The 57,671-nt window shown below is 67.9% G+C and carries 43 protein-coding genes and 1 pseudogene (1 of these 44 cut by a window edge); 8 read left to right on the plus strand and 36 right to left on the minus strand.

The features are described from left to right. Positions 1-610, plus strand: partial view of a GNAT family N-acetyltransferase gene (locus tag LZD57_RS03085; protein WP_233717658.1) — the 3' portion only. It extends 8 nt beyond the left edge of the window; only the last 610 of its 618 coding nucleotides appear in the window; its start codon lies off the left edge, out of view; its stop codon occupies positions 608-610. 48 nt (positions 611-658) lie between these two features. On the opposite strand, the gene LZD57_RS03090 is transcribed toward LZD57_RS03085, so the two are convergent. Beyond that, positions 659-1,426, minus strand: coding sequence for an SDR family oxidoreductase (locus LZD57_RS03090; protein ID WP_233717659.1), 768 nt, complete (start codon positions 1,424-1,426; stop codon positions 659-661). 367 nt (positions 1,427-1,793) lie between these two features. Beyond that, the gene (locus LZD57_RS03095; protein ID WP_233717660.1) at positions 1,794-3,113 is read right to left on the minus strand and encodes an MFS transporter; all 1,320 of its coding nucleotides are present in this window, start codon (positions 3,111-3,113) and stop codon (positions 1,794-1,796) included. Positions 3,114-3,309: 196 nt separating this feature from the next. Between LZD57_RS03095 and cyoA the strand changes: the two genes are divergently transcribed. From cyoA to LZD57_RS03120, 5 genes and pseudogenes are all read left to right on the plus strand, one after another. After that, the gene (gene cyoA, locus LZD57_RS03100; protein WP_233717661.1) at positions 3,310-4,404 is read left to right on the plus strand and encodes a ubiquinol oxidase subunit II; all 1,095 of its coding nucleotides are present in this window, start codon (positions 3,310-3,312) and stop codon (positions 4,402-4,404) included. A gap of 56 nt (positions 4,405-4,460) precedes the next feature. Then, positions 4,461-6,464, plus strand: a complete 2,004-nt coding sequence (gene cyoB / locus LZD57_RS03105) for a cytochrome o ubiquinol oxidase subunit I (protein ID WP_233717662.1) — start codon at positions 4,461-4,463, stop codon at positions 6,462-6,464. Positions 6,465-6,468: 4 nt separating this feature from the next. Further along, complete coding sequence (cyoC, locus tag LZD57_RS03110) at positions 6,469-7,095, plus strand: cytochrome o ubiquinol oxidase subunit III (RefSeq protein WP_233717663.1); 627 nt, start codon at positions 6,469-6,471, stop codon at positions 7,093-7,095. After that, positions 7,095-7,487 (plus strand): annotated as a pseudogene (gene cyoD / locus LZD57_RS03115) (cytochrome o ubiquinol oxidase subunit IV); the annotation flags it as partial. The gene cyoC and the pseudogene cyoD, both read left to right, overlap by 1 nt. A 246-nt stretch (positions 7,488-7,733) precedes the next feature. Then, positions 7,734-8,510, plus strand: coding sequence for an SURF1 family protein (locus tag LZD57_RS03120; RefSeq protein ID WP_255699757.1), 777 nt, complete (start codon positions 7,734-7,736; stop codon positions 8,508-8,510). Between the two features lie 68 nt (positions 8,511-8,578). On the opposite strand, the gene LZD57_RS03125 is transcribed toward LZD57_RS03120, so the two are convergent. The 6 genes from LZD57_RS03125 to LZD57_RS03150 form a co-directional block, all read right to left on the minus strand. After that, a complete protein-coding gene (locus tag LZD57_RS03125) occupies positions 8,579-11,752 on the minus strand; it encodes a CHAT domain-containing protein (RefSeq protein WP_233717665.1) in 3,174 nt (1,057 codons plus the stop codon). A gap of 48 nt (positions 11,753-11,800) precedes the next feature. Further along, positions 11,801-15,103, minus strand: coding sequence for a FecR domain-containing protein (locus LZD57_RS03130; RefSeq protein WP_233717666.1), 3,303 nt, complete (start codon positions 15,101-15,103; stop codon positions 11,801-11,803). Positions 15,104-15,252: 149 nt separating this feature from the next. Further along, positions 15,253-16,599 (minus strand): surface lipoprotein assembly modifier, encoded by a 1,347-nt coding sequence (locus LZD57_RS03135; RefSeq protein WP_233717667.1) that lies wholly within the window; start codon positions 16,597-16,599, stop codon positions 15,253-15,255. Between the two features lie 806 nt (positions 16,600-17,405). After that, the gene (locus LZD57_RS03140) at positions 17,406-19,385 is read right to left on the minus strand and encodes a PhoX family protein (RefSeq protein ID WP_233717668.1); all 1,980 of its coding nucleotides are present in this window, start codon (positions 19,383-19,385) and stop codon (positions 17,406-17,408) included. A gap of 220 nt (positions 19,386-19,605) precedes the next feature. Then, complete coding sequence (locus LZD57_RS03145) at positions 19,606-20,556, minus strand: DMT family transporter (protein WP_233717669.1); 951 nt, start codon at positions 20,554-20,556, stop codon at positions 19,606-19,608. A gap of 202 nt (positions 20,557-20,758) precedes the next feature. Next, complete coding sequence (locus LZD57_RS03150; RefSeq protein ID WP_233717670.1) at positions 20,759-23,068, minus strand: xanthine dehydrogenase family protein molybdopterin-binding subunit; 2,310 nt, start codon at positions 23,066-23,068, stop codon at positions 20,759-20,761. A 293-nt stretch (positions 23,069-23,361) separates the two neighbouring features. Here LZD57_RS03150 and pepN point away from each other — a divergent pair, with 293 nt between their 5' ends. Both pepN and LZD57_RS03160 read left to right on the plus strand, forming a co-directional pair. Next, positions 23,362-26,016, plus strand: a complete 2,655-nt coding sequence (gene pepN, locus LZD57_RS03155; protein WP_233717671.1) for an aminopeptidase N — start codon at positions 23,362-23,364, stop codon at positions 26,014-26,016. A 131-nt stretch (positions 26,017-26,147) separates the two neighbouring features. Beyond that, positions 26,148-28,562, plus strand: coding sequence for a sensor histidine kinase (locus LZD57_RS03160; protein ID WP_233717672.1), 2,415 nt, complete (start codon positions 26,148-26,150; stop codon positions 28,560-28,562). 6 nt (positions 28,563-28,568) lie between these two features. On the opposite strand, the gene LZD57_RS03165 is transcribed toward LZD57_RS03160, so the two are convergent. From LZD57_RS03165 to LZD57_RS03300, 28 genes are all read right to left on the minus strand, one after another. Continuing rightward, positions 28,569-31,529, minus strand: a complete 2,961-nt coding sequence (locus LZD57_RS03165) for a bifunctional [glutamine synthetase] adenylyltransferase/[glutamine synthetase]-adenylyl-L-tyrosine phosphorylase (RefSeq protein WP_233717673.1) — start codon at positions 31,527-31,529, stop codon at positions 28,569-28,571. Continuing rightward, on the minus strand, positions 31,522-32,940 hold the full coding sequence (locus tag LZD57_RS03170; protein ID WP_233717674.1) for a sensor histidine kinase: 1,419 nt from the start codon (positions 32,938-32,940) through the stop codon (positions 31,522-31,524). Before LZD57_RS03170 ends, LZD57_RS03165 begins: the two co-directional genes overlap by 8 nt. A gap of 87 nt (positions 32,941-33,027) precedes the next feature. Continuing rightward, on the minus strand, positions 33,028-33,744 hold the full coding sequence (locus LZD57_RS03175; RefSeq protein ID WP_275949669.1) for a response regulator transcription factor: 717 nt from the start codon (positions 33,742-33,744) through the stop codon (positions 33,028-33,030). Positions 33,745-33,963: 219 nt separating this feature from the next. After that, positions 33,964-35,490: a Do family serine endopeptidase gene (locus tag LZD57_RS03180; RefSeq protein WP_233717675.1), complete on the minus strand. Its 1,527-nt coding sequence runs from the start codon at positions 35,488-35,490 to the stop codon at positions 33,964-33,966. 244 nt (positions 35,491-35,734) lie between these two features. After that, the gene (locus LZD57_RS03185; RefSeq protein ID WP_233717902.1) at positions 35,735-36,226 is read right to left on the minus strand and encodes a cytochrome c-type biogenesis protein; all 492 of its coding nucleotides are present in this window, start codon (positions 36,224-36,226) and stop codon (positions 35,735-35,737) included. A gap of 10 nt (positions 36,227-36,236) precedes the next feature. After that, a complete protein-coding gene (locus tag LZD57_RS03190; RefSeq protein ID WP_233717676.1) occupies positions 36,237-38,219 on the minus strand; it encodes a heme lyase CcmF/NrfE family subunit in 1,983 nt (660 codons plus the stop codon). Next, the gene (gene ccmE / locus LZD57_RS03195; RefSeq protein WP_233717677.1) at positions 38,216-38,710 is read right to left on the minus strand and encodes a cytochrome c maturation protein CcmE; all 495 of its coding nucleotides are present in this window, start codon (positions 38,708-38,710) and stop codon (positions 38,216-38,218) included. The genes LZD57_RS03190 and ccmE overlap by 4 nt, the downstream gene beginning before the upstream one ends. Continuing rightward, positions 38,707-39,957 (minus strand): c-type cytochrome biogenesis protein CcmI, encoded by a 1,251-nt coding sequence (gene ccmI, locus LZD57_RS03200; RefSeq protein ID WP_233717678.1) that lies wholly within the window; start codon positions 39,955-39,957, stop codon positions 38,707-38,709. Before ccmI ends, ccmE begins: the two co-directional genes overlap by 4 nt. A gap of 295 nt (positions 39,958-40,252) precedes the next feature. Beyond that, complete coding sequence (locus tag LZD57_RS03205) at positions 40,253-40,654, minus strand: hypothetical protein (protein WP_233717679.1); 402 nt, start codon at positions 40,652-40,654, stop codon at positions 40,253-40,255. A gap of 159 nt (positions 40,655-40,813) precedes the next feature. Continuing rightward, a complete protein-coding gene (locus LZD57_RS03210; RefSeq protein ID WP_233717680.1) occupies positions 40,814-42,121 on the minus strand; it encodes an ATP-binding protein in 1,308 nt (435 codons plus the stop codon). 140 nt (positions 42,122-42,261) lie between these two features. After that, positions 42,262-42,933, minus strand: a complete 672-nt coding sequence (locus LZD57_RS03215; protein WP_233717681.1) for a response regulator transcription factor — start codon at positions 42,931-42,933, stop codon at positions 42,262-42,264. A 100-nt stretch (positions 42,934-43,033) separates the two neighbouring features. After that, positions 43,034-43,561: a hypothetical protein gene (locus LZD57_RS03220; RefSeq protein WP_233717682.1), complete on the minus strand. Its 528-nt coding sequence runs from the start codon at positions 43,559-43,561 to the stop codon at positions 43,034-43,036. A gap of 81 nt (positions 43,562-43,642) precedes the next feature. Then, complete coding sequence (locus tag LZD57_RS03225) at positions 43,643-47,524, minus strand: baseplate multidomain protein megatron (protein ID WP_233717683.1); 3,882 nt, start codon at positions 47,522-47,524, stop codon at positions 43,643-43,645. A gap of 3 nt (positions 47,525-47,527) precedes the next feature. Further along, positions 47,528-47,959, minus strand: coding sequence for an NlpC/P60 family protein (locus LZD57_RS03230; protein WP_233717684.1), 432 nt, complete (start codon positions 47,957-47,959; stop codon positions 47,528-47,530). Then, complete coding sequence (locus LZD57_RS03235; protein ID WP_233717685.1) at positions 47,956-48,846, minus strand: DUF2163 domain-containing protein; 891 nt, start codon at positions 48,844-48,846, stop codon at positions 47,956-47,958. The genes LZD57_RS03230 and LZD57_RS03235 overlap by 4 nt, the downstream gene beginning before the upstream one ends. Then, positions 48,843-49,478 carry a DUF2460 domain-containing protein gene (locus LZD57_RS03240; RefSeq protein WP_233717686.1) on the minus strand — a complete coding sequence of 212 codons (636 nt, stop codon included), beginning with the start codon at positions 49,476-49,478 and terminating at the stop codon, positions 48,843-48,845. The genes LZD57_RS03235 and LZD57_RS03240 overlap by 4 nt, the downstream gene beginning before the upstream one ends. 2 nt (positions 49,479-49,480) lie before the next feature. Then, a complete protein-coding gene (locus tag LZD57_RS03245) occupies positions 49,481-50,053 on the minus strand; it encodes a phage tail tape measure protein (RefSeq protein WP_233717687.1) in 573 nt (190 codons plus the stop codon). A 22-nt stretch (positions 50,054-50,075) separates the two neighbouring features. Further along, the gene (locus LZD57_RS03250) at positions 50,076-50,321 is read right to left on the minus strand and encodes a rcc01693 family protein (RefSeq protein ID WP_255699761.1); all 246 of its coding nucleotides are present in this window, start codon (positions 50,319-50,321) and stop codon (positions 50,076-50,078) included. After that, on the minus strand, positions 50,318-50,680 hold the full coding sequence (locus LZD57_RS03255) for a gene transfer agent family protein (RefSeq protein WP_233717689.1): 363 nt from the start codon (positions 50,678-50,680) through the stop codon (positions 50,318-50,320). The genes LZD57_RS03250 and LZD57_RS03255 overlap by 4 nt, the downstream gene beginning before the upstream one ends. A 2-nt stretch (positions 50,681-50,682) precedes the next feature. Further along, positions 50,683-51,096 carry a phage major tail protein, TP901-1 family gene (locus LZD57_RS03260; RefSeq protein WP_233717690.1) on the minus strand — a complete coding sequence of 138 codons (414 nt, stop codon included), beginning with the start codon at positions 51,094-51,096 and terminating at the stop codon, positions 50,683-50,685. A gap of 184 nt (positions 51,097-51,280) precedes the next feature. Then, positions 51,281-51,691, minus strand: coding sequence for a DUF3168 domain-containing protein (locus LZD57_RS03265; protein ID WP_233717691.1), 411 nt, complete (start codon positions 51,689-51,691; stop codon positions 51,281-51,283). A gap of 125 nt (positions 51,692-51,816) precedes the next feature. Further along, positions 51,817-52,050 (minus strand): hypothetical protein, encoded by a 234-nt coding sequence (locus LZD57_RS03270; protein ID WP_233717692.1) that lies wholly within the window; start codon positions 52,048-52,050, stop codon positions 51,817-51,819. Then, complete coding sequence (locus LZD57_RS03275; protein WP_233717693.1) at positions 52,050-52,382, minus strand: phage head closure protein; 333 nt, start codon at positions 52,380-52,382, stop codon at positions 52,050-52,052. The genes LZD57_RS03270 and LZD57_RS03275 overlap by 1 nt, the downstream gene beginning before the upstream one ends. Beyond that, positions 52,382-52,939: a head-tail connector protein gene (locus LZD57_RS03280; RefSeq protein ID WP_233717694.1), complete on the minus strand. Its 558-nt coding sequence runs from the start codon at positions 52,937-52,939 to the stop codon at positions 52,382-52,384. The genes LZD57_RS03275 and LZD57_RS03280 overlap by 1 nt, the downstream gene beginning before the upstream one ends. Before the next feature lie 89 nt (positions 52,940-53,028). Further along, positions 53,029-54,282 (minus strand): phage major capsid protein, encoded by a 1,254-nt coding sequence (locus LZD57_RS03285; RefSeq protein WP_233717695.1) that lies wholly within the window; start codon positions 54,280-54,282, stop codon positions 53,029-53,031. A 47-nt stretch (positions 54,283-54,329) separates the two neighbouring features. Further along, positions 54,330-54,764, minus strand: a complete 435-nt coding sequence (locus LZD57_RS03290; RefSeq protein ID WP_233717696.1) for an HK97 family phage prohead protease — start codon at positions 54,762-54,764, stop codon at positions 54,330-54,332. A gap of 49 nt (positions 54,765-54,813) precedes the next feature. Then, positions 54,814-56,028 carry a phage portal protein gene (locus LZD57_RS03295; RefSeq protein ID WP_233717697.1) on the minus strand — a complete coding sequence of 405 codons (1,215 nt, stop codon included), beginning with the start codon at positions 56,026-56,028 and terminating at the stop codon, positions 54,814-54,816. A 324-nt stretch (positions 56,029-56,352) separates the two neighbouring features. Then, positions 56,353-57,570, minus strand: coding sequence for a DNA-packaging protein (locus tag LZD57_RS03300; protein WP_233717903.1), 1,218 nt, complete (start codon positions 57,568-57,570; stop codon positions 56,353-56,355). Positions 57,571-57,671 lie beyond the last annotated feature (101 nt).

The following is a 57,671-nucleotide window of genomic DNA, read 5'->3' on the forward strand; positions in this document are numbered from 1 at the left end:
TTCCGACGGCTTCACCGACATCCCCCCCGGCAAGATCGCCGCCATCGCGACGATCCTCGAGCGGACGGAGCCGCCGCGGCCGGGCGAGTTCGCGGTCGAAGACAGACCGGGCTGGCGCTTTGCCCGCGTCGAACGGCCGGATCTCGACTGGTACGTCGATCTGCTGCGCCGGGTCGGATCGCACCATCTCTGGTACCAGCGGTTGATCCAGGGGGAAGAGGCGATCGCCAGGAAGATCGCCGACCCGGCGACCGTCATCCACGCCCTGTTCGTCGACGGCCGTGCCGAAGGGATCGCCGAACTCGACTTTCCGGAGGACCGGGTCGCCGAACTCGTCTATTTCGGCGTGACGCCCGGGCTCGTCGGCCAGGGCGCGGCGCGTTTCATGATGGCGCCGCTGCTCGACTTCGCCTTCGCCGAACCCGTCGATCGGCTCTGGCTGCACACCAACACGATCGACCATCCGCGGGCGATCGCCTTCTACCGCCGCTTCGGCTTCGTGCCGGTGCGCCAGATGCTGGAGCTTGCCGACGACCCGCGGCTCACCGGCCTGTTCCCGCGCGAGACCGCGCCGCAGGTTCCGCTGTTTCCGCGTCCCGGCGAAGAGTGAGGCCGTGCGAGCCGGTCGTCCGGCCTGGGCTGGCCGGCACGCCGACGGTCAGAGCGACGCCGTGATTCCGCCGTCGACGAAGATGGTCGTGCCGTTGACGAAGGACGAGGCGTCCGAGGCGAGGAAGATCGCCGTCCCGACCAGCTCCTCGACCTTGCCCCAGCGACCTGCGGGTGTGCGCTTTGCGAGCCAGGCGGAGAATTCCGGATCGTCGACCAGCGCCTGGTTGAGCGGCGTCTCGAAATAGCCCGGCGCGAGGCCGTTGCACTGCAGACCGTATTTCGCCCAATCGGTGGCCATGCCCTTGGTGAGGTTCGCCACGGCGCCCTTGGTCGCCGTGTAGGGAGCGATGCCCGGCCGGGCCAGCGCCGTCTGGACGGAACAGATGTTGACGATCTTGCCGCGGCCGCGGCCGATCATGTGCCGCGCCACCGCCTGCCCGACATGGAAGACGCTGGCGATGTTGGTCTGCAGCAGCCGCTCGAAGCCGTCCGCCGGAAACTCTTCCAGCGGCCCGCGCTGCTGCATGCCGGCATTGTTGACGAGAATGTCGATCGGGCCGGTCTCGGCCTCGAACCGGTCGACCGCCTCGCGCACCGCCTGATGATCGGTGACGTCGAAGGCGAGTTCGTGAACCACCGCGCCGCCGCTGCGCAGCTCAGTCGCCGCGGCCGCGAGCTTTGCGGGATCGCGGCCGTTGACGACGATTTCGGCGCCGGCGGCAGCCAGCCCCTTCGAAAGCGCGAAGCCGATCCCCTGCGACGAGCCGGTGACGAGGCCGCGGCGGCCGGTGAGATCGAATAGCGACAGGCTCAAGACGTGCCCTCCCGTCCGGTTTTTCGTGCCGCCCACCCGAACCTCCCGGGCGGGGCGAAGCCTCTCCCCACATTTTCGCGGATCTGCGGCGAGGTCAAACCGTCCGGCGGAAAGCTTCTGCGCCCGATGCGGTCGCGGCTCCACACCCGGCCGACACCCCTGACGCGACGGACATGCCCAGAAAACGCACTTCGGCCATGACCTCCATGCATATCCAACGTGCAATTTCGTCGGGTTCAGAGCCCCGTTCCCATCTTTGGACGGGACCGACCCCTCGTCGAAGTTGGAATCAAAACGGCCGGCTACTTGCGCGCCGGCCGTCCGAGATCCCTTGCGGCGATCCGGGCCGGAAGCCCGGACCGGTCCTTCATTCGCGGCTGTCGAGCATGTCGTTGTAGCGCAGGGCGAGCATCGTGCCGGCCGCGCCGGACAGGAGATAAAGGCCCGCAGCGACCAGCCCGAGGTGATAGGACAGGTAGAGCGCGACGAAGGGCGCGAAACCGGCGCCGAACAGCCAGGCGAGATCGGAGACGATCGCCGAGCCGGTGTAACGGTAGTTGCGGGGGAAGTTCGAGGCGACGGCACCCGAGCACTGGCCGAAGGAAACGCCGAGAAGGGCGAAGCCGAAGACCATGTAGATGACCTCGCCCGCGACGCCCTGGGACAGCAGCGACGGCGCAAACCCGGAGAAGACGGCGATCAGGAGAGCGCAGATGCCGAGGACGTTGCGCCGGCCGTAGGTGTCCGCCAGGAAGCCGGAGGCGACGATGGCGATCGCTCCGATCACCGCGCAAAGGGCCTCGATGATCAGGAACCGGGTGACCTCCTGCTCGGTGAACAGATCGACCCAGGACAGCGGAAACACCGTCACCATGTGGAACATGGCAAAGCTCGCCAGCGGCGCGAAGGCGCCGACGACGATGAAGCGGGTGTTGTTGCGGAACGTCTGGCGCACCCGCGCGGCCTGGAGTTCGCGGCGCTTGAACTGATGGACGTATTCAGGCGTCGCGACGATGCGCAGCCGCGCGAACAGCGCCACGACGTTGATGGCGAAGGCGACGAAGAACGGGAAGCGCCACGCCCATTGGTGGAACTCCTCGCTCGGCAGGAAGCCGTGAAAGAAGGCGAAGAGACCCGACGCGACGATCAGCCCGAAGGGTGCGCCGAGCTGCGGCACCATCGCCCACAGGCCGCGGCGGTTTTCCGGCGCGTTCATGGCGAGCAGCGAGGCGAGACCGTCCCACGTGCCGCCGAGCGCCACACCCTGGCCGATCCGCATCAAAGCGAGCAGCCAGATCGAGGCCGCCCCGACGTCCTCATAGGCGGGCAGAAACGCCACCACGACCGTCGACGTGCCCAGCAGGAAGAGGGAGATGGTGAGTTTCGTCGCCTTGCCGTGCAGACGGTCGATGGCCATGAACAGCCATGTGCCGAAAGGCCGCGCGATGAAGGCCAGCGCGAAGATCGCGAAGGAGTAGAGGACCCCCGTCAGCGGATCGACGAAGGGAAACACCCGGGCCGGAAACACGATCACCGAGGCGATGGCGAAGACGAAGAAGTCGAAGAACTCCGACGTCCGCCCGATCACCACGCCGATCGCGATGTCGCTGGGATTGAGCAGATGCCCTTGGGCGTCACGGGTCCCGGAAGAGCCGTCGAAGTGGGGGGAAGCAACAGTCTCGCTCATTTTGCGATCCCAAGCACGGATGAGGTCGGGCGGCAAGCGCCCCGAACATTAAGGACTCGTAAGGTGGTGTGCAGTTGCGAAGAAGGGGGTTGAGGCACTGCACAAATTGTTCAATACCAGCTTCGCGCGGCAGTCAACGCCCGGTCGGTGACCGCCGGCTGCACGCTTCATGTCAGACCAATACGGGGCCGCTCCATTGCGTCCGTTTCGTTTCCTTCTCGTCCTCGCGCTGCCGGTCATCCTGAGCGCGTGCTCATCTCCGGTCCTGTTTCCGGGCGGCGACATCGCGGCGCGCCAGCGCGACATGCTTTTGATCGCAACGGGGCTGATGCTCATCATCATCCTGCCCGTCATCTTCATGTCGCTGTACTTCCCGTGGCGCTACCGCGCCTCCAACAAGGCGACGGACTACGATGCGGACTGGGACCACTCGACGAAGCTCGAGCTGGTGATCTGGACGGTGCCGCTCCTGATCATCATCGTCCTCGGCGCGGTGACCTGGGTCGGCACCCATCTCCTCGATCCGTTCCGGCCGCTCGACGAGATCACCACCAGCGAGGGCGTCGCGCTCGACGCGGAGCCGCTGGACGTCGAGGTGGTGGCGCTGAACTGGAAATGGCTGTTCGTCTATCCGCAATACGGCGTCGCCAGCGTCAACGAGCTCGCCGCCCCGGTCGATCGACCGATCCGCTTCCATCTGACGGCCGAGTCGGTGATGAACGCCTTCTACGTCCCGACGCTCGCCGGCATGATCTATTCGATGCCGGGCATGGAGACGAAGCTTCACGCGGTGATGAACGAGCCGGGGGTTTTCGACGGCTTCGCCAGCCACTACAACGGCGCCGGCTTCTCGGACATGAATTTCAAGTTCTACAGCCAGAACGACGGCGACTTCGACGCGTGGATCCAGAACCTCAAGGCTTCGAACCAGACGCTCGACACGCAGTCCTATCTCGACCTCGCCAAGCCGACCGAGGGCTCTCCCGTCGCCTATTATTCGTCGGTCGAGGACGACCTCTACAAGCGCATTCTCGGCATGTGCGTGCGCCCGGGCAAGCTGTGCATGCAGGAGATCATGATGATCGACGCCGGCAAGGCCGAGCCCGGCCGCGACGTCACCATCGATCAGTTGAAATACGAGACCTACGACCTCGACCAGTTCGGCCATGGCGGCGATGCCCAGGGCGCCACCGCTCCGGCCTCGAACCGCGAGCCGCACAGCGACGAGAGGACGTTGGAGGAGCCCGCCGGCGAAGGCACGATCGCCCCGCCGCAGCTCCACGAAAATTGATGAACGGCTCCGGCATCAGCCGGAGCCCATGAGCAATCAGCAAGAGACAAAAATCCATGCTGGGCAATACGGACCTCACGCGGCTGATATTCGGACGTCTGACGCTCGACTCCATCCCGTATCACGAGCCGATCCTGGTCGGGACGTTCGCCGTCGTCGTACTCGGCGGCCTCGCGCTCCTCGGCGCTCTCACCTACTTCAAGCTCTGGGGCTATCTCTGGAACGAGTGGCTCACCAGCGTCGACCACAAGCGCATCGGCATCATGTACATCGTGCTGGCGATCGTCATGCTGCTGCGCGGCTTCGCCGACGCCCTGATGATGCGTGCCCAGCAGGCGATGGCGTTCAACGGCTCGGAAGGCTTCCTGCCCGCCCACCATTACGATCAGGTCTTCACCGCCCACGGCACGATCATGATCTTCTTCGTGGCGATGCCGCTGATCGTCGGGATCATGAACATCGTCGTTCCGCTGCAGATCGGCGCGCGGGACGTCGCGTTCCCCTTCCTCAACAACTTCTCCTTCTGGATGACCGCCGGCGGCGTCATCCTCGTCATGCTGTCGCTCTTCCTCGGCGAATTCGCCCGCACCGGCTGGCTGGCCTTCCCGCCGCTGTCCGACGCGGCGAACAGTCCGGGCGTCGGCGTCGACTATTATATCTGGGGCCTGCAGATCGCCGGCGTCGGCACGCTGTTGTCGGGCGTCAACTTCCTGGCGACCATCGTGAAGATGCGCGCGCCGGGCATGACGATGATGCGCATGCCGATCTTCACCTGGACGGCGCTCTGCACCAACGTCCTGATCGTCGCCTCCTTCCCGGTTCTGACGGCCGTCCTCGCCCTCCTGTCGCTCGATCGCTACGTCGGAACGCACTTCTTCACGAACGATCTCGGCGGCAATTCGATGATGTATTTCAACCTCATCTGGATCTGGGGGCATCCGGAGGTCTACATCCTCATCCTGCCGTGCTTCGGCGTCTATTCCGAAGTCACCTCGACCTTCTCGGGCAAGCGCCTGTTCGGCTACACCTCGATGGTCTACGCCACCGTGGTCATCACCATCCTCGCCTATCTCGTCTGGCTCCATCACTTCTTCACCATGGGCAACGGGGCGAGCGTCAACTCGTTCTTCGGCATCACCACGATGATCATCTCGATCCCGACGGGAGCGAAGATCTTCAACTGGCTGTTCACGATGTATCGGGGGCGCGTGCGCTTCGAAGTGCCGATGCTTTGGACGATCGCCTTCCTCGTCACCTTCACCATCGGCGGCATGACCGGCGTCCTCCTCGCCGTCCCGCCGGTCGACTTCGTCACCCACAACTCGCTGTTCCTCGTCGCCCACTTCCACAACGTGATCATCGGCGGCGTCCTGTTCGGCATGTTCGCGGCGATCAACTACTGGTTCCCCAAGGCGTTCGGCTTCAAGCTCGATCCGTTCTGGGGCAAGGTCAGCTTCTGGTTCTGGGTGGTCGGCTTCTACTTCGCCTTCATGCCGCTCTACGTACTCGGCCTGATGGGCGTCACCCGGCGGCTGCGCGAGTTCGACGATCCGTCGCTGCAGATCTGGTTCATCGTCGCCGCCTTCGGCGCGGTGCTGATCGCCGCCGGAATCGCCGCCTTCCTGGTGCAGATCTTCGTCTCGGTGCGCCGTCGCGACGAACTCGCCGACACGACCGGCGACCCATGGGACGGCCGGACGCTGGAATGGGCGACGTCCTCGCCGCCGCCGCACTACAATTTCGCCTTCACTCCGGTGGTGCATGGCCTCGACGCCTATACCGACATGAAGCGGCGGGGGTTCGCCCGCCCGATGGAAGGCTTCAAGCCGATCCACATGCCGAAGAACACCGGCGCCGGCATCTTCATCGCGGGGCTGGCGACGGTCTGCGGCTTCGCGATGATCTGGTACATCTGGTGGCTGGCGGCGCTCTCCTTCGTCGCGCTCGTCGCCATGACGATCGCCCACACCTTCAACTACGACCGGGACTATTACATCCCGGCCGACGAGGTCGCCGAGACGGAACACGCCTTCGCCGGCACCCTGACGGCGCGGAGCTGACCTGATGCACAACGTCGCCACGACGACCGGCAGCGACAAGCCGGTCTTCTTCGAAGTCGAGGAACACGAGCACGAGCCGGGCGGCAGCACCATGCTCGGCTTCTGGATCTATCTGATGAGCGACTGTCTCATCTTTGCGGTCCTGTTCGCCACCTATGGCGTGCTCGCCGGCGCCTACGCCGCGGGGCCGCGGCCGGACGAGATCTTCGAGCTGCCGCTGCTCGCCGCGAACACGGCGATGCTGCTGTTCTCCTCGATCACCTACGGCTTCGCCATGATCGCCATGCAGAACCGCAACAAGCAGGCGGTGCTCCTGTGGCTGGTGGTGACGGCCGTCTTCGGCGCGCTGTTCGTCGGGATCGAGCTCTACGAGTTCGCCTCGCTGATCCACGAGGGCGCGACGCCGCAGCGCAGCGCCTTCCTCTCGGCGTTCTTCACCCTCGTCGCGACCCACGGGCTGCACGTCTCGTTCGGCATCCTCTGGATGATCGTTCTGATGGTGCAGGTTCAGAAGCGCGGGCTTTTGGCCGACAATCGTCGCCGGCTGATGTGCCTGTCGATGTTCTGGCACTTTCTCGACGTCATCTGGATCGGCGTCTTCACCTTCGTCTATCTCATCCGGGTGATTTGATGAGCACCGCCTCTCACGCTTCCGACCCCAACCGCGGCACGGCCAGCGGCCATCACGAGACCGGCGAAGCCCATTCGACGATCGGGGGTTATCTCACCGGCTTCGGTCTTTCCGTCGTCCTCACCGTCATTCCGTTCTGGCTGGTGATGGCGCGGCCGATCGAGGACGGGATCGTCACGTCGGTCCTGGTGATCCTTCTCGCCGTCGCGCAGATCATCGTCCACATGATCTACTTCCTGCACATGGACGCGAAGTCCGAAGGTGGCTGGACGGTGATGGCGCTGATCTTCACGGTCGTTTTGCTCGTCATCACCATCTCGGGCTCGCTCTGGGTCATGTATCATCTCAACAGCAACATGATGCCGATGGAGAATGGCACCATGGACGGGATGGAGATGAACGGCGGCCAGATGGGCGGCATGTCGATGGGCGGGGCGAGCGAGAACGCGACGCCCCAGGGCGCCGGCGAGGCGGGCACCGACGGCGCCGGTCACTCCGGCATGGACCACAGCAACATGGATCAAGGCGGCATGGCGCCGATGACCATGGAACCCGGCGCCACGACGTCCGAGTAGCGCACGCTGCGCAGGTCGGCAGAGGTTTCGTCCGTGGCCGAGAACGACAGACATCACGGGGAGATGGCGCGCGAGCGCCCTCCCCGTCTTCGTTTGAAGCTTGCGCTTGCCGCCGTAGCCGGCGTGATCCTCTTTGCCGGATTCGTCGCTCTGGGCATCTGGCAGATCGAACGGCGAAGCTGGAAGCTCGGCCTCATCGCCGCCGTGAACGAGCGTGTCGCCGCCGCGCCGGTCGCGGCGCCCGGTCCCGACGCCTGGGCATCGATCGACTTCGACGACGACGAATACCGCCACGCCACGGCGACCGGCCGGTTCCTGCCGGGCAAATCCGTCTTCGCCCAGGCGACGACGGACTATGGCGGCGGCTTCTGGCTGATGACGCCGCTGAGGGACGCCCGCGGCTTCACCGTCCTCGTCAATCGCGGCTTCGTTCCGTCGAAGGACTTCGCCGCCGATGACGATCTCTCCGGCGAGCCGAAGACCGTCACCGGCCTCCTGCGCATGAGCCAGCCGGGCGGCGGCTTCCTGCGCGCCAACGTTCCGGCGGAAGGGCGGTGGTACTCCCGCGACGTTGCGGCGATCGCCGCGTCGCAGCAGCTCGGCGGCCCGGTTGCGCCCTATTTCATCGACGCGGGCTCGCCCCTCGACCACACGCCGCCGCCGAATGCCGAAATGGGCGCGCCGCCTCCCGGCAGCGTCGCCTATCCGGTGACGGGCCTGACGCGGATCGCCTTCCGCAACCAGCATCTGCAATATGCGCTGACCTGGTTCGCGCTGGCCGGCCTCGTCCTCGTGGCGGCCTTCGTCGTCATCCGCCACGGGAGACGGCACTCCGCTTGAGCCGCTGCTGGCGGGTTCGCAGGGCGCTCCGGCGATCTTGCAGTTTCTCCCCTGCCCGTGCCGGAGCTTCATTCCCACCCGTCGCCGACCAACGAGAACGGCCCCCAATAGGCCGGATGCGACCATTGCGGGTTCTCGGCGACCATCGCCGCCATGGAGCGGCGCAGCGCCTCGGCTTTCGGGACCCCGTCGCGCGCCGCCAGCGCCACGGTCCGGGTGGTCAGGCCGACGGTCGCCTCGGAGGCGATCGGCCAGTGGGAGACGAGCAGCGAGCGCGCCCCGGCATGGAAGAACGCCTGCGCCAGGCCCGACAACCCCTCCGCGTTGGGCTCGCCGTTGGAGGCGGCGGTGTCGCAGGCGGACAGGACGACGAATTCGGCGTCGAGATCGAGGGCGGCGATGCGGCTGGCGGTGAGAATGCCGTCGTCCTTCGGCCCGCCCCCGCCAGCAGCGAGGAGGATGGCGGGCTCGTCGACGCCGGGGATCGTGCCGGCGGTCACGGCATGGGTCGCAAAGGCGAGGATCCGGTAGTTCGAAAGCTTTGCTCTCTGCACCGAGGCGAGGGTCGCCTCGTTCCCGAGGAACAGCGTCCCGCCGTCGAGGACGGACTGCATGGTCTTCAGTTCGATTTGCGTCTCCGGCAAGGGCGGAGCGGCGGCGAGGATCGCCCGCACGCGCCGCTCCTGCGGCGTGGCTGCGCCGGACGCGGTTGCCTCGGCGCCCGCGAACAGCGGATCGCCGAAGCCCGCGAAGAGCCGGTTCGCCCTGGAGGGACGGCGTGTCTCTCGCGCCGAAACGAAGGAGTCGACGCCCGGGACGATCGATATCGCATGCGACAGGCCCAGCCAGTCGACGGTGCGGTAGTCCGCCCCCGGTGCCGCCGGCGTCTGCGGCAGAATGCCGGGAGGAAGGCTCTGCATCGCTCCGTCCGGCACGACGATCAGATGGCGATAGCGACCGAGCTCGGCGCCGAACGGGCCGAAGGTCGCGGCATAGAGGGCGTTGGCAGCGTCGAGGTCGAACGCCGGCAGTTCGCCCCATTGCGGAAAGGCGACGGAACGGCGGATCCGGGTCACCAGGGCGGCGACGTCGCGCCGGCCGAGCGGGCCGGTCTTCAGCGCGGCGCCGTTTCGGGAAATCAGGAAGAGATGGGTTCGGTCGGCGGCGACGACCTCCACGATCAGCGCCTCGTCCGGCCGCAGCGCCGATTGCAGGGCTGCGAGACCGACGGGTTCGAGCGCCCGGCGATAGGCGGGATATTGCGACGCGATGGCCGCGTCGAGGTCGCCGACTTCGGCGCGCAGGCGTCTCGCCTCTTTCGCCAACCCCTCGCCCGACCCCTCGTCGCCGAGACCCGCCAGCGCGTCGCTCTCGCGGCGCTCGACGCTCGCGAGCTGCCGGGCGGCATCCTGGCGCTGGCGGACCAGGGCTTCGACTTTCGGGCCGGCGCCGGAAAAGCGGGCTGAGAGATCGGCCGCGACGCGGCCCGTCACCGATGCGATCGCCCGCTGCGCCAGGCCGAAGGCCTCGTCGAGGTCCGAGCCCGTCTGCTTCGGGCGCTCGGCGAGAAGCGCCAGATGGGTCTCGAAGGTCGGTCGGGCAATCCGCTGTTCGGCTGCCGCGATCGTCGTCTCCTCGCCGCTGAAAAGCCCGGCGCCGGCAAGGTTGGCCGTGGCCGCGCGCGCGGCGGCGAGAGCATCCGCCGTCCGCCCCATCGCGGCGAGGATCTGTGCCTTGACGGTCAGGGCCCGCGTATCCGCCGCCATGCCGTGGCGGCCGGAAAGGTCGATCGCCGCGTCGATTGCCGTAAGGGCGGCCTCGTCCTCGGCGAGCGCATGATGCAGCTCGGCACTGGTGATCAGCGGAAGCGTCAGGGCGGTCCCCTTGCGGTCCGCCTCGCGTTTCAGGATCGCGACGGCGCGCTCCGTTTCCGTCAACGCTTCGCGCAGGCGGTCGCCGGCCTGCAGCGCCAGAGCAAGGGCGAAATGGCCGAGCGCCAGGAGTCGGCTGTCGCCGATCTCGGCCTTTTCCAGAGCGGCGAGGCCTTCCCGCGCGACGCGCTCGCCGGTCTGCGGGTCGCCGAGCCGCAGATGCAGCCGCACGGTCTCAAGCTTGGTGGTGGCGACGTCGAGCGCATTCGGCCCGTAGGCTTCGCTCAGGATCGTCAGCGCGCGCTGATAGTGGGCCAGCGCGGTTCGCGGCTCGCCGAGCTCCTGGTGCGCGAGGGCGAGGCTGAGGCTGCTGCGCGCCACCATCGGATCGTCCGGGCCGGACAGCCGCTCGTAAAGCAGCAGCGCGTCGTTCAGATCGGCGACGGCATCGCGGAAGTGCGAGCGCACCAGGGAGACGTAGCCGGCGTCGTAGAGGCTGTGGGCATAGTCGAGCGTCTCGGTCTGCCTGCTGGCTTCGAGATCTTGCCGCAGCCCCGCGACGGCGGCGGCGGCATCCTCCCAGCGCTCCTCCAGGAAGGCGAGCTTCAGCTCGGCGAAGACCAGCGGTTCGGGACCGACCGGCGCGTCGGTGGCCTCGACGTCGGCCTTCAAGGCAGCGACCTCGGCAGCGAGGCCGGCATGGTCCCTGCGGTTGAAGAAGCCTTCGATGCGGATGGCGTGAAGCGCCAGGCTCAGCCGCGGGTCCTTAGCGCCGGCGGCGGCGATCAGCCGCGCGATCTCCTCCGTGCGGGCCAGCGCCGCGATCCAGGAGCCACGTTCGCCCTCCAGCCGGGCGCGCTGGAGCGCGACCTTGATCCGGCGAGCGGCATTCGGGGCGCGTCTGGCATAGAGGTCGTCGGATTTCGCGGCATAGGCGAGCGCCCCGACCCGGTCGCCGGCCGCCTCCCAGGCGACGGCCATGTCGGCCGCCAACTGCGCAACCTCCTCGCCGTCGGGGCCGAAGACCTTCGGCAGCGTCGTTTCGAGACCCAAGTAGAGTTCGCGGGCATCGGCAAGCCGTCCGCCGAGATAGAGCGCCGCCGCCAGCCGGTAGCCCTCGATCACCGCCGCCGCGTCGGTGGCCGTACCTGCCGCGACGCCGGCACGATAGGCGTCGAGCCGCACCGAAAGGCCGTCTTCGGCGGAGGGGGCGGCGGAGCTTTGCTGCGCGTCGGCGAGAGGCGCCGCCGCGACCAGAAAGACCAGCGCGAGGGCGGCGCGGAGAATGGCGGACAGTTTGCCGTCGCTCGGAACCATGGCGGCCGTCGGACCCAGCAACAATTGACCCTGCGTCATGGCTTGTATCGCCATGACGCAAGGTCATCAAGCTCCGTAGGCCCGGCGCCGGGGATCCGCCCGTTATTGCACCTTGCCGATGAAGACGCCCTGGCCGAAATAGTTGGCGTTGCCCACCGGCGAGATGGAGACGGTGCCGGCCGTTTCCGGCGGCCGGCCGAGGTTGCCTGGATCGGCTGTGACCGGGCCGAAGAAGCCGCCGTTCATCGTCATGGTCGACTGGCCGCCGGTGTGGGCGAGCGTGCCGTTGAAGCGGCTGGCGACGGTCTGCTTGTTGAGGGCGCCGGTATATTGACGCCCGTCGAGCGCTGCCTGCGCCGCACCGGTGCCGCTGCCGAAGTTCCAGTCGAAGGAGAACGTTCCGGTGGTGTCCCGGATCGAGGTCGCGTCGGCGATCGTACCGATGATCTGACCGGCATAGGCCGCCTGGACGTTGGTGGTGATCGTCGAATCGACGGTCGGCCGGCCGGCGACCATGTGGCCGAGATTGACCCGCGTCTGGCCGTTCGCGCCGGTGCCGAGGGCATCGCCGAAGAAGAAACCCCACTGGGCGTAATCGTACTGGCCGGGCTTGGTCATTCCCGCGGCAAAACCATCGGCGAGTTCGCCGGGCGAGACGATGACGCCGTTCTTGTTCCCGACGGCGGCATACTGTTTCTCGCTGACATACGCGCCCTTGCCCGGGTTCTGCGCGTCGCCCATCGTCATCTGCAGCGCCTCCGGTGTCTCGGTCGTGCCGAGCGCCTTGCCCTGCAACTCGATGGAGACGGCGACGAGGTTGTTGTCGCCCGGATTGGCGTCGACCGCGACGTTCGGATCGTCGGTCGCCCCCGTCAGCGAGACGAGACTGATCGTGCCGTCGGCATTCTTGCGCTCGCCGATGCCGGCGGCATAGCCCACCGTCGGCGCACGGCTCGTGCGATTTGCCAGCGACGGGTCGTTTCCGGCCGTCACGGACTCGCCGATGGCGAGGCGGGTGAAGCCGTAGCTCGCCGTCGTGCCGTCCGAGGCCACCTCGGTGATCTGGCCGAGCGAGGTCTCGCTGCCGACTCCGCCGGAATTGTCGGCCGGACCGAGCGCGAAATAGCCGATGGCGTCGCCCATCTGGGCGTTGCCGAAGAAGAAGTGGGAATCGGTCGCGTCGTAGCCGGTGCCGAGCGAGCCGATCGGCCCGTCGATGGCGATCGAGGTCCGGGTGACGTCCTTGCGCGTCGATCCGACGAGCGTCCCGGCGAGCGAAATCGTCTGGTCCGTCGGGCCCTGGACGGCAATGTCGCCGACCATGACGGAGATGTTGCTGAGGCCGTTGGCACTCATCTCGAAATCCCCGCGCATGGCGGTGTTGTAGCTGGTGACGCCGTTGCCGGAAACGACGACGAGATCGGTATCCGCCCGCGTCTGGACGCCGCCGAGGAAGGTCGGCTCCCGCCGGAACGCGTCGTTGGCGTTGAAGCCGGCGACGCCGTCGGCCTGCCCCTCGAGGCTGGTGCCGGTGGCAAAGCCCCGCAGCCCGTCGGAAATGCGATAGGTCGAAACGGTGAAGCCGTTGTTGGTGCCCGGCAGCGTCGGCCCGTTGGTCGCGGCCCCGGACGGCGGCCCGCCGAAGGCCAGGAAGCGGCCGCCGTTCTGCAATGCCATGTCGTAGACCGAGAAGGTCGCGAGGCTGGTATTGTCGAACTGCAACTGGCCGACGCTCACCTCGTTGTTGGACGGAGGCTGGTAGAACGCCGACATGCCCACGGTCACGAATCGGCTCTGATCGAAATCATAGACGCTGGTGTCGAGCGTGCGCACGAAGGCGTTCGGATCCAGAGAGTTGCCGGCCTGATCCACGTCATTGTTCAGATTGCCCGATGCCGTCGCCGGCTTGTGCACGACGTTCCAGACGGTCGACGATTGGGCGCCATTGATATCGACCTGACCGTTCGTGACGTTCGCCTCCGTGGCGAAGGCCCATAGGTCGAAGAGGGCGGTGCCATACGCGTACTGAAAGCCCGTCGCATTGCCGTTCTGATCGACCTGGTTGTCGGAGTTGCGGAAGTTCGACAGGCCGAAGAAGATGCCTTCGGACTGGCCATGGATGAATTCGTAGACGCTCGTGTCGGCGACGCTCGTATTGAGCGGCGGCACGCTCTGGTTGGTGCCGCCGTTGGCGAGAACGACGGAACGAGAATTGTCGATGAACAGCTCCGGCCGTTGATCCTCATATGCGGCAAGGCCCACGGCGCCGCCGTTGAGCGCGGGATCCTGCCTGACGCGGACGGGATTCCCGACGCGAACGCTCTGCGCGTCAGGATTGGTCGTCGCCGACGCGGTCTGGGTGTTGAGGGCGACCTGGATCGGCGCGGCGTCTCCGAGGCCGGAGCCGAGGTCGAGAGAAGGAGGCTGCGGCGCCGCCGGCGTGGGCGTGAGGGTCGCCGCCTGCTTCGTCGGCCCGCACTCGGCCGCGTCGTACTTTCCGGCATTGGCATCGCAGCGATCGGCGCCGGGGCGCGGCGAGGGCGTCGGAACGTTGCCGGGCGCGGCTGCCTGTCCGGCCGACTGGCCCGCTGCGGCCGGAGCCGGCGCGGCCGGTGGCGTCGCCGATGCCAGTCGCGCCGGCGCTGCGGCCGCCGAGGGAGCCGGGGCGCCGGACGGCGCGGCGACCGGTGCCGGCGCCGGCTGCCGCGCGGCCTGCGGCGCCTGCTGCGGGGGCACCGCCCGGCTGGCCGCGGCCATCTGCCGCCGTGGCTGCGCCGTGGTTCCCGCGGCCCTGCGAGCCGTGGCCATCGTCTCGATGCCGGGACCGCTGTCGACCGTCGTGCCCCCTGTGCCGATGGTCGCGAAACGCGGTCTGGCGCTGGAGCGGAACGTCTCCATCTGGTCGCCGATCGTCGTCCGGTCGAGCCTGTAGGGCTGCGCCGGCGTTCCGCCGCGGCGGAGCACCGTCCCGAATCCCGGCCGCGAAATGGTGCGCGACGCACCGGCGCCTTCGGCGACGAGCCTGTCGCCGACGACGAGCGTCGCGAAACCTTCGTCGGCGCTGATCAGCGCGGTGGAAGCGACGAGGCGGACCGTGCCGCCGGGTGTCGAGACCTCGACCGGGCTGGTGCCGCCGCGCGCGCCGACGGCGATCCTGGCGCTGCCCCGGACGAGTTCGAGCCGCAACCGGCGCGCCCCGCTGCGGCCGTCATAGGAGAACTGGCGGACCGCGATCTGGGAGCGCGGGGCGAGCGTGATCGACGTGCCGTCCGCCAGAAGCAGCTCGAGACTGCTCGCGCCACTTTCATGCAGCGTCAGGGCGAGGGCCGGGCCGGCGCCCGCCATGCCCGGGACGAAAGGCGCGGCGAACTGGATCGCGACGGCCGCGACACTTGCCGCAAGCACGCTGCCAGCCGAAGAGGACCGGTGGAAAGGGCGGAAGGGACGACGAGACGTCATGGTCATCTCCGGCAGTCGGGCGAAAAGAACGGATGCAAGGTCTGCGGCGAGAATGGAGGCGGGACCGCGTCCCGGCGTGAACGACGAGCGGCGCATCAGAACCGCACCGCCAGGCCGAGGCTCGTCGACAGGTTGTCGTAGTCGAACAGCGCGATGTTCGAATCGTTGTTCTGGTAGCCGACCTCCAGGACGACGTCGACGCTGTCGTTGATCGGCACGGTCTGCGTGAACCCGACCTCGAAGAGAAAATCGCTGCGGGCTTCGGTCGCGATCAGCCGGGGATTGCCCGCGTCGTACTCGATGGCCTGCAGACCCGCCGAAAAGCTGCTCGTCCAGACGAGATTCGTGGCGGCGACCGGGTCGAGATACCGGATGGCGTAGCTCGCCCCGCCGAAGACGACCGTGCGGTCTTCCCAATGGACGCGGGCATCTCTGAGGGCGACGCCGGCGCTGACGCCGAAAGTCTGGTTCTGCGTCAGCGCATAGGCGAGTTCCGCCGAGAAACTGTATTGCCCGCCGGTCTGCTCGCTGGCCAGCGGCCGGAAGTCGCTGTGGTTGTAATCCTGGTAGACCGCCTCGCCGGTGACGACGAGCTGCAGCTCCGGCGCCAGCAGATGGCGGACGGACAGGCCGCCGCCGATCTGGTTGAGATAGTCCTTGTCGTCGAGGCCGAAGATCGTGCCGGTGACGTATGGGCGGATTTCGGTGGCGCCGAGCGCTCCTTCGAAACCGAGCCATGGCCCGGCATTGGCCGAAACATAGAGCGTGTCGTAACGCTTCTGTTCGAAATGCCGCTTGGTGCCGACCACCGCGTCGACGACGAAGCGGCTGGCGTCCTGATAGCCGAGATCGTGGGTGTAGGTCGCCTGCCCGGTCGCGACGAAACTTCCGTCGGCCTTCGACATCGCCGAGGGATCGAGCACCAGCGGTATGCCGCCCAGCGTGATGTCGGCGCCGCTCGGGCCGAGATTGACGTTGGAATCATAGCGCAGCCCCGTATAGAGCCGAGCGACGAGGCTATAGGGCCTGGAGCCGTCGATCGCCTGGTCGAGCGTCGCCGCCCCGCGCTCGCGCACCGGAGCCGGCATCGCCGGATTTTCCAGTGCGGTGTCGAGATAAGTCTCGGCGAGAGCCTCGTTGCCGAGCTTCTGGTAGAGCAGACCGAGTTCCAGGCGGATGTTGTCGAGGCTCGGATCGGCGAGCAGCAACCGCTCGAGCGAGGCGATCGCATCGTTCACCGCGCCGAGGCGAACCGCGACCGCCGCATAGCGCACGGAACGCGACGGATCGGCCGGGTTTTCCAGAAGATCGGCATAGGCGGCCTGAAGCTGAGCCGCCGCCGGATTTTCCGCGGCAAGCATCTCGCCGACCACGACGAAATTGATGAAGATGACAGCGATGGACCGGACAAAAATGGTCTTGATCGTTCTTGTCGGTCTCATGGCAAATCTCTCCCGACCCCGCATAAATCAGCGTACAGCGACCCGACGGGCCACGAGACCGCCGAGGTCCCGCCCGATGTATGACGCAGACATTTCAATGCTTTCGCTGCATACTTGCAGTTATTTCCGCAAAACTTGCGCGGAGAGGACCAAAACGCTCAAAACGATCCCCACAATCCAGGCGATCGATATGATCCGGTGTCGCTTGCGCAAGCCTGACGCTAAGTCAGATGCACGTCCCACCCTTACCCCCGGCGGCATCCCCGCTCGCCGTCACCCAATGGTCTCAAGACGATACGCAAACAATCCGAGACCGCCTGCCGAGAAGGCAATCTATTCGCGCCACTCGATCTTACTCTATTCGTGACGAGAAACTCCGATCCACGCTCTACGACTCGCGCACGAGTCCCAGAACTTCGGTTCGAATCACCTAAACTTCTACGCGGCGTGAGAAACGCTAGCGAAATCTCGTCATCCCGTACACCTTGGATTCGACACCAAGCTGCCGATCGGGAAACCGTGGAAGTCGATGTTGCCGCTGCGACACATTTTTCGCCAGCCACGGGTGGCTCATCGCACTTTTAAGTCTATGATTGAACGACTCTCGGACCGTCGCTGACGGTGTCCGGCGTGTCCGCGGCGCGTGGCGCTCGCTGCCGATCCTCCGCATGCGTGGGGAGGTGGCCGGCGCCGAGATGAAACGAGAAACCAGTCCGTCATGCCCGGCGCCTCGAGAAGCGTCGGACATGGCCGTATGTGCCGCTAAATCTTCGGGCCGCCGGGGCGGCCCGGAAATTTGCCGCCGATCAGGCGCCGATCTTGCCGCCGCCCTGCCGGGTGATCGCCAGGACCGAGGGACGGACCGGCATGTCGTCGCGGAAATCCGGCCAGCGGGTCGACAGGTCCTCATAATAGGACGGCCGGCCGAAGCCTTCCCAGTCGTCGCCGCCGTCACCCGGATGCTGGACCGCGACGAAGAAGGTCGCAAGGTCCGGCGTCGGCAGCGGACCGCACATCTCCGCGCCGACCGGAACGCGGAAGAAGAGTTTCGACGTCGCCTGGTCGCCCGAGGTATCGACCGCGAAGAGGCCGTCGGTGCGACCGTGTTCGGGCGACAGTCCGTCGGTCGCCACCCACAGGCGGCCGTCGGCGTCGACGGCGCAGTTGTCCGGCATGCCGAACCAGCCGTTCTTCGTGGTTTCCGTCGAGAAAGTCGCCCCGACTTCGGCCACGGAAGGGTCGCCACACTTCACCAGGATCTCCCAGCGCCCGCTCGTCGCGGCGAAGTCGCCGCCCTCCTCGGCGATCTCGACGATGTGGCCGAAGGCGTTGTCGACGCGCGGATTGGCGGCGTTCGCTTCCTTGCGCTTGGTGTTGTTGGTGAGCATGACGTAGACGCGGCCGGTCTCGCCGTCGGGACCGATGTCCTCCGGCCGGTCCATCGGCGTCGCGCCGAGGAGATCGGCGGCCTTGCGGGTCTCGATCAGCACGTCGGCCTGGCTCTCGAATCCGTTTTCGGCGGTCAGCGGGCCCTCCCCGAAGGTCAGCGACAGCCAGCTCATCGTGCCGTCCTCCTCGAACCTGGCGACATGGAGCGTGCCGTCGTCGAGAAGGGCCATGTTGGCGGCGCGATCGTCTGGGTCGTAACGGCCGGCGGTCACGAACTTGTAGACGTAGTCGAAGCGCTCGTCGTCGCCGAGATAGAAGACGACGCGGCCGTCCCTCGCGACGACGTTGTCGGCACCCTCGTGCTTGAAGCGGCCGAGCGCGGTGCGCTTCTTCGGGACCGAGTTCGGGTCGTCGACGTCGACCTCGACGACCCAGCCGAAGCGGTTCGGCTCGTTCGGCTCTTTGGAGACGTCGAACCGTTCGTGGAAATTGCCCCATTCGTAGGAGCCTTCCGGAACGCCGTAGCGCTCGTAGTTGGCGGCCTCGCGGTGGCCCTCCGGCAGTTCGCCCATGAAGTAGCCGTGGAAGTTCTCTTCCGCCATGATGTAGGTGCCCCACGGCGTGACGCCCCCGGCACAGTTGTTGACGGTTCCGATCACCTTCTTGCCGGTCGCATCCGCCGAGGTCTTCAGGCGGTCGTGGCCGGCGGCGGGGCCGGTCAATTCCATCTCGGTGTCGGAGGTGATGCGGCGGTTCCTGGCGCCGTCGCGCACCACCCGCCACTTGCCGCCGTCCTTACGGATCTCGACGATCGTGCCGCCATGGGCAGCCATCTCGACGTCGACGCGGTTGCGATCGGCCGGAGCGACCTCGACCTTGCCGTCGGCGACCGTCACGATCCCCGGGAACATCAGATGCTCGTTGGTGTATTCGTGGTTGACCACGAGCATCCCGTGCTCCGAGGAGCCGTCGATCGGGATGTAGCCGACATAGTCGTTGTTGTAGCCGAACTGTCGGGCCTGCGCCTCGGGCGTTTGCTTCGTCGGATCGAATTCCGGCGAATCGGCGAACAGCGGATCGCCCCAACGCAGCAGCACGTCGGCGTCATAGCCCTCGGCGACGTGATGGGTCTCGTCGACGCCTGCCTCGACCTCGGTGAAGGAGAATTGCGGCCCGCTCTGCGCCTTGGCCTTTTCGGCGGTCATCAGCGCCATCGGGCTGACCGTCGCGGCGATCGCCGTCGCCGCCAGCGAACCGCGCAGGAAGCCGCGGCGGGAGAACCGCGCCGCGATGATCTCGCCCATCGTGCGGTTGCCTGTCGGATTGAGGCCGTCGCCGTCCGCCTCCTCCAGCCGGCTCGTGCGGAAAACCGAACGGTTCGATGTCTGGTCGTTCATCTCAGATACCCCGTTGTCGAAATGCGTCCGCCGCAACCGGTCGATCGCCGACCTCGCGAGTTTCGAACGCTTCCAGAGTGGTATGGATTCGACGTAACAGGATCGTGACGCAGGCGGCCGGGACGGGGCGGACGAGGGCTGCGACGGGCCGAAACGGACGCGGCTGCGATGCCGCCGGAGGGCGGCGGAGATCGCGATGTCGGCCCGATGATCGGAGCTGTCAGCTGCCGCCGGGCGGCGAGACGCGGCGTGCCTTTCGCCGCTCGATGCCGAGCCGATGCTCGCGCCAGATGATGAAGATCCCGGCCGAGACGACGATCGCGGCACCGAGGACCGTCGTCCATGCCAGAGGATCGCCGAAGAGGAAGACCCCGATGGCAATGGCGAGGATCAGCGAGGTGTATTCGAAGGGCGCGATCGTCGAGGTGTCGGCGTAGCGGTAGCTCGCCGTCAGGAGCAGCTGGCCGACGCCGCCGAAAAGCCCGGCCACGACGAGCGCCGCCGCCTCGCGTGGGGCGGGAACGACCCAGCCGAAGGGAGCCGACAGAAGCGCCAGGAGCGACGAGGTCAGGGAGAAGTAGACGACGATCGTCGCGGTCTTCTCCTTCTTGACCAGCCGCCGGATCTGGATCATCGCGACGGCGGCGAAGCAGGCGGCGCCGAGCGCGCCGAGGGCACCCAGCGCTTCGGCGCCGCCGATCCCGCCCGCCGAAAAGAGGCTGAGATTGGGCGCCGTCACGACGCAGACGCCGACGAGGCCGATCGCCACCGCGGTCCAGCGATAGGCCCGCACGACCTCCTTCAGGAAGATCGCCGCGAAGACCACCGTCAGAAGCGGCGCCGCGTAGGAGATCGAGATCCACTCCGGATAGGGTAGCCGCGCCAGGGAGTAAAACGACAGGATCATCGAGGTGACGCCGACCAGCCCGCGCAGCATGTGGCCCGGCAGGTCGTCGGTCACCAGCGAGCGCCGCAGGTCACCGAGCCAGGCGAGGTAGATGACGACCGGGATCAGCGCGAAGAACGAGCGGAAGAAGACCACTTCGCCGGGCGGAACATCCTCTCCGACGGACTTGATCAGGGTCTGCATCGCGACGAAGACGACGACGGAAATGCATTTCAGGCCGATCCCCAGCGTGGGGTTCGGGTCTACCGGCGGCGACATCGCCATGGTCTGTTTTCTGCCTGCGGCGGTTGGGGCGCGCAGACACCTTCGTTCTCGATCGGAAAGACGCCGCCCGCGGGGATCTGCGACGGCGGATCGGCGCCGGGCGAAATGAGGTTCTAGAAGAAAACTGAACAGAAATGGTTACGATTGTCCTGACGCGTCGCCGATCTTCTCGGCGGCGACGCGCCGTGTTTCGGCCGGTCGCTCAGACCGCAGCAGCCGCACCTTTCAGCGCGTCCCATACCCTGGAGGGCGTTGCCGGCATGTCGATGTGGTCGACGCCGGCCGGCCTCAGCGCATCGGCGACGGCGTTCATCACCGCCGGAGCGGCCCCGATCGTTCCCGCCTCGCCGGCGCCCTTGATGCCGAGGGCGTTGGTCGTCGAGGGCACGTTGCGGGTCTTGAAGTCGAACATCGGCAGGTCCCAGGCGCGCGGCATGGCGTAGTCCATGAAGCTCGCCGAGACGAGCTGGCCGTCCGGCGAATAGACCGTGTCCTCCATCAGCGCCTGGCCGAGCCCCTGGGCGACGCCGCCGTGGATCTGGCCGGCGAGCAGCATCGGGTTCACCGTCACGCCGAAATCGTCGACGATCGTGTAGGCGACGATTTCGACGGCACCCGTTTCAGCGTCGATCTCGACCTCGCAGATATGTGTGCCGTTCGGATAGGTGCATTCGTCTTGCTTGAACTCGCCCGTCGCCTTCAGGTCGTCCGGGCTCTTGGCGGCCGCCGCAAGTGCAGCGAAGTCGATGGCGCGGTCCGTGCCGGCGACGCGGGCGAAGCCGCCCTCGATCTCGATGTCGGCGGCTGCCGCCTCGAGTTCGTCCGAGGCGAGCTTCTTGATCTTCTCCGCCAGCGCCTGGCTGGCGCGCCGCACCGAGACGGCGCCGAGCGGGATCGAGCGCGAGCCGCCGGTGCCGCCGCCGGTCGGCGTGTCGTCCGTGTCGCCCTGGCGCACGTCGATCCTGTCGTAATCGAGCTTGAGCGCCTCGGCGACGAACTGGGCATAGGCCGTCGCATGGCCCTGGCCGTTCGTCTGGGTGCCGATCTTGACGCTCACCCGGCCGTCCGAATGGAGCTCGGTATAGGCCGGCTCGGAGCCCGGAAAGGCGCAGGCCTCGACATAGGTCGCCATGCCGATGCCGCGCAGCTTGCCCTTGCCGGCTGCCGCGGCGCGCCGGGTCTCGAAGTCGTCCCAGCCCGACCGGCGCATGCCCTCCGCCATGTGGCCGGCGAAATCGCCGGTGTCGTAGAGCCGGCCGAAGGCGGTCTTGTAGGGAAGCTGCTCCGGCTTGATGAAGTTCTTGCGCCGGATCTCGTCGCGCCCGACGCCGAGCTCGGCGGCGCATTTGTCGACCAGCCGCTCGATCAGATAGGCCGCTTCCGGGCGCCCGGCGCCGCGATAGGCGTCGACCGGCACGGTGTTGGTGTAATAGACGTCGCAGGCGACGTCGATCGCCGGAATGTCGTAGAGGCCGGTGGCCATCGACATGCCGAACCAGGGGATCATCGGCCCGTATTGCGAGGAATAGGCGCCGAGATTGGCAGCGATGCGGATCTTGAGGCCGGTGAAGCGGCCCTCCGCGTCGATCGCCATCTCGCCGGAGACGACGTTGTCGCGCCCATGGGTGTCGGTCACGAAATGCTCGCCGCGGTCGGCGGTCCACTTCACCGGCCGGCCGATTTTCTTGCCGGCGAAGAGCACCAGGGCGTATTCGCGATAGAGGAAGGCCTTGGTGCCGAAGCCGCCGCCGACGTCGCGGGTGAGAACGCGGATCTTCGACGGGTCGACCTTGAAGACGACCTTGGCCAGAGTGTCGCGCAGGCCGTGGACGCCCTGGCTGCCGGAGGTCAGGAGATAACGGTCCTCGCCCTCGACATATTCGCCGATCGCCGAGCGGACTTCCATGTAGTTGCAGACGAGCCGGTTCTGGACGAGATCGATCCGCACGGTCCGGGCGGCGGCCTCGAACGCCGCCCCGGTCGCGGCGACGTCGCCGACATGCATGCGGCCGGCGACGTTGCTGCCGGCTTCCGGCCAGACCAGCGGAGCCCCCTCGCCCATCACCGCCTCGAGATCCGCCACGGCGTCGAGCGGCTCGTACTCGACCGCGACGAGTTCCGCCGCGTCCTTCGCCTGCATCGCCGTGTCCGCGACGACGAAGGCGACGGCGTCGCCGACGTGCCGCACGGTGTCCTTGCAAAGGACCGGGGCGTTGCGTGCCGCAAACGGGTTGCCGTCGGCCATGGCGGGCTTGCCGAGGCAGGGAATGTCGCCGAGTTCGGCGACGTCGGCATGGGTCAGCACCAGACGGACGCCCGGGGCCGCCTTCGCCGCTTCCAGATCGGCGATGGTGAAGCGGGCGCTCGCATGCGGCGAGCGCACCACGGCCGCATGCAGCATGTCCGGCCGGCTCTCGTCGTCGGTGTACTGGCCCGCGCCGCGGATCAGGCGGTCGTCCTCGAGGCGCAGCACGGAGGCGCCGAGGCCAAATTTCGGTGTCATGACGGTCATGGCGAATTCCCCCGGGAGACGAACGATCGTGTCGGCCAGCACTGGCGATCGCGACAGCGCAGCCCATCGAGCGAAGCATTCCCGGAAGGACTTCGCGCGATGGGTCTTGTCGACAATTATTGCACGAGAGGACTCCCGTCGAGGGCGGCGGCGCCGCAAGGGCGAAGAACCTCGTCCCGCATCTCCGCTTTCCGGCTTCGAGGCCGACGGCGCAGGCGACGACTTGCGCTTCGCGGCGGCAAGGCTCATTGCGAACGGGAAGACCTCGCCACCGCGACGAAAGGACAGCACCGATGCAACGCACCGAAGACGGCCAGATCGTGAAGCTCACCGACTACCGGCCGACCGACTTCGTCCTTCGCGGCGTCGACATGACGCTGAAACTGTTCGAGGGCCATACCGACGTCGTGACGATCCTGTCGCTCGAACGCCGCGAAGGCGTTCCCGCCGACGCGCCGCTCAGCCTCGACGGCGACGAGCTGATCCTGGCGAGCATCGCCATCGACGGCGAGACGCTTGCCCCCGCGCGCTACGAAGCGACGCCGGAGAGGCTGGTCGTCAGGCAGCTTCCCGAGACCGGCAACTTCGAACTCCGGCTGGAGACGCGGATCGCCCCGGAGGAGAACACCAAGCTGATGGGGCTCTACCGTTCCAACGGGATCTGGTGCACGCAGTGCGAGGCCGAGGGTTTCCGCCGCATCACCTATTTTCCCGACCGGCCGGACGTGCTGGCGCCCTACAGGGTGCGGATCGAGGCCGAGAAGGCGGTTGCGCCGGTGCTTCTGTCGAACGGCAATCCGATCGAATCCGGCGAGCTTCCCGAAGGCCGGCACTATGCCGTCTGGGACGACCCGTTCAACAAACCGTCCTATCTCTTCGCCGTCGTCGCCGGCGATCTCGACGCGCTGCACGACAGCTTCGTGACGACGAGCGGCCGGACGGTGTCGCTGGGCGTCTATACGGAGAAGGGTCGCGCTCCCCAGGCAGCCTACGCCATGGACGCGCTGAAGCGCTCGATGGCCTGGGACGAGCGGCGCTTCGGCCGGGAGTACGACCTCGACGTCTTCAACGTCGTCGCCATCGCCGACTTCAACATGGGGGCGATGGAGAACAAGGGGCTCAACGTCTTCAACCACAAATACGTCCTCCTCGACCAGGACATCGCCACCGACACGGATTACGCCGGCGTCGAGACGGTCATCGCCCACGAATATTTCCACAACTGGACGGGCAACCGCATCACCTGCCGCGACTGGTTCCAGCTGTGTCTGAAGGAAGGGCTGACGGTCTATCGCGACCAGGAGTTTTCCGCCGACGAACGCGAGCCGACGGTGCAGCGCATCGCCTCGGTCCGGCGGCTGAAGGCGCATCAGTTCCCCGAGGACCAGGGCCCGCTGCAGCATCCGGTGCGTCCCGGCGAATACCGCGAGATCAACAACTTCTACACGGCGACGGTCTACGACAAGGGCGCCGAGGTGGTGCGGATGATCGCCACGCTGCTGGGCGCGGCGGACTTCCGCAAGGGCATGGATCTCTATTTCGAGCGCCATGACGGCGATGCGGCGACGATCGAGGATTTCGTCGCCTGTTTCGAGGCCGCCTCCGGCCTCGATCTGTCGCAGTTCGCGCTCTGGTACGCACAGGCCGGCACGCCCACCCTCTCCGTGACGGAACGCTGGGACCCGGAGGAGAGGCGGCACACGGTCAAGCTTCGCCAGAGCCTGACGCAGGGCGCCGCCGGAACCGGCACGGAGCCGATGGTGCTGCCTGTCCGCTTCGGGCTCGTCGGCGGCAACGGCGAGGACAGGCAGGCAGCGGCCGAAGTTTCCGGTGAGGCGCGGCTGAAAGACGACGTGATCGTCCTCACCGGACGGGAGGCGACGATCACCTTCGGCGGCCTGTCCGACCGGCCCTACCTCTCGGTCCTGCGGGACTTCTCCGCGCCGGTCATGCTCGAACACGAGCAGAGCGAGGCCGAAAGGCTCGCCCTCGGTCGGCTCGACCCCAATCTCTTCAACCGCTGGCGGGCCCTCGACGACTTGATCGCCGAGGCGTTGACCACTGCGGCGCGGCGCCCCCTCGGCGACGGCGAACCGGCGTTGAAGGCCGCGATCGTCGACGCCCTTCTGGCCTCGGCCGACGACGAAGACCTCGCGCCGGCCTTCCGGGCCCAGGCGCTCACCCTGCCGGGCGAGAGCGACGTCGCGAGGCAGATGCGCGAGAACGTCGATCCCGACCGGGTGCACGAGGTGGTCGATGCCGCCCGCGTCACGATCGGCGCGAAGGGCCTTGCCATGTTCGAGCGTCTCAGTGCCGGAGCGTCCGCAACGGAAGCCTTCTCGCCGGATGCCGAAAGCGCCGGGCGCCGGGCCCTCGCCAACGCCGCCCTCGCCTATCGCTGCGCCGCGACCGGCGACCCGGACGCCGCCGTCGCCCAGTACCGCGCGGCGAGCAACATGACCGACCGGCTAGGCGCCCTGGCGATCCTCGCCCACCGCTTCGCCGGCGAGGCGGCCAGCGAAAGCGCCCTCGACGACTTCTTCCGGCGTTACGAACGCGACGATCTCGTTCTCGACAAATGGTTCGCGCTGCAAGCCACCGCACCGACATACACCGCCGTCGAGACGGTCGAGCGCCTCGCCAACCATCCGCGCTTCACAATGCGCAATCCGAACCGCGTCCGCACCGTCCTCGGCAGCTTCGCCGCCGGCAACCAGGTCGCCTTCCACCGTCCCGACGGCGCGGGCTACCGGTGGGTCGCGGAGAAGCTCGCCTCCCTCGACCGGATCAATCCGCAGATTGCCGCCCGGATCGCCACGACTTTCCGCGCCTGGCGGAGCTTCGAGCCGGCCCGGCGGGCCAAACTCGACGAGACCCTGCGTCAACTCTCTGAAATAAAAGGACTTTCCAAAGATCTGCAGGATATTGTGGATCGCTCACGGAAATAATCGTCCGACTTGTTGAAAAATTTACGCATCCGAGTCCGTCAGCTATGGACAAGGCGATTCGTGTCTGATCAATTCAATACGATTCGGTAATGCGGATGCCGAATTGTTGATGCGGCGACGAGGGGACTTTGATGCGAGCGGACGCGTCCAGCGCACCGAACGGGGAAGGTGTGCTCGAATGGCTGGGCTTTTTGGGGCGCGATCGAAAGGCCACGGGATCGCCCTGGCAATTCGACGACGGGCCGGAGGACGACGGATCGGGCCCCGGCGACCTCTTCCTGTCGCGGCGTGTGATCCCGGCTCTCGTCCTTCTGTTCCTGGTGACGCTCGCCGCTTCGCGGCTGGCGCTCACGCTCGGTGACCGGTCGTCCTACGTCGAAGGCGCTCACAAGGATCTGGCGACCGTCACGGCGCTGCTGACGACCAGCCTCAAACTCGTCGAAGCCAGCGGCGCCAGCTTCGATCGCGAGCCATTCGTGGAGCAGTTGGCGGCCAGCGGCATCCTGCCCGCCGGCGCGCTGCTGTTCGTCACCGACCGGGACGGCATCGTCGTCGCGACACTTCCCGTTCAGGCGGATCTGGTCGGCAGGAGCATCTATGGCTTCGTCTCCGACCCGCGCGAACTTCTCGGCGTGGACGCGGCCGACCAGATCCTGAACGTCGGCTTCAGGGGCGGCAAGGCGATCGCCGCCACCGCCGATCTTCCGGTCGACGGCGGCAAGATCAGCCTGTTCTGGCCGGAGGCCGACTATCTGGCGGACTGGCGCCAGAAGACGGCGATCAGCGTTTCGCTGTTCGTCCTGACCGGCGCGATCCTGCTTCTCGTGCTGAAGGCCTATTTCCGCCAGTCGCGCCGCGCCGAGGATTACAGCGGCCTCTTCAACGAGGCCCATCAGCGGATCGACGTCGCCTTGTCGCGGGGCAAGTGCGGACTGTGGGACTGGGACATCGGCCGGGGTCAGATGTACTGGTCGCGCTCGATGTACGAGATCCTCGGCATGGAAGCGATCGACGGCGTGATGGCATTCGCCGACGTCGCGCCCCTCCTGCATCCGGACGACGGCGGCCTGTTCCATCTCGCGCGACGTGTCGCGGCAGGGGAGATCGAGCACTTCGATCAGGTCTTCAGGATGCGCCGGGCCGACGGCTCGTACATCTGGATCCGCGGACGGGCGAACGTCACGCGGGGGACGGACGGCGAAGTCCATCTGATCGGCATCGCCGCCGACGTCAGCGAACAGAAGGAGCTCGTCCGCCGCACCGACGAGGCCAATCACCGGCTGAAGAACACGATCGAGAACATCTCCGAGACCTTCCTCCTGTGCGACCACGAACGGAGGGTGGTCGTGTGCAATTCGATCCATCGCAAGACCTTCGGCCTCGAAGAGGCCGACGTCGCCGCCGGCACCCCGGTCGACAAGGTCCTGCGCAAGGCGCGCCGGCCGATCCGCCAGATTACCCTCGACGGCGACGAGCAGGGGGGCGGACAAAGCGCCGTCGAGGCGCAGATGCCGGATGGGCGCTGGCTGCTCATCTCGACCCGTCCGACGGCCGACGGCGGCACCGTGTGGGTCGGCACCGACATCACCCAGATCAAGCATCACAAGACTTTGACGAAGGACTCCCGGCAGAAGCTGCTCGCGACCATCGCCAAGCTGGAAGCCGCCACCACCGACGCCGAGCGCAAGGCCGACCAACTGAGCGAACTCAATCTGCGCTACATCGTCGAGAAGGAACGGGCCGAGAGCGCGTCGCGGGCGAAGACCACCTTCCTCGCCAACATGTCCCACGAGCTTCGCACCCCGCTCAACGCCATTCTCGGCTTTTCCGACATCATGCGGCAACGCACCTTCGGTGCGATCGGCGACAAATACGCCGAATATGTCGACGACATTCATACCAGCGGCACCCACCTCCTCACGATGATCGACGACGTCCTGAAGATGGCGACGATCGAATCCGGCCGGCTCGAACTGTTCAGCGAGGAGGTCGAGCTGAGCGAGATCGTCCGGGAAAGCGCCGCGATGATCGAGCCGCTCGCCAAGAAGAAGAACATCGCGCTTTCGATCGAGACGCCGGAGACGCTGACGATGGTTTCGGACCGGAGAGCGACCTCGCAGGTGGTGCTGAGCCTCCTGTCCAACGCCGTGAAATTCACGCCCGACGGCGGCACGGTGCGGTTGCGGCTGCGGCAGGTCGGACCGTCCGCCGCGCTGACCGTCGCCGATGACGGGCCCGGCATCCCGCAACCGGCGCTGGCCGAACTCGGGCTGCCCTTCTCTCAGGTCGGCAACGCGCTGGTGCGCTCGAACTGCCACGGCGCCGGTCTCGGCATCGCCATCGCCAAGGCCCTGATCAATCTCCATGGCGGCAGATTCCGCATCGGCTCCAAGGTCGGCGACGGGACCATCGTCAGCCTGAGGCTTCCGATGACGGCCGAGCCGGAGGCACGCGGCGGCGAGACATCGACGGCAACGCCCGCGACGCGCGTGGCGAGAACGCAGCGCCGCGTCAGAAAGGCCGAGGGCGCCCGCGCCGCAGCCTGAGGCGGCTCAGGCGGTCGGCGCGCCGAGGACGCTTTCGAAGGCGGCGCGCACGCGTGTGGTTTCGGCCTCGAGCCAGGCTTCCAACCCCTCCGGACCATCGAGACCGACCGCCCGCGCGATCGCCCGGGACAGACCGATCGGCACGTCCGCGACATGGCGCACGTCCGAAGGCCCGAGGCGCAGGAGCTGGACGATCCGGGTGAAGCCGTTCATCGACCCCGCCAGTGCCTTGCCGTCCGCGGCCCGGCCGAAATCGGCCGCCGCCAGCACCGCCTCGCTCGGCGCACCGCAAAGGCCGAGATCGGCCTTTCCCGTCAAGAGCGCCCACTGCGCCAGGAACTCCAGGTCGATCAGCCCGCCCGGCAGAAGCTTGAGATCGAGGGACCCACGCGGCGGCTTGCCGGCTTCGATCCGCTGGCGCATCGCCGCGACGTCCTTCGTCGTTTCGTCGGACTCGCGCGGTTCGGCCAGAATGGCGCGGATCGTCTCGGCGACCTCGCCCATAAAACCGGTATCGCCGGCGACGACGCGGGCGCGGGTCAATGCCATCCGCTCCCAGGTCCAGGCTTCGCCCTCCTGATAGCGCCGGAAGGCACCGAGATGGGTGGCGAGGGGACCCTTGTTGCCGGAGGGTCGAAGGCGGAAATCGACGTCGTAGAGGATGCCCTCGCGCATCGGTGCCGTCATCGCCGCGATCAGGCGCTGGGTCAGCCGGGCGAAATAGGCGCTCGGGGCGAGCGGCCTCTTGCCGTCGGAACCTTCGGCTCCCTCCTCGTGATCGTAGAAGAGGATGAGGTCGACGTCCGAACTCGCCGTCAGTTCGCGGCTGCCGAGACGGCCCATGCCGAGGAGCGCGGTCCGCGCGCCGGGGACCCGTCCGTGGGCCAGCGCAAACTCGGCCTCGACCGCAGGAAGCGTCGCCTCGAGAACGACGTCGGCGATGTTCGAGAAAGCCGCGCCGGCCTCGTCCGCCTCGACGATGCCGCTCAGCATCCGAGCCCCGACGAGGAACCGCTGCTCCGACGCGAAGATCCGCAACCGGCCGAGCACGTCCTCGTAGTCGCGGGCGAGGCCGAGAAAGGCGGTGAGCCGCTCGCGCAGGAGGTCGCGGGTCGGGACCTCGCCGAGAAAGGCGGGATCGAGCAGCGCGTCGAAGACGTGCGGCCGTGCGGCGATCGTCTCGCGCAGGGCGGGCGCCGAGGTGATGACGTCGGCGAGGAGTTCGAGGATCTTCGGGTTGGAGGCGATCAGCGAGAAGAACTGGACGCCCGACGGGAGCCCGGCCAGGAACCGGTCGAACGCCATCAGCGCGTTGTCCGGGTCCTGCGCCCTGGCGAAGGCGGAGATCAGCGTCGGCAGGACTTCGGTGAGCCGCGCGCGCGCCGTCGCGGTCAGCGTCGCCTTGTAGCGGCCGAGCGACCAGCCGTGCACCACCCGCGCGATGTCCTCCGGCCGGCCGTAACCGAGGGCCGCGAGCGCGGCGATCGCCTCGGCGTCGTCGCCCGAGCGCGCAAGCCGGCGCAGAGCGTCGTCGTCAGGCCTTTCCGACGCGGCCCCGCGGGTTTCGGTGAACAGCCGGCCGAAACGCCGGTCGACGCGTTTCAGGCAAGGCAGCAACGCTTCGCCGAGCGTCGCCTCGTCCGCAAAGCCGGCCAGCCGGGCGACGGCGCGCAGCTTGGTCGGGTCTTCCGGCAACGTGTGGCTCTGTTCGTCGGCCAGCATCTGGATCGCGTGCTCGACGCGGCGCAGCAGCCAATAGTCGCCGGTGAGTTCGCTCGCTGTCGCAGCGTCGATCCAGCCGCCGACCGCGAGCGCCGCCAGCGCGTCGTCGGTGCGCCGCGGCCGGAGCTTCGGTGCCCTCCCCCCGGCGATCAATTGCTGCGCCTGCGCAAAGAACTCGACTTCGCGGATGCCCCCGCGGCCGAGCTTGACGTTGTGGCCCTTCAGCCCGACCGCATCGAAGCCGCGGTGCCGGTCGATCCGCTGCTTCATGTCCTCGATGGCGGCGACAGCGGCAAAATCGAGATATTTGCGCCAGACGAAGGGCCTGATCTCCTTCAGGAAGCGCTCGCCCGCCTCGACGTCGCCGGCGATCGGCCGCGCCTTGATCATCGCCGCGCGCTCCCAGTCGCGCCCGGACCCCTCGTAGTAGGTGAGCGCCATGGCCGTGGAGATCGCCACCGGCATCGCGCCCGGATCGGGGCGCAGCCGCAGGTCGACCCGCGCGACATAGCCCTCGCCCGTCCGCTCGGCGAGGATGCGCGTCAGCCGCCGCACCATCCGCGACAGCGTCTCCGGCGCGTCGAGCGGATCGCCGGTCAGGCCTTTCGTCTCGTCGTAGAGGACGATGATGTCGATGTCCGAGGAATAGTTCAGCTCGTGGGCGCCGAGCTTGCCCATGCCGAGGACGAAGACGCCGCAGCCCTTTTCCGGATCGTCGGGGTGAGGCAAGACGATCTTTCCCCGCGCATGGAGGTCGCGCAGGCAGAACCGGAGCGCCGCGCCGACTGCAGCAGCGGCGAAATCGGACAGGGCGCGGGTCGTGGCGTCGGGCGTCGCCGCGCCGAAGACGTCGGCAAGGCCGAGAAACAGCGCGACGCGGCGCTTCGCCCGGCGCAGCGACGCCATCAGCGTCTGCTCGGTCTCGTCCGGACCCGGCAGGCGGGCCACCGCTTCGATCGTCTCGCGCGTCAGCTCCGCGGCGGAGCGCGTCGTCAGCTCTTCCAGCCAGTCGGGGTCCTTGAAGGCGATGGCGTTGAGATGGGGAGAGAGATCGAGGACGGCGACGAGGCGTTCCGCATCGAGGTGGTCGCCGGCAAGCAGCCGGCCGAGATTTTCGAGGCCGCGGTCCGATGCGAGCGCCTGGAGATCGGCGCGCCAGCGCCCGGCGGTCTCGTCGTCGAGTGGCGCGGGCCGGTTTTCCCCGCCGATCAGAAATCCACCCTCGCCGCCCGAAATCTCAGCCATCGCCTCGCTCGCCCGCCTGCCGTTCGTCCATCGGAACTTCCAGACAAACGGTAAGGCCCGGAGCGGCATCCGCAAGGAGGAGGCGTCCGCCATGGATCCTGGCGATCGCCTGGACCAGCGACAGGCCGAGCCCGGAGCCCGGCATGGAGCGGCTCTTGTCGAGCCTGTAGAAGCGCTCGATGACCCGCTCGCGCATGTCGGCGGGAATGCCCGGCCCGTCGTCGCTGACGCAAAGCCGCCAGTCCGCCTCGTCCTCCGTCAGGGCGACGCGGATGCGCGTCTGCCGGTCCGGCGCGGCGGCATATTTCAGGGCGTTGTCGAGAAGATTGGACAGCGCCTGGGCGATCAGCTCGCGGCTCGCATAGGCCTTCAGCGTCGGCGGCACGGTCAGAACCAGTTCGGCCGCGGCGTCCTCGGCGAGAGGCTCGTAGAGATCGACGACGTCGGCGACGATGGTGGCGAGATCGATTTCCGACTTCATCACCTGGTCGGATCCCGCTTCCACCCGCGAGATCATCAGCAAGGCGTCGAAGGTCCGGATCATCTGGTCGCACTCGGCGATCATCTGGTCGAGCACCTCGCGCGCTTCGCGGGCGTCCGGCGGCGCCGACAGCGCCGCTTCCGCACGGGTGCGAAGCCGGGTCAAAGGCGTCCTGAGATCGTGGGCGATGTTGTCGGAGACCTCCTGCAGACCGACCTGCAGGAGCGAGATCCGGGCGAGCAGTGTGTTCAGATTCTCCGACAGGCGATCGAACTCGTCGCCCGCGCCGGTGACCGGCAACCGTTCGGTGAGGTCGCCGGAGAGGATGCGGGCACTCGCCGCCGTCACGCCGTCGAGCCGCTTTAGCGCGCTGCGCCCGACGAAGAACCAAGCGATCAGCGCGGCGACGCCCATCAAAGCGAGAGCGAGGATCAGCGCACTCTGGACGACACCGCGAAAACGCAGCTGCTCGCTCTGGTCGCGCCCGACGAGGACGCGCATGCCGTTGCGCAGCGCCACGACCTCGGCGATCGCCAGATGGAAGCGATCACCGGTCTCGTCGGAATAGCGCTCGTAGGAAAAGGCATCCGGCGTCTGGCCGCGATCGTCGAGGACGCCGGCCTGCAGGCTCGCGACGTTGCCGGCGAGGATGCGTCCCGCCGGGTCGGTGACGAGATAGAGCGAGGCGCCCGGCTGCCGCGAGCGCCGGTCGATCGTCCGCACGAGGCCGATGATGCCGCTCTGCTGGTAGACCTGTTCGAGATCGGAGAGTTCGTCCGAGATCGCCTGCCGGCTCTGCTCTTCGACGATGGTCGAGGCCGTCGCCGTGACATAGACCACCAGCACGACGGCGCAGATGGCGAACAGCAGGAAATAGACCGCCGAAAGCCGGACGGCGGTCATGCGCATCAGTGAGCGGAAACGTCCCATGCGGCCGAGATATGGGCTGGAGAGCGGAAGGCGAGACGCCGTCTGGCAGCGACGGCGAGACGGCGGGCGGGCGCCGGGGCGGAGCGGTCAGTCCCCGGCGCGCATGATGTAGCCGGCGCCGCGCACGGTATGGAGGATCGGCGAGCCGAAGTCCCGCTCGATCTTGGAGCGCAGCCGCGAGATGTGCACGTCGATGACGTTGGTCTGCGGGTCGAAATGATAGTCCCAGACGTTTTCCAGGAGCATCGTCCGGGTGACCACCTGGCCCGCGTGCTTCATCAGATATTCGAGCAGACGAAACTCCCGCGGCTGCAGGACGACCGGCTTGCCGGCCCGGCGGACCTCGTGGGAGAGGCGATCGAGTTCCAGATCGCCGACGCGGTAGGAGGTCTCGACGTCCTTCGCCCCGCGCCGCCGGCCGAGCACCTCGACGCGGGCCAGGAGTTCGGCGATCGCGAAGGGCTTCGACAGATAGTCGTCGCCCCCGGCGCGCAGCCCCTTCACCCGGTCGTCGACCTGGCCGAGGGCCGAAAGGATCAGCACCGGCGTGCGATGGCCGCTTTCCCGCAGTTTCGCGATGATCGAGAGACCGTCGAGCTTCGGCAGCATCCGGTCGACGATGAGAACGTCGTAGCCTCGCGTTTCGGCGACGTGCAGCCCCTCTTCGCCGTCGGCGGCGTGGTCGGCGACGTGGCCGGCCTCCTTGAGCGCCTTTACGAGATAGGAGGCTGCCTCGCGGTCGTCTTCGATGATGAGGATTCGCATGGACTCCGTCGACACGGTGGCGAGTGCTGCTTCAGTCATGGTTCACGCCTCTAGATCGACGTTCGTCGTCCAAAATCAATGCGCGATCGACCCGCGCCCGGTTTCCGGGCGATGCCGGAAAGCGGCGGCCGACGGACCGCGCGGGGTCGTTCTGCACGATGATGGCTCGGAAAGACGGCAGCGGGCGCCGGCGACCGGTCACCCGTCTGCCCGAAGTCCGGGGAGCGACGCCGCTCCCCGGACTTCGTTGCAGCTCGATCAGCCCTTGGAGATCGGCAGGGCGACGAAGCGGTTCTGTTCGCCCTGGCGGAGCTGGAAGAGCGCCGCCTTCCGGCCGGACTTCGCGGCATCGGAGAGCGCCTGGCTGACGTCGCCGCGGCTCCGCACCGATTTGCCGTTGACCGAGACGATCACGTCGCCGGGCTGCACGCCCTTTTCGGCGGCGGTCGAATCCGGGTCGATGTCGGTGACGACGACGCCCTGGCCGTCCTCGGACGGGGTGAGCGTCAGACCGTATCCCGACAGGGACGACGGATTGGTCGGAACGCGCTGGTCCGGTCGGCCGCTCGCCGAAGCCGCCTCGTCGAGACTGGCGAGATTGCCGAGCGTCACGTCGACCGTCTCGGCCTCGTTGTTGCGCCAGAGCGAGACCTCGATCTTCGTGCCGGGACGCTCGTTGCCGATGACCCGGGCGAGTTCGCGCGGCCCGTCGACGGTCTCGCCGTTGACGGCGGTGATGACGTCGCCGGTCTGGATACCCGCCTTCGACGCCGGCGTCTCGTTGTCCGGCAAGGTGACGATCGCGCCCTTGGCATCGGCAAGTCCGACCGCCTCGGCGATGTCGTCGGTCACCGGCGCGATCTGTACGCCGAGCCAGCCGCGCTCGACCGTGCCGTTCTCCTTCAGCGACTGGACCACGTCCTTGGCGACCGAGGCCGGGATGGCGAAGGCGATGCCGACATTGCCGCCCGAGGGAGAGAAGATCGCCGTGTTGATGCCGACGACTTCGCCGTTGAGGTTGAAGTCGGGGCCGCCCGAATTGCCGCGATTGACCGCCGCGTCGATCTGCAGGAAGTCGTCGTAGGGGCCGGCGCCGATGTCGCGGCCGTGGGCCGAAACGATGCCAGCGGTGACCGTACCGCCGAGGCCGAACGGGTTGCCGACCGCGACCACCCAGTCGCCGACGCGGACCTTGCTGTCGTCACCCCAGGCGACATAGGTGAACTTGTGGTCCGGCGCGTCGACCTTGAGAAGGGCGAGGTCGGTCCGCTTGTCCGTGCCGATCAGCTTGGCCTTGTACTCGGTGGTGTCGTCCATCACCACCGTATAGTTCGAGCCGCCGTCGACCACGTGATTGTTGGTGACGAGATAGCCGTCCTCGGAGATGAAGAAGCCGGAGCCCTGGGCGACGGCGTGGCGCGGCAGCTGCCGTCCGCGCGGCGTGCCGGGAAAACCGGGGCCGCCGGGAATGTCGAAGAAGCGGCGCAGCGGATGATCCTGCGGCAGATTGTCGAACGGGTTCTGCATCTGGTCGTCGCCGCCGTCGTCCGCCGCCGGCTTGACGTCCTCGTCGACGCGAACCGAAACCACCGCCGGCGAGACCTTCTCGACCAGATCGGCGAAGGTCGGAAGCTGCTGCGGCGCGTCGACACGCACCGGCTCGGCAAAGACGGGGACCGTGTTGACGGCCATGCCGCCAGCCAGAGCCGCACCCGCGACGCCCGCCGCCAAGGCGCCCGCCAGGAAACGGCTGCGCTTCTTCCGGGGCTGTTGATCCTGTTGCATCCTGGTTCCTTTCAAGAGTCTTCGAGAAGAAATGGGACAGGGTCGGCGATATCGTTCCGCCGTCCCGTCCGATGAAAGGGAACTTAGTGTCCGCCATCTTACGGGAGATTTTCTCGGGGATGAAAAGTCGGTAAGGTTCACCGGTTGCCGGGGCGGTTCGGCGAGGGCGCGAGCGCCGGCCGAAAAGGACCGTTTCGAAGGTCTTGCGCCGACGCGGCCTTTTTTTTCACAGCGAGGTGGAGCCTCACCTCCGCCCGGCGGTGATCCTTTCGATCGCCGCTTCTTCCGCGGCCGACAGTTCGGTCGGTCCGCGTCGCTTGCGCCGCCCGGAGATGGTTGCGAGCGCGAGGAGGCCGCCGCAAAGAAGAACGACCACGGGCGTCGCCCACAAGGCGAGATTGGCCCAGTCGAAACGCGGTCTCAACAAGACGAACTCGCCATAGCGCGAGACCAGATAGTCGATCACTTCCTCGTCGGTGTCGCCGGCCTTCAGGCGCTCGCGGACCAGGAGCCGAAGATCCTTGGCGAGATCGGCATTGGAATCGTCGATCGACTCGTTCTGGCAGACCAGGCAGCGCAACCCGGCCGAAAGCTTGCGGGCCCGCGTTTCGAGCGCCGGATCGGCCAGCATCTCGTCCGGATTCACGGCGAAGGCCGGCGTGACGAAAACGCTCGCCGGCGCCGAGACGACGATGAGCAGGAGCGCGGCGAGGAAAACGGCGAGACGGCGGCGCATCGGCATGCCCTCAAGCCTCCGCCAGCGACGCCTTGCGGCGGCTTCGCTCGGGAGCCCCGACACGCAAGCGCCGGTCGGCGAGCGAAAATGCGCCGCCGACCGCCATGAAGACGGCACCGATCCAGATCAGCGTCACCAGCGGCTTCCACCAGATCCTCACGACGATCGACTGCTTGTCTGCCGACGGATCGCCGAGCGAGACGTAGAGCTGCGAGAAGCCGTGGGTCCAGATGCCGGATTCGGTGGTGGTCATCTGGCGGACCGGGAAGAACCGCTTCGAACTGTCGATCTCGGTCATGACCACCCCGTCCCGGCGCACCGAGAAATGGACCGCCTGAGCATCGAAGTTCGCGCCGGGCCGCTGCGCGATGCGATCGAAGGTCAGCGAATAGCCGGCGATCTCGACGCTGCTGCCGGGCGCCATGGTGGTGATGACTTCCTCCTGGAAGCTCGAGACCGAGACGATCCCGAGCAGCGTGACGCCGAGCCCGAAATGCGCGAGTGCCGTGCCGAAGGCCGAGCGCGGCAGGCCGACGAAACGGGCAAGCCCCGTCCGCCAGCCCTTCTTCAGGAACGCCGCACGAGAAAACAGGTCCGTCAGGCTGCCGAAGAGCAGCCAGAAGGCGAGCGCGAACCCGAAGGCGGTGAGGATCTTCGTCCCGCCCGTATAGGCGAGAATGCCGACGAGGGCGGCAAGCGCGCAGCCGGCGGCGAAGTAGAGGCGCTGGGCCGCGCCGAGAAGATCTCCTCGCTTCCAGCCGAGCAGCGGACCGAAAGGAACGGCGAATAGCAGCGGCACCATCACCGGGCCGAAGGTCAAATCGAAGAACGGCGCCCCGACGGAGATCTTCTCGCCCGCCACGACCTCGAGAAGCAGCGGATAGAGCGTTCCGACGAGCACCGTCGCGGCTGCAGTGGTCAGGAACAGGTTGTTGAAGACCAGCGCGCCCTCGCGGCTGATCGGCGCGAAGAGCCCGCCCCCCTCCAGCGCCGATGCGCGGAGGGCGAAGAGGACCAGCGCCCCGCCTATGAAGAGGCAGAGGATGGCGAGGATGAAGACGCCTCGCGCCGGATCGGTGGCGAAGGCATGGACGGAGGTGAGGACGCCGGAACGGACCAGGAAGGTGCCGAGCAGCGACAAGGAGAAGGTCAGGATCGCCAGAAGGATCGTCCAGATCTTCAGCGCCGCGCGCTTTTCCATCACCAGCGCCGAATGGAGCAGCGCCGTCCCGGCCAGCCAGGGCATGAAGGAGGCGTTCTCGACCGGATCCCAGAACCACCAGCCGCCCCAGCCGAGTTCGTAATAGGCCCAGTAGGAGCCCATGGCGATGCCCAGCGTCAGGAAGATCCAGGCGATCAGGGTCCACGGCCGCACCCAGCGCGCCCAGGCGGCGTCGATCCGTCCGTCGATCAGCGCGGCGATGGCGAAGGAAAAGGCGATCGAGAAGCCGACATAGCCGAGATAGAGCATCGGCGGATGGATCGCGAGGCCGACGTCCTGGAGGATGGGATTGAGGTCCTGCCCTTCCATCGGCGCCGGGTCGAGCCGCTGGAACGGATTGGACGTGAGAAGGATGAACAGGAGGAAGGCGGCGAGGATCCAGGCCTGAACGGACAGAACGTTGGCCTTCAGCGTCGCCGGCAGATCGCGGCCGAACAGGGCGACGAGTGCGCCGAAGAACGCCAGGATCAGCACCCACAGGAGCATCGAGCCCTCGTGGTTTCCCCAGGTCGAGGTGAACTTGTAGAGCAGCGGCTGCCGGGAGTTCGAATTCTCAAAGACGTTGAGCACCGAGAAGTCCGACGTGACGTAGGACGCCATCAATGCCGAGAATGCGATGGCGATCAGGACGAAGCCGCCGGAGGCGGCGATCGTGCCGGTCTCCATCAGCCGCTGGTCGCCCCGCCTTGCGCCGAGCATCGGCAAGACCGACTGGACGAGCGCCACCGACAGCGACAGGACGAGGGCGAAATGGCCGATCTCGACGATCATGAGCCCGCTCCCACCGGGGCGGCCGACACCGTCTCCTCCGGCTTCTTGACCAGCCCCTTGCCGTCTTCCCAAAGGCCGCGGGCCTTGAGGTCGTCGACCACTTCCTTCGGCATGTAGGTCTCGTCGTGCTTGGCGAGCACGGTGTCCGCGACGAAGACGCGGTCCGGCCCGAGCGTTCCCTCGGCGATGACGCCCTGTCCCTCCCGGAAGAGATCCGGCAGGATGCCGGTATAGGTCACGGGAACGCTGTCGACGGTATCGGTGACGGAGAAGGTGACGTGGGACGATCCATCGCGCTTCACCGTGCCTTCCTCGACGAGGCCGCCGAGCCGGATGCGCTGGGTGGGACCGGGAACGTTTTTCACGAGATCGGTCGGCGACTGGAAATAGGCGACCGAACTCGACAGCGCGGTCAGGACCAGCCCCGCCGCGGCGCCGACGACGACGAGCATCGCTCCGATCGAATACAATCGCTTGGCCTTGCGGGTCATCGGGACGTCGACTCCTCTTCCCCGGAGAGACCGATCTCTCCCGCAAAAGCGGCGATTTCGCGAGCTGCGGCGGACTCCTGCGGGAACGCCCGGCGGGCATCGGCGAGCGCCGCCTTCGCCTCCTCGGTCTTGCCGAGCACCGTATAGGAGCGGATCAGCCGCTTCCAGCCCTCGACGTCGTCGGGGCTCTGTTTGAGCCGCGCGGCGAGCGTCTCGACCATCCCCTCGATCATCGCCTGCCTGTCGCCATTTGACATCTGCGAGGCCGCCTCGACCGCAGCGGCGTCCGGCCCGACGAGGCTATCCCCGCCGCTCGCGACGCCGGGCGGCGAGCCCGGTTGCGCGACGCCGGCTTCTTCGGTCGGCGCCCCGCTCGCGGTGGCGGGTGCAGGCTTGCCGAGCCGCTGACGGGCGTCGGCGAGGCCCGCCTCGGCGATCCGCATCCAGGGGGCATTGGGCGGGCTCTCGGAGATCAGCTCGGTCCACCGCGTCTCGGCATCGGCGGCGCGCTGCTCCTGCGAGGCGTCGAGGGCGAGGAAGAACTTCGCCGGCAGATAGGACGGGTTGATCTGCAGCGCCCGCTCGAAGGCGGCCTTGGCATCCTCGGTGACCTCGCCCTTGGCGATCTCGGTCAGGGCCTCGCCCAGCCCGCCGAAGCGGCTGGCCGACGGGCCGTTGAGTTCGATCGCCTTGCGATAGGCCTCGGCCGCATCCGCCTGGCGGTCCATTCTCAGATAGATTGGCGCCAGCACGTCCCAGCCGCTGCCGTCGGAGGGATCCTGCTTCAGCCGCGCCTCGGCCTTCTCGACCAGCCCGGCGAGGTCGAGATCCTTCTGCTGCGGCTGTTCTCGTAGCGCCAAAGGCCGATCGGGCAGCGACGGAGCGCCGACCGTGTCGTAGAAGACGAAGGAAATGGCGGGAAGCATGACTGCGATCGAAACGGCGGCCGCGAGAATCACCGGGCGCTGGAAGCTTCGAACCGCACGGCCGCCCTCTTCCGGCGATTGCGCCCGTCCGGCCGCGCGCAACAGGCGCCGGCCGATCTCGGCACGGGCCGTGGCCGCCTCGGTCTCGGCAATGGTGCCGCGCTCGAGGTCACCGTCGAGTTCGCGCAACTGCGCGGCATACACCTCGACGTCGTGGTCTGGCGCCGCGTGGGCGCCTTCGTCCCTTCCGCGCAGCAGCGGCCAGACGATGGCCAGAGTGACGACGGCCGTCATCGCGGCTGCAACGATCCAGAAAACCATGCCCGACACTTACGCGCGCCGCGCGGCGCAAACAATGGCAAACCGCGGCGCGCTTCCTCCCATCTTCCCCGCCGGCGCAGGACCGGCAGGCTCGGGATCGAGACGGACCGATCGACCGTCCCGAAGAGCCGGATGCCGCGCCGACACTCGCCGGCCCGATTATCAAACGCCCGGAGGCCTGCCCATTCACTTCATCCGGAGATTCGCGTCGAGGACCGGAAATGCGAGCGTCTCGGCACCGGGCCACGATCGAGCGCCGCGGTCCGCCGGAATCGCGAATCGTGAGCTCGGCCGGTCACGCCACCGGCTTCCACAGCCCCGCCGCGGTCTTGCACGCGACGCCCGTCGTCTTGACCGGCCGCGTTCCGGCCGAGACCACGTGCGAATAGGCGCGGCAGTCCTGCGATCCGACGCGGTAGACCTGCGTCGGGACGACCTCGCCGCTGTAGCCGTCGACGCTCCAGCGCACGGGCTCGCCGGCCGGGCTGAACTGCAGCGCCTGGAATTCCGCCTCGACGGCCTTCGTCCTCGCGTCATCCGGCATCTGCGCGGCAAACGCCGTCTGCCCGACGAGCCCTCCCGCCAGGGCGACGGCACCCGAGGAGATCGCAGCCGGGCTCGACGACGATCCGAAGCCCAGGCAGCCGCCGAGAGGCAGCGTCGATAGGAGAACGGGGAGTGCCGTTGCCAGTCTCATTCGCGAAGGTCCAGGAGCGGGAGAACGAAATGTCGAGGATCGAGCCCTGGGATGCGCCCCCGGGCGCGCCGATGTCAAGGATCGGACGGACGCGGTCGACGGCAAATCGGCCCGGCGTCGTCGAGAAACGATTGCCGGCTGGCGAAGCCACGATATCGGCTATCGCATCCGCGGCAGCGTGACCTTCGCAGACAGGCCGCCGAGGTCGGAGCGGCCGAGTTCCAGGGCGCCGCGATATTCGCCGACGATGTCGCGGACGATCGACAGGCCGAGGCCGCTGCCGGGAGTGGCCTCGTCGAGGCGGCGGCCCCGCTTCAACGCCTCACGGATCTCTTCCGTCGACAGTCCCGGCCCGTCGTCCTCGACGGCGACGGCGAGCCGGTCCGGTCCTTCCGCCCGGCAGGACAGGCGAATGCGGCTTCCCGCCCACTTGCCGGCATTGTCGAGGAGATTGCCGACGACCTCCTCGAGGTCCTGCCGCTCGCCGGCAAAGATCAGGTCGCCCGTCTCCAGGTCGTCGAACTCGACGTCGAGGCGCGGGTTCAGCTTGGCGATGACGCGGGCGATGCGCTCCAGCACCTCCCGCACCGGGGTCCGGAACACGATACCCTGGCTCTGCGCGGCCATCCGCGCCCGGTCGAGATAATGCTGCACCTGGCTGCGCATCCGCTCCGCCTGTTCGGAGACGACCCGGCCTTTCTCGGCATCGAAGCTCGCCGCCTCGTTGGTGAGGATGGCGATCGGCGTCTTCAGCGAATGGGCGAGATTGCCGACCTGGGTGCGCGAGCGTTCGACGATGCGGCGATTGTTGTCGATCAGGGCGTTCATCTCGAGGGCGAGCGGCTCGATCTCGATCGGAAAGCCGGTCTCCAGCCGCTCGGCCCGGCCCTCGCGAATGGCGGCGAGCGAGCCGCGCACCCGCCCGAGCGGCCTCAACGCGACGAGGATGACGACGACGTTGACGAGTACGGTCCCGAGGCCGACCACGCCGAGATAGAACAACAGCGTGTGATCGAAGTCCCTGATTTCGTCGAGAACGGAGGAGAGGCTGCCCATGACCCGGAAGCGGGCGGTGTGGTTGTCCGAATCGAGAACGACCTCTGTCTCGAGCACCGCGAGAGTTTCGCCGTTGAGGCCGGGCTCTTCATAGGTGCGGCGATACATCTGGTCGAACGGAACCTCGGAGACCTCTGCCTGCGGAACCGTCAGGAGCACGAGCGAGGCCGAGGTCAGCCGTCCCGACGTGTTGTCCGTCGCCGGAAGGACCTCCCAGTACCAGCCGGAGAGCGGCCGGGCATAGCGGAGATCGCCGAGGTCGGGATCGCCCCTGAGCCGGCCGTTCTCGTCGACGCTGACGGCGTTGACGAGATTGTAGAGCTGGGCGCCGAGAAGGTTTTCGAAGCCCTGGCGTGCCGTCCGCTCGTAAAGGGTCGAGATCAGCGCCCCCGCGACGAAGAGGGCGACCACCGCCCACAGGCTGGTGAGAAAGATGACCCTGGCCGTCAGCGAGCGCGGCAGGAAGGGTGCGTCGGTCCGGGCGCCGGCCGACCGCGACGCAGGTCGGGACAGGAGCGGGCCGAGCCACTCCCGGACGGGCCGAAGGAGACTCAGCCCTCGTCTCCCTCGGCCGCCATCCGGTAGCCCTGGCCGCGGATCGTCTCGATCAGGTCGGCCCCGAGCTTCTTGCGCAGGCGCCCGACGAACACTTCGATGGTGTTGGAATCACGGTCGAAGTCCTGATCGTAGAGATGCTCGATCAGCTCCGTGCGGGAGACCACGGCGCCTTGATGATGCATCAGATAATCGAGCAGGCGATGCTCGTGGGAGGTCAGCTTGAGCGGCGTGCCGGAGACGGTGACGCGCGAGGTCCGGGTGTCGAGGCGGACCGGGCCGCAGAGAATCTCCGAAGAGGCGTGGCCGGCGGCGCGACGGATCAGCGCCCGCACCCGCGCCAGCACTTCCTCGACGTGGAACGGCTTGGTGACGTAGTCGTCGGCGCCGGCGTCGATGCCCGCGACCTTGTCGCTCCAGCGATCTCTGGCGGTGAGAATGAGGACCGGCATCGTGCGGTTTTCGCGGCGCCAGCGCTCCAGAACGCTGATTCCGTCCATCTGCGGCAGGCCGATGTCGAGCACGATCAGGTCGTAGGGCTCGGTATCGCCGAGGAAATGCCCTTCCTCGCCGTCATAGGCGCGATCGACGACATAGCCTGCGCCGGTCAGCGCTTCGGTCAGTTGGCGGTTGAGGGTCTCGTCGTCCTCGACGATCAGGATGCGCATCGCTTCGGCTCTTCTCCTCAGGTCTCGCCGCAAGTCCGGACCGAAGCATTCTGCGGCGATCTCTGGACGAAAGCGAGGCCGCCGAGGGCCAGACGGGCTGTCATGGCTTGATCGTGACGGTCTGCTTGCGGGGCCGCTGGTTGCCCTTGCCGGGAACGAGGACGGTGACGACGCAGACGGTCTGGCCGCCCTGCGTCTGGGTGGAGACCGAAAGCACCTGTCCGCCGGTCTGCCGCGCCGCCCGGCTCGCGGCTCCCGAGCAGTCGCCCGCCGCCACGCGCACCGGTGCATCGGAGTCGTCGCGGCCGAACCCGGCGACTGATCCGCCGGTGAGATCCTCGCCGCCCTCATATGCCATGGCCGGCTCGGCCGCCAGACCGAACGCCACCGTGAAAGCCATGATCGTGCGAAGAAACGTCATTCTGGTCCAATCGAGAGTAAGGCCGATGTCTTCACCCCAACGAGAACGTTCTATCAAGGCGCGGCTGAATGACGAATGAATGTCGAAGACCGCCGACTGTCCGCCGACAATAGGAAGCATCGGCGCACAGGGATAGAGTGCGCGATATATGGAAATGCTCGTGTCGTTCGCTGCGTGAATGGAGGCTGCTCGCGGAAAGGGCTGCATGGGCCCCGCTCATGCGCCCCGACCGGCATCGCGCGCAGAGCATCGGCCGCGCGGAAAACGCGCTGCCGATCGCCGGTCTCGTTACGACGGCCGAGAAAACGTCGCACGGCGCGGCGTTCCGGCCCCCCAGACAGGGCTGACCTGCGCCACGTTTGCCTCGAAGACGTCGAGAAGTCCACCGAAACGGGCCGTCTGATCCGCGGCCGAGACGGCAAGCGACGGCTCGGCCGTTTCGACGACCATCGTCGTCCCGGCGCCGTCGTCGATCACCGCGCGATAGCGCTCGGCCTCTTCACCGAGCGGCACGTCGACGACCGACCAGTTGTCGCCGCCGCTGCGCGTGCGGCGAATCCAGCTAAGTTCGAAGGCCCCGTCGGCGGCAAATCGTGCCTCGAGATGGACCGGCGAAAGCGGCCGCACGGAACGTTTGCCGAGAGCATGGGTCCGAGCGACGACGGAGGCGTCGTCCCGGCCTCGGCCGATCGGCTGGATGCGAAATTCGATGGACCGGCCGACCTCCGCCGCCTCGATGCCGAGCGAGGCGCTGGCATGGTCGAGGAGGACGAATAGCGCCCCGGGCACCGCGCCCGCGGCCATGGCGTCCTCGGTGCCGCCCTGGGCGCGCAAGAGGCGGGACAGGCGAAATTCACCCGATGCGATCTCCTCGGCCCGCTCGAACTGCAATACCTCGAACCCGCCATCGGCACACTGGACGGCGCAGAGATTGCCGCCGGCCAGCATGGAGGCGGCGGAGATCGACGACAGAGCGCCGCGGGGCAGCGCAACGGTGATCGCGTTGGCCGGATCGATCCGGCCCTCGGGCCCCGGCTGGAGCGCGGACGTCAACCGTCCCAAAGTCCCGGGACGCGTGACGCGCGTTCGTGCCTTCAAGGTCCCGTCGTCGGCAAGGCTCGACACCTCGTAGCCGGCGAAGGGCGAGGCGCTGACAGCGATCCGCGCGCCCTCAAAGCCGGCTTCACCGGGTGGCAGCGGAAGGTCGAGAAAGGCGACGAAGGGCCGCGAGGCGAGTTTCGGACGGCCGGATCCGAAATCCGGGATCGTGCCCGAACTGCCGGCGCCGGCCCCGCGCATCGGCAGACGCCTGGTGCTGACGCGGCTCGAAAGGCCGGTCTCGATGCGCGTCACGAGCCATTCGCCGCTTCGGCCTTCGAGCTTCAGCACGTCGCCGACGGAGGGAGCGAGGTCGCTTGCCGGCACGGCGAAGTCGGCCGTCTCGGTCGCCGTTCCGCCATCGGCGAGCATCGCCGCCGCAAAACCGCTCGCCTCGCCCTCGTCGAGGATCGCCGGGACGCTGACGAGCCGTCGGCGTGGGGAGGAGACGCTGGCCCGCATGGCTTCGGCGCTGCCCGGCTGATAATCGCGCCAGGGATCGAGGAAGGAAAGCGCCACGGCGTCGACGGTCTCCGCCGCTTCGGCACGCCGCAATTCGACGAAGGGCTTGTCCTCCTCTTCGACGAAGGCGTCGAGCGTCCTGCCGACCCGCAGCCGATCGAGCGAGCGGACGACCAGCGCGCCGTCCTCGACATGGGCCACGGCGCCGACGAGCCCGAAGAGGCTTTCCAGGGATTGCCGGGCGCTGTGAGGCCCGGTTTCGACCCAGCCGGTCAGCATGGCTTCGAGACCGGTGAGATCATGCGCCTCGATCCCGTGGTCACGCAGGATCGAGGCAGTGAGGGCGTCCACCGGGGCGGTGCCGAGCCGGCCGCTCAGCCAGTGGCCCCGCCGCCAGTTCTCGCCGTCGCTCCAGACGTCCGCCCGCCCGGGAAAGGCCGGAAACGGTCGTGCGTCCCAGGTCCAAAGATGGATCGCATCCGCCGGCACCATCCGGCCGCCATAGACCGGGGAAAAAGGGTTTGCCGCATCCGAAAACCCAGTCGATCCGGGCGTCCAGTGGCCGAGATGGGCTTCCAGGAAACGTCGCTGGACGAGGTCGTCGCGCCTGCCGTCCGAAAAGTGCGGCAGGGCGCTTTCGGAGGATTTCGGATCGACGAAGAGGTTCGGCTGGTTGGCGCCCTTGTCGATCGCCGGGCAGCCGAGTTCCGTCAGCCAGATCGGCTTTCCCATCGGCACGAAGGCCGTGGGCTCGGCGAGTTCGACGCCGCCCCGGCGTTCGAAATGCGGGTTCGACCACCACGACAGGAGATCCTTGGGGCGAAATACCCAGGGCTTGCCATTGGCCCCGTCGGTGATCGGCGTCCGGCGCCTTTCCGTCCGATCGGCCTCGCTCGCATAGTACCAGTCGTAGTACTCGCCGCCGGCGATGCCGGCGGCAAGGCCGTGGCGATCATAGATCGACGGCTGACCATCGTCTTCGTCGCCCCGCCAGTCGGTCAGCGGCAGGTAGTCGTCGATGCCGATGGCGTCGATCGCCGGGGAAGCCCACAGGGGGTCGAGATTGAAGAAGACGTCACCGGAACCGTCCTCGGGATGATAGCCGAAATATTCGCTCCAGTCGGCGGCATAGGTGACGCCGGCGTCGGGCAGGATCTCCTTCACCCCTTCGGCGATCGCGATCAGACCCTCGACGAACGGAAACCGGCCGGCATCGTCGCGGATGCGGGTGAGGCCGCGCAGCTCCGAGCCGATGACGAAGGCGTCGGCGCCGCCTGCCGCCGCTGCCAGATGGGCATGATGGAAGATCATCCGCCGATACGACCATTCGCTCGGCCCGTGATAGTTCACCCGGCTGCCCGATACCGAAAAGTCGCCCGGCACCGCAGTGCCGAGGAACGCCGCGACGGCGGCGCGCGCGGCTGGTGTCCCGTCAGGACCGTCGGCCCGGCCCACAGCGACGTCGAGGGTGATCCGGCCCCGCCAGGGAAATGCCGCCTGCTCGGCGCCGCCATGGGGGTCGGGCAGACCGTTGCCGGGCGGAACGTCCATGAGGAGGAAGGGATAATACGTCACCTTCAGCCCGCGATCCTTGAGCGCGCGGATCGCCTGCAGGACGCCGGAATCGCTCGGTGTGCCGCCGAAGGACGCGCCGCCGCCGGAGCTGGAGACGACCTCGGCGTCGCCGCGATCGAGGCCGCTCACCCGCCAGTCCTCGTTTTCGTGCCGGGTATGCACCTCGACCTTCGGACGGATGCGGCAATCGCCCGCCCTCAGGTCGTCGCCGAACCAGGAGACGACCAGTGCCGCCCGTTCGAGCTTCGGGCAGAGCGCCCGGAGTTCGTCGATCGAGGCCTCGATGTCGCTGTCGGCGTAAAGGACGTTGCGGTTGATCAGCCGGTCCTCGCCCTCCGCCAGTTCCTCGCGCACCCGCCGCGGATCGAGGCCGTGCTCGCTCGCCCCCGGAATGAGGGTGACCGCGCGGATCTCTTCTTCCAGCCGGCCGATCGGCCGCAGCACCTCGCAGCTGATCTGCGGGATCCGGTTGCCGTAGCGCGCCAGGGGCAGCCGTTCGAAGACGAGATAAGCGAGACCGCGATAGGCGGGCGCATTGCCCGCGCCCTGTTTCACCTCGATCAGCGGATCGGGGAGTTGCTCTTCGTCTCCGCGATAGACCCTGAACGCGGCGTCGGAAAGGTCCATCTCCTCGCCGTCCGCCCAGACCCGGCGAATGGCGGCGATCGGTCCCTCGCAGAGACCGACCGCGACATTTCCGAAATAGCTGTAGGTGGTGACCTCGCTCGACGCTCCACCGCCTTTGCCGCCCTGTCGCTCGGTCTCTGACTCCTCCTCGAAGCGGGTCGTCCACAACACTTGTCCGGCAACGCGCGCGGTGCCGTAGACCCGGGCGATGCCGGCGCCCTCGTCGGCGGTCATCACCCGGCCCGCCTCGATCCGCGGGCCCTCGTAATGCGACGTCTGCGAAAACAGCGAACGGTCGATCGCCGAGCCCGCCAGCGCCCCGGCGGCACGGCCGATCACCGCGCCGATCGGGCCGCCGAAAATACTGCCGATCGCGGCGCCTGCCGCCTGAAGAACGATGGTCGCCACGATCTACTCCGGAAAGCGGAAAGCGCCGGCGATCCTGCCGCGCCAGCTGTTCGGCAGCGCGGTCGAGACGACGCTCGCGCCCTGATAGGCGTGGATGATGCGCCCACCCTCGTCGACGACGGCGCAGTGGGTCGCCGGCGCGCCGATGCGCCAGCGAAACAGGAGGACGTCGCCGGAAAGGGCCGACGCGACGTCGATCGGCATGAGATGCCGCTCCGCCGCCGCCATCAGCCGGTCGGGCCCGGCGCGCAGGCTCCATGTCGTGGCATAGGCGCCCGGCTCCTCCGGTTCTGCACCCCGCAACTCCCGCCAGATGCCGCGGATCAGCCCCAGACAGTCGCAGCCGATGCCCTTCGCGGACCCCTGGTGGCGGTATGGCGTGCCGAGCCAATCCCGGGCGATCTCGAGCGCCAGGGCGCGCCTGCCCTCGCTCATGGTACCACCGGCGAGCCGTCGTGGACGTCGCCGGACTTGGCGGCGCGAAGGCTGGCATCCGTGCCGGGAATATGCGGAAAACCGCGGAAGTTGAGATGATTGGCGAAGCGCTCGCGGCAGGTCGAAAACTGCTTGTCGCAGCCCTGGACGAGGCGGAAGCGATCGCCGGTCGCAATGGCGGCGACGATCGGCGAGGCCATCACGATCCGCACCCGACCGGTCGTCGACGCGACCGCCGAGGCCACGTCGGCGGAGAGACCCGCCGCCTCGCCATCGAGCATCGTCAGCCGCCCGAAGGCGTAGCGATCGGGCGGTGCCCCGAGGGGCGTTTCCGTCACGATCCACCCCTCGCCGGCGGAGTGCCCCGTGCATTCCACCGTGAAGGGTGGTTCCGAGAGATCGAACCGGCAGCGCGCGTCGCCGAGGACGGCATCGCAGCGTCGGCGATAGATCCGCCCGTGAATGGCCTCGAGCCTCCCCGCCACGCTCCTCAGCTCCGCCGTGAAGGCCGTGTCGCCCCGCCGCACCTCGCCGAGGTCCGACAGGTCGATCCGAACATGAGCCTCAGGGTTCTGCCAGTCGGCGACGAAGGTCTCGATCGTCGCGCCGTCGAACCGACCGGCGGCGATGTCGGCCTCCTCGATGGAGGCCGCGGACAATGCGCCTTCGACCTCGCCCGTCGTCGCGCCGAGGCCGAGTGCGGCTTCCGCCTCGCTCGCCGTCAGCCCGGTCGCCGCCTCGAACCTCGTGCCGTCGAAGCTCAGCGCCTCGTCGTGGTCGGTGAAGCCGAGGACGACGCCGTCCTTGCGCGTCAACCGCCAGCAATGGGCGAGCGTCGTCACCGGACCTTCGATGGCGACAGCCAGATCGGCGGGGAGCGTCCTCATGGCCTCACCTCGATGAGCGGAATGGTCGGAATGTCGCCGGCCTCGAAGGCGGCGATGTTGACGGCGATCTGGTCGATGTCGAAGCGCACCGGAACGTCGAACTCGAAGCCGGCGGTGATCGCAGTGCCCACTTCGGGCGGATCGTCGAAACTGACCACACCCGTCGCGTCGTCGATCGACAGCCCGGTCGCCGTCTCGGCGCCCGCGACGGCGATCCGGACGGTGCCGCCGACGGGCTTTTCGATCGGCCGGAGATAGGCCCCCTCGCCGCTGCCATAGATCTTCACGAGCGGGAACTGCCGTGTCTCGCCGTCGCCGGTGCCGATCGCCTGGTCGATCGGGGAGACCGGCCTGCCGAAGCGCGCCGAGGCATGGTCCAGCGGGTCGCGAAACCGGAAGCCGGTGAGCCGTCCGCGCATCGCCTCGAAGAATTCGACGAGGAGGGCGAGATCGGCGAGGCTCTTCAACCCCGAACCGGCGTCGTATCGCCTGACGGAGCGGAAGAAGCGCTGGTTGCGCTTCTCGAAGCCGGTCGACAGCCGGACGATGTCGGTGCGCCGTTCCGGCCCGCCGCTGGTGCCGAAGGCGATGCGCAGCGGGAACCGCTCTTCGCTGAAAGCGACGATCGCCATGGTCAAAGGCCCCTTCGCCCGCGGGACGCGGCTCGCGTCAGCATCGCCTGGATCTGCGCCTCGGCGCGCTTGAAGCTCGGCGCGTCGGGGGTCGAGACGTTGAAGACGATCGTCGAACCGCCCTGCCCGCGCGGCGCCGCGACGCCGAGCGTACCGTCGGCGCCGCGCGACAGCGGCAGAATCGCCTCGGCACCTGCCTCGCCCATCAGCCCGATCCGCCCGCCGGCCGGAAAATAGCTCGGCGCCGCGACGACCCCGCCCTTGGCGAAGGGCAGGATGCCGCCGCCCCCCGCCGACCCGCCACCGCCGCCGAAGGCCGAGAACAGCTGGCCGACGGCGTTCGAGGCGAGATTGCCCAGCGGCTTCAGTGCAGCGTCCAGCGCGATGGTCGACAGCCTCTGGGCCAGCTGCTGCAGCACGCTTTCGAAGGAGCGCCCCCCGGTGACGGCGCCCGCAAAAGCAGAGGTCAAAGCCGAGCCGAACCGGTCGGCCTTGCTGGACAGATCGGAAAGCGCCCTGTCGAGGCCGCTCGTGTCCGCCCGGATCGCGACGGTGAAGGTGTCGTCCTCGTCCATGATGAAATCCCGATGAGAATGGTCAGGGGCATTGCCGATCGATGTCGGGAAAGCGGTGCATCAGCCCGAAGAGTTCGGCGGCCGAAGGCGCAGTCGCGCCGGCCTGCCGGCGGGGCGAAAGCACGCTGGAAAGTTCGCGCGGCGTCATCCTCCAGAACGCCTCGGGCGACAGCCGCAGGAGGCCGAACCCCACGGCCATCGCCTCGTCCCAGGGAAAGGCCGCCGGTCGAGTCCCGCTCCCGGCGTCGCCTGGTGCCCCGTGCGTCAGGACCCCGTTGCGGAAGGGTTTGCGTTGCCCTCGTCGGCCGCCTCCCCGACACCGCCGAAGGCCGCCGCCAGAAGCTCCACGGCGATCGCCGCCGCCCCGGCCGCTGCGCCTTCGAAACGCATCGCCGCAACCTCGGCGTCCGAGACGGCTTCGCCTGCCCCGCGCAGGCCCGCTCCGACGATCCGCGTCAGGTCGCGGGCCGAAAGCTGCCCGCCGCGAAACCGCGACGAAAGCTCGGCGAGATTGTCGGCCGAAAACGCGTCCTCGAGTTCGGCCAGCGCACCCAGCGTCAGGCAGAGCCGCCGCTCGCGGCCGTCGATGACGGCGGACACCTCGCCACGCCTGCGATTGACGGCCATGGTCAGATCGCCTCGAAGGTCAGCGCACCCGCCGATTCCAGCGTCGCCTCGAAGGTCACCTCGCCGTCGTGCTCCCCGCCATATTCGAGCGCGGTGACCTGGAACGGCCCGGTCACCCTGCCGAAGTCCGGGATCACCGCTTGGAAGGCGGCGATCCGCGATTCGAAGAACACCTGTCGGAGCGTCGCATCGGAAGCTGCGTCCTTGAAGATGCCGGCGCCCGACAGCGCAGCGCGCTGCACCCCCGCCCCGCCGAGAAGCTCCCGCCAGCGCCCGGCGCTTTCGGAATCGGTGATGTCCACCGTCTCGGCATTGAAGGCGATCCGCCGGCTTCTCAGGCCGGCGATCGTGGTGAAATTGCCGTCTCCGTCCTCGTCGATCTTGAGGAGGAGATCCTTGCCCTTTTGCGCGCCCATCAGTCGGTCCCGTTCAAGCTGTGGTGGACACGGCGCCATCCCGCCGCGGCAACGAAAAAGGGCGGCCCGATGAGGACCGCCCTGGATGATCGTTCGATATCTGAGGGCTGATGGCCCGGGGACTTTCCGCCGCGCTTCGTCAGTCAGCGCGTGCCGGACTATCCTCGACCTTCGCCCCGTTTCCTCAGGCCAGCGGCTCGGTCACCGCGCGGAACCGCAAAATGCCGTGATAGGCCGCGCTGTCTGGCTCGCGCCGGGCTTCGGCGAATTGCAGCCGAAGGTTCACCAGATGGTGTCCCTCCATGGGCAGCGTGGCGTCGTTCAGCTTTTCGGCCACCTTGTCCATGATCTCGTAGGTCTCGGCCTTGCCGCCGCCCTTCGCCCAGACGTGGAGGGTGAGGATGTGCTCGGCCCCGTCTTCGGTACCGGTCGACCAGTCGACGACCGCCGTCCGCCCCAGAGTGAGATATGGGAAGTTCGCCCGTTCGGGCCGCCGATCGAAGACCTTCGGGCCGCCGAGCAGCGCCGTCAGCGACGGATCGGAGGTCAGCGCGGAGAAAATCGACTGCTGGAGTTCAGCGCTCGGATGCGCCATCGCTTTCTCCCTCGTTCCCTTGCAAGTGTTCGCCGTCGTGGCGTTCACTTTGCTTGTCGCCGTGAAACATAACTCGAAATGGTTTCCCCGTCTTCGGGTTCAACGGCCGGATTTTAACTTTTTCGCTACCTTTCGGATTCACGCGAGTTTTCGCCGTCGAGATCGGCATTCGCCGAGAAAGGATCGGCCAGGAGAGCCCGTCCGGCGGATGTTCTGGCGAGGTTCGACGTCCGCGGCAGGGCCTCGGTCTGCCGCAACGGGTTTCCCGCTTTCGTCCGCCCGAGCCCCTCCTCGACGAGTTGCCGAAAGCTCTTTCGCAGCCGCTTCTGCCGGACCGTGGCCGTCAGCCGGATGCTCATCAGCGCTCCTCCTCGCAACGGCACACGAGATAGCGCCGGCTCTCGTCCGGATCGTGGACCGACAGAATGATCAGCCGGCGCCCGCCGAGCCGGAACGACAGGCCCCGCTCGACGATGTCGTTCGCCCGGCAGAGCACCCGATGCGTCACGTTCGCCTCGCGCTGGCCGAAGCGTTCGCGCGAGGCGACCGACAGCGGCTCGATGCGCACCGAGAGTTCGCGTACCTCCTGCCAGACCGTCTCGCCGCCGCCGGCGCCATCCGGGTCGACTACCGGCTGGTCGAGGGCAACGCGGCGATTGAAGACGCCCGGATCGAGAAACAGCGGCGCCATCAGATCCGCACCTGCCGGTAGGACGCGAGCAGCCGCTCGGCGAGCGCCGGCCGCAGCGCCGGTTGCATGCCCGGCTCGATCAGCGCCCGGGCCTCGTAGCTCGCCGCCACGATCGCCTGCAGCGCAAGCATGAGATCCGCCGGGCATTCGCCCTCTGCAAAGCCGGCAGTGAATTCGATCTCGACGCCGTTGGCCGCCGCGTCGATCACGGCGTCCGACAGCCGGAAGCAGTCGGTCCCCCGCGGCCGCTCGGCGATCGCCTCCGCGGCACTGAACGACACCGGATTGCCGGAAGCGTCGAAGGCGGTGACGCTCTCGACCGCGACGAGCGGGCGCCGCGTCGCCTCCACCCAGCCCCCGCGCGGCACCGGATCGAGCGCCAGGCGAAAGCTGCGGGCAATCAGCGCCAGACCCGTCTCCCGCTCGATCGCCTCGCGGCCGGCGGAAATCAGGCCTGAAATCAGCCCGTCCTCGTCGTCGCGCTCGATCCGCGCCCAGGCCTTCGCGTCGGCAAGCGCCAGCGGCTCGGCGGAAAGGCCGAGGTCGATCGTCGTCATCGTCAATCTCCGGAAATGACGGAGACCCGGCGGGTCGCGCCGGGCCTCTCTTCAAGGTCGGTTCGTCGGGCCGGCTCGCCCGGCGTCGATCAGGCCGAGAAGTCGAGCAGCTTCGCCGCGTCGAAATCCTGGATGCCGCCGCCGACGCGCTTGGTCGTGTAGAACAGGACGTAGGGCTTGGCGGAGTAGGGATCGCGCAGGACGCGCACCCCCTGCCGGTCGACGACGAGGTAGAAGCGGGAGAAGTCGCCGAAGGCGATGGCCGAAACGCCGGGGGCGATATCCGGCATCTCCTCGGCCTCGACGATCGGGAAACCCATCAGCGTCGCCCGCCCTCCAGCCGAGGCCGGCGGCAGCCAGAGATAGTTGCCATCCTCGTCCTTCAGCTTGCGCACCGTCGCCTGGGTGCGCCGGTTCATGACGAAACTGGCGTTCTGGCGATAGCCGGCCTTCAGCGCATAGACGAGGTCGATCAACGCGTCGGCCGCCTCTCCGTCGAGGAATCCGCCGTCGGCGCCGGTCGAGACGGTCCCGACCTTGCCCCAGCTCCAGGCGCCCTCGTCGGCCTTGGTGTAGGTCATGAAACCCTTCGGCTTGGCGATACCGTCGCCGTTGACGAAGGCCGCGCCCTCCTGCGCCGCGAAGGCCTGCTCGACCTCCTCGCCGATCCAGCGGTCGATGTCGACGGCCGCATCGTCGAGCAGAGCCGCCGTCGCCGCCGGCATGGCGTAGAGCTCCATGGTCGGAAAGGTCAGCTCGGCGAGCTGCGGCGCATCCGTCTGGTTTCGCACCGCCGTCTCGCTGACCCAGCCGCTCTCGGCGCCGGAGATCGCGAAAGGCTTCTTCAGCACCGCCGTCGAAACCGTCCGCACCGAGGCGATCGAGCGGATCGGCGAAATCGTCGCCAGCCTGCGGCCGATTTCCGTCTCGGTCTCGTCCGGCACCAGGAAGCCGCCGTCGGCGCCCGTCAGGCTCGACATCGCCTTTTCCTCGAACCGCCGGAGCGCCGCCTCGTCGCCGCCGCGAACATAGCGCTCGAAGGCGCCCTTGTGCTCGCTCGCCGCCGCGCCGCGCCGCGCCGGCTCCTCGCTGCCGAGCGCCGGGCGCATGCCCTTCAGCGTCAGCCGCTCGATCGTCTGCTTCTGCGCGTCGAGAGCGGCGGCGATCCGGTCGACCTTGTCGCTGGTGACGACGTCGCTCGCCATGCGCTTTTCGACTTCTTCGAGCCGCGCGTCGTTCGCCTCGCGAAAGCCCTCGAAGAGGCGCATCATCTCGTCCTGCAGGCCCCGCACCTCCGGGGTGACCGTCTTCGTCTCGAAGCCGGCGTGCGCCGTTTCGTCCATGTCGTTCTCCTGTTTTGAAGGGATCTGCGGATTGTCGCGGACGGGGCTCAGCCGATGACCGTCAGCCGCGCTTTCGCCTGCATCGGGAAGGTCACGAGCGAGATCTCCCAGAGGTCGACGGTGACGAGACGCCGCCTGGCACTCCCGCTGCCACGCCGGGCGAGCCTGGTGCGAAAGCCGATCGACAGGCCGTCGATCGCGCCCGCCGCCGCCAGCGCCGCCGCCTCTCGCCCCCCCGCCGTGTCGAGGGCGAACTCGCCCGTGACCTTCAGCCCGGTGCGGTCCTCGGCGATCTCGATCCAGCGGCCGACCGGCCTTGCCGGATCGTGCTGCCAGAGCATGCGAACCTCGCTCGCCCGCCGACCGATCAGCGAGGCGGCGAAGGCGCCGGGCTCGATCCGGTCGCCGGAAAGATCGACCTCGCCGAAGATCGCCGCATAGCCGGAAAAGCGCGCCGGCGGCGGCATCGGAACGGCTGCCATCGGCGGGGCCGGGTGACGATATCCCGCCGCGGCGGTGGCGCCGCGCGTCTCAATCCTCCCGGCCATAGCCGACCGCCTCCCGCTTCTCGCCGCGCGTCAGAAACTCCGCTGCGCCGACCCTCGCCCAGAGAGCCTCGCGCTCCGCCGAAAGCCCCTCGACGGCGTCGAGATCGATCGACAGCGTCAGCCCCGGCTCGCCGAGATGCGCCCCGAGCCAGGCGCCGAGCGCCCCGGTGATCCGCTTCACCAGCGGCAGCACGGTCAGGCGGTAGAGCGCGCGGTTCGCTTCCGAGTAGTTCGAATAGGTGGCGTCTCCCGGAATGCCGAGCAGCATCGGCGGCACGCCGAAGGCGAGCGCGATGTCCCGCGCCGCGCCGTTCTTGGCCTCGATGAAGTCCATGTCCTTCGGCGACAGCGCCATCGCCTTCCAGTCGAGCCCGCCTTCGAGCAGCAGCGGCCGCCCGGCCCGCGCCGCGCCGGAATAGCCGGTCTCGAGCTCGCTCTTCAGCCGGTCGAACTGGTCGGGCGAGAGATTTCCGCCCCCCTCGGCCTTGTAGATCAAAGCGCCGGAGGGCCTTGCCGAGTTGTCCAGCAGCGCGCGGTTCCAGCGCGCCGCGGCGTTGTGGAGGTCGAGGGCGTTCTGCGCCGCGCCGAGCGGCGGAAAGCCGCGGTGGTCGGCGAGCGGATGAAACAGCGACAGCGCCAGGATCGGCGCCGGCTCGCCGCCCGGCCCCTCCGCCGCGATCCGCCGGACGCTCATCCCCACCCTGTATTCGTAGGCTTCCGGCCAACCGTCCGCCCCCTCGACCAGCCGAACCCGGTCCGGCCGCAACGGATGCAGCGCCCGCACCTCGCCGTCGAGCAGCGCGGCTTCGACATAGGCGTTGCCGGACAGAAGCAGATGGCCGCAGATCGCCTCGACGAAGGCCGCCCCGTCGGCCATCGGGTTCGGCCGCCGGAACAGGTCCAGCAGCCGATGCTCGCTCACCTCGCTCTCGCCGTCGTAGAGCAGCAGCGGGATTGCCGCCGCCGCCTCGCTGATCAGCCTCACGGACCGATAGGCGACCGGGTTCTGCATAAAGCCACTGCGCGCCAGCGCCCCATAGGAGCGCTCGACCCAAGCCCCGTCGCCCCCGCCGGTGAAGACCAGCGTTCCTGCCACGGTGGCGGCGGATTTCCGCTCGGCAGGTGCCGTGGCGCCGCCCTCGCCCGGCGGCTGTAACGGCGCGCCAAACCAGCCCGCGATCGTTCCCGCAAGTCCCATGTGTCGCTCCGATGTTCTGGAATGCTTGTGGCGATCCGCCATTTTCGCGGCCGGCAATCGCTTGAGCCGCGCCCGTCGCGCCCTCCTCTGTCCTGCCGGACATCTCCCCCACACGGGGGGAGATCGATCTCGCGCCAACGCCTCGCCCCCATTCGAGCGATCGAGCTGGCATCACGGCCGAAGTAGCGGCGCCGCACGACAAAGCTGCCGATCTCCCCCCTTGTGGGGGAGATGCCCGGCCGGGCAGAGGGGGGTGCCTCGGCGCGGACCTCACCGGAACACGCGCGTACCCGCGGCTCCCGACCCTCATGAAACCCGCAACCTTCAAAGCCCCCGGATCCGCGGCGCGTCCCCGCCGCCCGCCAGCGCATTCACCGCCCAGACTAGCGCATCCAGCCGGTCCGGGGACCGCCCACCCGACAATCCGTCCGCGCCGAAATCCGCCATCTCGTCTTCGAGATCGGGAAACCGCCCGGCGTGCCGCACGCGCCCCCGTTCGTAGAGCGCGGCAACGGGCTCGGCCCGCAGCCACTTGCCGCGGCTCGCCCGCACCGCCTGGAACGGCGTATCCGGCGCCGCCGCCCGGATTACTGCCTCGACCATGTCGCCGCCCTGGTTCACCTCGGCGACGATCCGGTCGGCCTCGAGCGCCTGATAGAGCCCGATCGCAGCGCCCGCCCATTCATGCGGCTTCGCCCGCCGGCGGCTTCTGTCGGCAAGGACGTAGATCGTGCCGTCGGCGCCACGCCCCGCCGCGACGATGCCGCAGGCGTCGGAGCGCTTCGTCGAGGTCGCCGGCGGGTCGATCGCGACGACGATCCGTTGCAGCTTGTCGGGGGGCGCACAGCGTTCGCGCTCGATCCGGGCGATGTCGAACAGCCCGTCCTCGCGAACGCCGAGGATCTCGCCGTCGAGTTCCTGCCGGCCGAGCCGCGTGCCGCCATAACGCTCACTCATCGCAGCGAGAAATCCCGGCGCGAGGTTCCCGGCGTTCTCCGCCGTCGTCATATGCGTCGTCACGGTCTGCGCATCGGCCGTCAGCCGCTTCAGAAGCGGGATCGGCCGCGGCGTCGTGGTGAACAGCGCACGCGGCCGTTCGCCCAGCCTGAGCGCCAGCTGCAGATTGTCGAAACATGCCTCGCCATGCACCCATTTCGCCAGTTCGTCGCCCCAGGCGAGATCGAACTGATAGCCCCGCAGCGCGTCCGGATCCTCCGACGAGAAGATCTGCGCGATCGCCCCGTTGGCAAACACCAGCCGCCGCCGGCTCGCCTCGAAGACCGGGCGCGGATGGCCGGCGACGGCGAGCAGACCGCTCTCCCCGTCGATCATCACCTCGCGCGCGTCGGCCAGCGTCTCGGCGAGAAGCCCGATCCGCATGTGCGGCCGATCGGCGAAAGGGCTCTCGCCCGCCGCCATCGCCTTGATCCATTCCGCCCCTGCCCGCGTCTTGCCGGACCCCCGCCCGCCGACGATCAGCCATTGCCGCCAGCCGCCCGGCGGCGGCAGCTGCGAGGGACGAGCCACGTCGACCCAGGCCATCGCCGAGCGCTCAAGGACCGGTCCTGTCTGGCGTCCGATCAACTGGCCCGTCTTGTTCCAGAATTTCGTGTCGGTCAGCGGGCCCAGTTCTTCGTCGGGAG

It is taken from the genome of Jiella avicenniae (genome assembly GCF_021390325.1).
Lineage (GTDB): Bacteria > Pseudomonadota > Alphaproteobacteria > Rhizobiales > Rhizobiaceae > Jiella > Jiella avicenniae.

Excerpts from the sequence above, each read along its gene's own strand:
- LZD57_RS03095 (WP_233717660.1), bottom strand. The coding sequence starts at position 3,113 with ATGAGCGAGACTGTTGCTTCCCCCCACTTCGACGGCTCTTCCGGGACC.
- cyoB (WP_233717662.1), top strand. The coding sequence starts at position 4,461 with ATGCTGGGCAATACGGACCTCACGCGGCTGATATTCGGACGTCTGACG.
- cyoC (WP_233717663.1), top strand. The coding sequence starts at position 6,469 with ATGCACAACGTCGCCACGACGACCGGCAGCGACAAGCCGGTCTTCTTC.
- LZD57_RS03120 (WP_255699757.1), top strand. The coding sequence starts at position 7,734 with ATGGCGCGCGAGCGCCCTCCCCGTCTTCGTTTGAAGCTTGCGCTTGCC.
- LZD57_RS03125 (WP_233717665.1), bottom strand. The coding sequence starts at position 11,752 with ATGGCGATACAAGCCATGACGCAGGGTCAATTGTTGCTGGGTCCGACG.
- LZD57_RS03135 (WP_233717667.1), bottom strand. The coding sequence starts at position 16,599 with ATGAGACCGACAAGAACGATCAAGACCATTTTTGTCCGGTCCATCGCT.
- LZD57_RS03140 (WP_233717668.1), bottom strand. The coding sequence starts at position 19,385 with ATGAACGACCAGACATCGAACCGTTCGGTTTTCCGCACGAGCCGGCTG.
- LZD57_RS03145 (WP_233717669.1), bottom strand. The coding sequence starts at position 20,556 with ATGGCGATGTCGCCGCCGGTAGACCCGAACCCCACGCTGGGGATCGGC.
- LZD57_RS03150 (WP_233717670.1), bottom strand. The coding sequence starts at position 23,068 with ATGACCGTCATGACACCGAAATTTGGCCTCGGCGCCTCCGTGCTGCGC.
- pepN (WP_233717671.1), top strand. The coding sequence starts at position 23,362 with ATGCAACGCACCGAAGACGGCCAGATCGTGAAGCTCACCGACTACCGG.
- LZD57_RS03160 (WP_233717672.1), top strand. The coding sequence starts at position 26,148 with ATGCGAGCGGACGCGTCCAGCGCACCGAACGGGGAAGGTGTGCTCGAA.
- LZD57_RS03165 (WP_233717673.1), bottom strand. The coding sequence starts at position 31,529 with ATGGCTGAGATTTCGGGCGGCGAGGGTGGATTTCTGATCGGCGGGGAA.
- LZD57_RS03170 (WP_233717674.1), bottom strand. The coding sequence starts at position 32,940 with ATGGGACGTTTCCGCTCACTGATGCGCATGACCGCCGTCCGGCTTTCG.
- LZD57_RS03175 (WP_275949669.1), bottom strand. The coding sequence starts at position 33,744 with ATGACTGAAGCAGCACTCGCCACCGTGTCGACGGAGTCCATGCGAATC.
- LZD57_RS03180 (WP_233717675.1), bottom strand. The coding sequence starts at position 35,490 with ATGCAACAGGATCAACAGCCCCGGAAGAAGCGCAGCCGTTTCCTGGCG.
- LZD57_RS03185 (WP_233717902.1), bottom strand. The coding sequence starts at position 36,226 with ATGCGCCGCCGTCTCGCCGTTTTCCTCGCCGCGCTCCTGCTCATCGTC.
- LZD57_RS03190 (WP_233717676.1), bottom strand. The coding sequence starts at position 38,219 with ATGATCGTCGAGATCGGCCATTTCGCCCTCGTCCTGTCGCTGTCGGTG.
- ccmE (WP_233717677.1), bottom strand. The coding sequence starts at position 38,710 with ATGACCCGCAAGGCCAAGCGATTGTATTCGATCGGAGCGATGCTCGTC.
- ccmI (WP_233717678.1), bottom strand. The coding sequence starts at position 39,957 with ATGGTTTTCTGGATCGTTGCAGCCGCGATGACGGCCGTCGTCACTCTG.
- LZD57_RS03205 (WP_233717679.1), bottom strand. The coding sequence starts at position 40,654 with ATGAGACTGGCAACGGCACTCCCCGTTCTCCTATCGACGCTGCCTCTC.
- LZD57_RS03215 (WP_233717681.1), bottom strand. The coding sequence starts at position 42,933 with ATGCGCATCCTGATCGTCGAGGACGACGAGACCCTCAACCGCCAACTG.
- LZD57_RS03220 (WP_233717682.1), bottom strand. The coding sequence starts at position 43,561 with ATGCAGCCCTTTCCGCGAGCAGCCTCCATTCACGCAGCGAACGACACG.
- LZD57_RS03230 (WP_233717684.1), bottom strand. The coding sequence starts at position 47,959 with ATGAGCGAGGGCAGGCGCGCCCTGGCGCTCGAGATCGCCCGGGATTGG.
- LZD57_RS03235 (WP_233717685.1), bottom strand. The coding sequence starts at position 48,846 with ATGAGGACGCTCCCCGCCGATCTGGCTGTCGCCATCGAAGGTCCGGTG.
- LZD57_RS03240 (WP_233717686.1), bottom strand. The coding sequence starts at position 49,478 with ATGGCGATCGTCGCTTTCAGCGAAGAGCGGTTCCCGCTGCGCATCGCC.
- LZD57_RS03245 (WP_233717687.1), bottom strand. The coding sequence starts at position 50,053 with ATGGACGAGGACGACACCTTCACCGTCGCGATCCGGGCGGACACGAGC.
- LZD57_RS03255 (WP_233717689.1), bottom strand. The coding sequence starts at position 50,680 with ATGGCCGTCAATCGCAGGCGTGGCGAGGTGTCCGCCGTCATCGACGGC.
- LZD57_RS03260 (WP_233717690.1), bottom strand. The coding sequence starts at position 51,096 with ATGGGCGCGCAAAAGGGCAAGGATCTCCTCCTCAAGATCGACGAGGAC.
- LZD57_RS03265 (WP_233717691.1), bottom strand. The coding sequence starts at position 51,691 with ATGGCGCATCCGAGCGCTGAACTCCAGCAGTCGATTTTCTCCGCGCTG.
- LZD57_RS03270 (WP_233717692.1), bottom strand. The coding sequence starts at position 52,050 with ATGAGCATCCGGCTGACGGCCACGGTCCGGCAGAAGCGGCTGCGAAAG.
- LZD57_RS03275 (WP_233717693.1), bottom strand. The coding sequence starts at position 52,382 with ATGGCGCCGCTGTTTCTCGATCCGGGCGTCTTCAATCGCCGCGTTGCC.
- LZD57_RS03280 (WP_233717694.1), bottom strand. The coding sequence starts at position 52,939 with ATGACGACGATCGACCTCGGCCTTTCCGCCGAGCCGCTGGCGCTTGCC.
- LZD57_RS03285 (WP_233717695.1), bottom strand. The coding sequence starts at position 54,282 with ATGGACGAAACGGCGCACGCCGGCTTCGAGACGAAGACGGTCACCCCG.
- LZD57_RS03290 (WP_233717696.1), bottom strand. The coding sequence starts at position 54,764 with ATGGCAGCCGTTCCGATGCCGCCGCCGGCGCGCTTTTCCGGCTATGCG.
- LZD57_RS03295 (WP_233717697.1), bottom strand. The coding sequence starts at position 56,028 with ATGGGACTTGCGGGAACGATCGCGGGCTGGTTTGGCGCGCCGTTACAG.
- LZD57_RS03300 (WP_233717903.1), bottom strand. The coding sequence starts at position 57,570 with ATGGCCTGGGTCGACGTGGCTCGTCCCTCGCAGCTGCCGCCGCCGGGC.